A 57,671-nucleotide genomic window follows, 5' to 3' on the forward strand; every position below is an offset into this window, starting at 1 on the left:
AGAAGGGCGTCCAGGTTTGTCTTCACACACCGACCAACGGGCGCCCTTCGCCATGGTCGCGGCCAGCACAAACATCGGACTCATTCATCTAGGCGGTCAGGGCCGCTGCCAGGGCCTTCGGGTCCCGGGTGGACACGTACACGTACGGCGTGGGGTCCTCGGGGTCCGTGACCTCGATCCGCACCGCGGTGGGCACGTACGAGCGCAGCAGCATGAAGGCCCGGGGATCGGCCTTGTACGAACGCCAGGCGCGCGCCTCCTCCGCCTCCAGCACCTCGGGCTCCCCCAGGGCCGTCAGCGGAATGCGTGCGTCCCCGGCGACCAGGGAGCCCGCCACCACCCGGATCCGGGCGGAGCCGTACGAGCTGATGAGGCCGCCCGCGAGCAGACCCACCGCGACCACGCTGATCAGCATCGGCAGCACCCCGAGCGGGGCGGTGACCAGCCCGCCCGAGAGTCCCAGCAGGGCGGCGATGGCCCACCACAGCGGAGGGGCGGTCAGACGTTCGTCGTAGCGCGGCGCCGGGGCCGGTGCGGAGGGCTGCATGCGGACAAGCTTGGCACGCTGCCCCACCGGGGTATCGGGGCGGGTGGCCCGCCCGTACGCACCTCGATGGGCAGCGCGGGCAGGCGCGCACGGGGTCGTGCGCGCGCTGGCGTACGCACATGCGTGCGAGCACCTCCACTCGCGTACGGGCGCGCAAGCGCGCGCGGGCGCACGCCTGCGCCTCGCGTGAGCCGGCTGGTGAACCGCGGGTAAGGTCTGCGCCTGTGAGCACTGCGAATCCACCGGGGTCGACCCCCGAGACCCCGGACCGTACCGCTGCCCGGCCGCCCGCGCTGACGCCGCCGGCCGACGCCGTCCCCCCGGTCCGGCACCCCGAGGCCCCCGCCCCCGGTGAGCTGCTCGGCACGCACTACGAGAACTGCTTCGGCTGCGGCGCGGCGCAGCCCCACGGGCTGCACCTGGCAGCCCGCGCCGGCGAGGGCGTGAGCATCACCGCGGAGTTCACCGTGCGCCCCGCCCACCAGGGCGCCCCCGGCCTCGCCCACGGCGGCGTGCTGGCGACCGCCCTCGACGAGGCCCTGGGCTCGCTGACCTGGCTGCTACGGACGATCGCCGTCACGGGCCGGCTGGAGACGGACTTCGTCCGTCCCGTGCCCGTGGACACCGTGCTGTTCCTCCAGGCCGTGGTGACCGCGGTCGCGGGCCGGAAGATATACGCGCGGGCGGAGGGCCGGATCGGCGGCCCCGACGGCCCGCTGGCCGTGCGCGCCAACGCGCTCTTCATCGAAGTCAAGGTCGACCACTTCATCGACAACGGCCGCGCCGAGGAGATCCAGGCAGCCATGGCCGACCCCGACCAGATCCGCCGTGCCCGCGCTTTCGAGGTGAACCCCTGATGTCCACGACGCCCAGCCCCTTCGACCCGCTCGACGTGCTGATCCGTCGGGTCGACCCCGAGGTGCCGCTGCCCTCGTACGCACACCCGGGGGACGCCGGCGCCGACCTCGTGACCTGCGAGCCCGCCGAGCTGGCGCCCGGGGAGCGCGCCGTCCTGCCCACCGGCGTCTCGATCGCCCTCCCGGACGGCTACGCCGCCTTCGTGCATCCGCGCTCCGGCCTCGCGGCCCGCTGCGGAGTAGCCTTCGTGAATGCCCCGGGGACGATTGATGCCGGGTACCGTGGGGAAATCAAGGTGATCGTGGTCAATCTCGACCCGCGCGAGAGCGTGCGGTTCGAGCGCTTCGACCGCATTGCCCAGCTCATCGTCCAGAAGGTCGAGAAGGTGCGCTTCCACGAGGTGGCGGAGCTTCCCGGCTCGGCACGGGCCGAGGGGGGCTTCGGGTCCACCGGCGGTCATGCGGCGGTGGACGGCTCAACGGACGTTTCAACGGGTGGGAATCGATACGCTTCCGTCGTATCCGACCGGGAAGGACAGTGACGTGTTCGGACGTCGCAAGAAGAGTGGTTCCGCGAAGGACGCGGACGCAGCGCGCGGGACCGAGCAGGTCGTCGACGTACCCGACGAGGCCGAGTCCGAGTCTGAGTCCGGCGCCGTCGAGGAGGGCACCGGCGGGCGGGTGAACCTTCCTCCGGCACCCCGGCCCGACGGCCCCTGGGACCTCTCCGAGGTCTCCAAGCCCTCCGAGGGCCGGGTGGACCTCGGTGGACTCTTCGTGCCCGGTGTCGAGGGCATGGAGCTGCGGGTCGAGGTCGCCGGTGACGCGATCGTCGCCGCGACCGTGGTCGTGCGGGACAGCGCCGTGCAGCTCCAGGCGTTCGCAGCGCCCAAGAAGGAGGGCATCTGGGGCGAGGTCCGCGAGGAGATCGCCTCCGGCATCACCCAGCAGGGCGGCGTGATCGACGAGGTCGAGGGCCCGCTGGGCTGGGAGCTGCGGGCGCAGGTGCCCGTGCAGCTGCCGGACGGCACGGGCGGCGTGCAGCTGGTGCGGTTCATCGGCGTCGACGGGCCCCGCTGGTTCCTGCGCGGCGTGATCTCCGGGCAGGGCGCGGTGCAGCCCGAGGCCGCGGGCCTGCTGGAGCAGATCTTCCGCGACACGGTCGTGGTCCGCGGCGACGGTCCGATGGCGCCCCGCGACCCGATCGTGCTGAAGCTGCCCGAGGACGCGCAGATGGTGCCCGAGGGCGTCCAGCAGGAGGAGCAGGGCTCCCGCTTCTCCGGCGACATGGGGCGGCTCGCGCGCGGCCCCGAGATCACCGAGGTGCGCTGACCGCACGGCCTTCCGGGGCCGCCGTGGACGTTCCGTGGGCCGTACTGCTCCGTCGAGGGGTGGTGCGGCCCACGGCTTTCACCCCGTACTGTGCCCGCACGCACACACGTACGCACGTACGCACGTACGCACGTACGCACGTACGCACGTACGCCTGTGTGAGGACGGCGTACGGGAACGAACGAGGGGGCAGCCATGGGCGGCAGCACGGGAGCAGCGGGCAGCGGCGGCACGGCGGTCGTCGACGACCCGGCGAAGGGGCCGATGGTGCGGGCGGTGGACCTGCACCGGTCGTACGGCTCGGGGACCGGCGCGGTGCACGCCCTGCGCGGCGTCTCCTTCGAGATCCCGCGCGGCCAGCTCGTCGCGCTCAAGGGCCGGTCGGGGTCGGGAAAGACGACCCTGCTGAACCTGGTCGGCGGCCTGGACGCGCCCGACGGGGGCCGGATCGACATCGACGGCACCGAACTCGGCGGGCTCGACGAGGACGGGCTGCTGGAGCTGCGCCGCGACCGCATCGGCTTCATCTTCCAGTCCTTCGGGCTGATCCCCATCCTGACGGCGGCGGAGAACGTGGGCGTCCCGCTGCGGCTGCGCAGGGCCCCGGCCCGGGAGCGCGAGGAGCGGGTGGCGCTGCTGCTGGAGCTTGTGGGCCTCGCCGACCACGCCGCCCAGCGGCCGACCGAGCTCTCCGGCGGCCAGCAGCAGCGGGTCGCCATCGCCCGGGCGCTCGCCAACCGGCCCGCCCTGCTGATCGCCGACGAGCCGACGGGACAGCTCGACGCGGAGACGGGCCTCTCGGTGATGGAGCTGCTGCGGGCGATCGTCCGCGCGGAGGGCGTCACCGCGTTCGTGGCCACCCACGACGCCCAGCTGCTCGATCTCGCCGACCGGGTCCTGGAGCTCAGCGACGGGGAGATCGTCGAGCGCTGACGTGCTCCGCAGAGCACGGCGGTGACCTGTGGGCCTCCGTCCATCAGAATTGTGTCAATACCACCGGTCCCACCCGGCACCCACCCGATTTGTCCGGTTCCCCCGCCGTATCGTCGTCGCATCGTGGGCACGACTTCCTGAATGACAATGGGGCCATGGGACGCGGCAAGCTAAGGATCTACATCGGCGCTGCACCGGGCGTGGGCAAGACCTACGCCATGCTGTCCGAGGCGCACCGACGGGTGGAGCGCGGCACGGACTGCGTCGTGGCCTTCGTGGAGCACCACGACCGCCCCCGCACCGAGGTCATGCTGCACGGCCTGGAGCAGATCCAGCGCAGGGAGCTGGAGTACCGCGGCGGCTCCTTCACCGAGATGGACGTGGACGCCGTCCTGGCCAGGCAGCCGGCGGTGGCCCTGGTGGACGAGCTGGCCCACACCAACGTGCCCGGCTCCCGCAACGCCAAGCGCTGGCAGGACGTCGAGGAGCTGCTGGCCGCCGGCATCGACGTGATATCGACGGTGAACATCCAGCACTTCGAGTCGCTGGGCGACGTCGTGGAGTCGATCACCGGCGTACGGCAGCGGGAGACCGTGCCCGACGAGGTGGTGCGCCGGGCCGAGCAGCTGGAGCTGGTCGACATGGCCCCGCAGGCGCTGCGCCGCCGGATGGCCCACGGCAACATCTACAAGTCCGACAAGGTCGACGCGGCCCTGTCGAACTACTTCCGGCCGGGGAACCTCACCGCGCTGCGGGAGTTGGCGCTGCTGTGGGTGGCCGACCGGGTCGACGAGTACTTGCAGCAGTACCGGGGCGAGCACAACATCCGCTCGACCTGGCAGGCGCGCGAGCGGATCGTCGTCGGACTGACGGGCGGGCCGGAGGGCCGCACCCTGATCCGGCGGGCGGCGCGGATGGCCGCCAAGGGCTCCGGCAGCGAGATCCTCGCCGTCTACATCGCCCGCAGCGACGGGCTGACGTCGGCGTCGCCGAAGGAGCTGGCGGTCCAGCGCACCCTCGTCGAGGACCTCGGCGGGACGTTCCACCACGTGATCGGGGACGACATCCCCTCCTCCCTGCTGGAGTTCGCGCGCGGGGTGAACGCCACCCAGATCGTGCTGGGCTCCAGCCGGCGCAAGACGTGGCAGTACATCTTCGGGCCCGGCGTGGGCGCGACCGTGGCCCGCGAGTCCGGCCCCGACCTCGACGTGCACATCGTCACCCACGACGAGGCGGGCAAGGGCCGGGGACTGCCGGTGGCCCGCGGCGCGCGCCTGGGCCGTTCGCGGATCATCGCCGGCTGGCTGGTCGGCGTGGCCGCGCCCATCTTGCTGTCGCTGCTGCTGAACGCGCTGGACGACTCCCTGGGGCTCGCCAACGACGTGTTGCTCTTCCTCTTCGCCACGGTGATGGCGGCGCTGCTCGGCGGGCTGCTCCCGGCGCTCGCCTCCGCCGCCGTCGGCTCGCTCCTGTTGAACTACTACTTCACCCCGCCGCTGCACACGCTCACGGTGTACGACCCGAAGAACATCGTCGCCATCGTGATCTTCTTCGCGGTGGCGGTGGCGGTGGCGTCCGTGGTGGACCTGGCGGCGCGCCGCACCCACCAGGCCGCCCGGCTGCGGGCCGAGTCGGAGATCCTGTCCTTCCTCGCGGGCAGCGTGCTGCGCGGCGAGACGTCGCTGGACGCCCTGTTGCAGCGGGTGCGGGAGACCTTCGGCATGGAGTCGGTGGCGCTGCTGGAGCGCCAGAGCGACGTCGACCCGTGGACGACGGCGGGCAGCGTGGGGCCGCGGTCGGTGGTGCGGCCGGAGGACGCCGACGTGGACATGCCCGTCGGCGACCACATGGCGCTGGCGCTGTCCGGGCGGGTGCTGCCGGCCGAGGACCGCCGGGTGCTCGCCGCGTTCGCCGCACAGGCCGCCGTGGTCCTGGACCGGCAGCGGCTGGTGGGCGAGGCGGAGGAGGCCCGTCGGCTCGCCGAGGGCAACCGGATCCGCACCGCGCTGCTGGCGGCCGTCAGCCACGACCTGCGGACCCCGCTGGCGGCGATCAAGGCCGCGGTCACCTCGCTGCGCTCGGACGACGTGGCCTGGTCGCCGGAGGACGAGGCGGAGTTGCTGGCCGGCATCGAGGACGGCGCGGACAGGCTTGACCATCTCGTGGGCAACCTCCTCGACATGTCCCGGCTCCAGACGGGTACCGTCACCCCGTTGATGCGGGTGACCGATCTGGACGAGGTGGTGCCGATGGCGCTGGTCTCCGTCCCCGACGACAGCGTCGAGTTGGACATCCCCGAAACGCTCCCGATGGTCAAGGTCGACCGCGGTCTGCTGGAGCGGGCGGTGGCGAACATCGTGGAGAACGCCGTCAAGTACAGTCCCGACGCCACCCCCGTGACGGTGGCCGCGAGCGCGCTGGGCGACCGGGTCGAACTGCGGGTCGCCGACCGCGGTCCCGGGGTCCCGGACGACGAGAAGGAACGCATCTTCGAGCCCTTCCAGCGCTACGGGGACGCACCGCGCGGCGCCGGCGTCGGCCTGGGGCTCGCGGTGGCCCGCGGCTTCGTGGAGGCCATGGGCGGCACGCTGAGCGCCGAGGACACCCCCGGCGGCGGCATGACCATGGTCCTCACCCTCAGGGCGGCGCCGGGCGTCGAGCCGGTCGCCCCCGACCTTCCCGCGCAGGTCACCACGTGACCCGCGGCACGCGAAGACGGAGCGGGGACGGCCACGGGGGCCCGGGGACGACCGAAGTGCTGAGACGACCGAAGTTCAGAAAGGCAGGCCCGGCATGACCAGGGTGCTGGTGGTCGACGACGAGCCGCAGATCGTACGCGCCCTCGTGATCAACCTGAAGGCGCGCAAGTACGAGGTGGACGCGGCTCCCGACGGGGCGACCGCGCTCCAGATGGCCGCCGCCCGCCATCCCGACGTCGTCGTGCTCGACCTCGGTCTGCCGGACATGGACGGGGTGGAGGTGATCAAGGGGCTGCGCGGCTGGACGCGGGTACCGATCCTGGTGCTGTCCGCCCGGCACACCTCCGACGAGAAGGTGGAGGCCCTGGACGCCGGCGCGGACGACTACGTCACCAAGCCGTTCGGCATGGACGAGTTGCTGGCGCGGCTGCGGGCCGCGGTGCGCCGGGCGGAGCCGGTCGGCGGCGGTGACGACGACGTCGTGGTCGTGGAGACGGAGGGCTTCACCGTCGACCTCGCCGCCAAGAAGGTGCACCGGGACGGCCGTGACGTACGCCTGACGCCCACCGAGTGGCACCTGCTGGAGGTACTGGTGCGCAACACCGGCCGGCTGGTGAGCCAGAAGCAGTTGCTCCAGGAGGTGTGGGGGCCGTCGTACGGCACGGAGACGAACTATCTGCGGGTGTACATGGCGCAGCTGCGGCGGAAGCTGGAGGCGGACCCCTCGCACCCCCAGCACTTCGTCACCGAGCCGGGCATGGGCTACCGGTTCGAGCGGTAGTCGACCGGCCACCGACGGTGTCCGCCAGGGGTGGTGCACCGTCGATCCGGTGCAGGTGGCGGGGGTTTCGGGGGGTGCCGGGGCGGCCCGTACCGGCCCCGGTCCGCTGTCGGGGGCGGCCGGTACGCTTGCTGCATGAGTGCACCTCGATCCGGGAGCGGTCCGGAGCCGGCTGACCGCGCGGAGAAGCCCGCCGGCCGGCTCCGTCGCATGTTCGACCGGCTGTCCTCCACCCGGCAGGACCAGGAGTCCGCCGAGTTGCGCGAGGACGCACAGGTGTCCGGGTGCACGCGCATCGCCGACTGCGGCGATCGCCAGATCGTCCGAGTGACTGGTACGTTGCGGACGGTCACCCTGCGCCCGCGGGCCGGGGTGCCCGCGTTGGAGGCGGAGTTGTTCGACGGTACGGAGCCGCTGGACGTCGTCTGGCTCGGCCGACGGTCGATCGCCGGCATCGAGCCCGGCCGCAGGCTCATAGCCTCCGGCCGCATCTCCATGAGTCACGGCCGCCGTGTGCTGTTCAACCCCAAATACGAACTCCGACCGCTCGGACAGGAGTAGCCGGTGACGTCCTTCGACAAGCCGACCACCACCCCACCCACGCCGCAGGACCAGCAGGACGAGAGCCGGGCCGCGGCGGTCGACAGCGCCGACGTCCGGGCGGTGACGGAGGCCGCGCTGTTCGATGCGTTCGGCGGCATCCGCGGCATGGTGGAGACGGTCCTGCCGGGCCTGCTCTTCGTCACGATCTACACGATCAACAAGGACCTGCACGCGTCCGCCATCGCCGCGCTCGTGCTCGCGCTGGTCCTCGTCGCCGCCCGACTGGTGCTCAAGGGCACGGTGAAGCACGCGTTCAGCGGTGTCTTCGGGGTCGCCTTCGGCGTCGTCTTCGCGATGATGACGGGCAATGCCAAGGACTTCTATCTGCCCGGCATGCTCTACACCCTCGGCCTCGCCGTGGCGTACATCGCCACCGCGCTGGCGGGCGTGCCGCTGATCGGACTCATGCTGGGGCCGGTGTTCAAGGAGAACCTGTCCTGGCGCACCCGCAACCCCGGCCGGAAGAAGGCGTACACGAAGGCCAGTTGGGCCTGGGGGCTGATCCTGCTCGCCAAGTGCGCGATCCTCTTCCCGCTGTACTGGTGGGCGGACACCACCGAACTCGGCTGGGTGCTGGTGGCGCTGAAGATCCCACCGTTCCTGCTGGCGGTCTATCTGACCTGGATCTTCCTGGCGAAGGCCCCGCCGCCGATCGACGTGTTCGCGGAGATGGAGGCCGAGGAGCAGGCCGAGAAGGAGCGCAAGGCCAGGGCGGCCGAGAGCCAGTAGCCGCCGAGCCGGTACGGCACCGGCTTCGCCGGTCAGTCCTTCCCGGCCTCGTCCGGCTCTTTCCCCCGGCTCGCATTTCGGTGTCCGTGCACCGGATGTTGATCACGATCTCATCAAGTCCCCCGCTGACCTGTTCTTTCACCCTCGCCCCGTCTGACACCGTTGCCGAAAAGACTTTCGGGGGATGCCCGCAGGGGTGCGAGGGGGAGACCGGTGACGGGCTTTGTGTTCCACCGGGCGCGGGGGCACCGGCTGCTGCTGGCCGCCGCCCTGCTCGCGGTCCTGCTGACCACGACCGTGCTGACCGCGCTGGTCGCCTTCGCGGGGGCCGTGGAGGACGCCGGGCTGCGGCACTCCCTGCGCACCAGGAACGCCACGGACGCCGCGCTGGTCGTCACCGCGGACAACCCCACCGGGGACCGCGCCGCCATGGAGCGGAGCGTACGCAGCGGCGCCGAGCAGGCGTTCGACGGACTGCCGGTCTCGTTGGAGCGGTTCGAGCGCTCGGCGCCGTACGCCCTGCCGCGCGCGTTGCAGCAGCCCGCGGCCCGCTCGGGCGAACCCGACCTCACGATGCTCGCCGCGGTGGAGCGGTCCCGGGTGCGGCTCGTGGCGGGCGGCTGGCCCTCCCCCGGCGGCACGGCGGGCGGCGTGATCGAGGTCGCGCTGCCCGAGACCGCCGCGAAGCGGCTGGCGCTGACGCCGGGCCCGCGGGTGCTCACCCTCGCCAGCCGGCTGAGCGGGCCGCCGCTCCAGGTGCGGATCACCGGGACCTACCGGCCGCTGGACCGCGACGCCCCGTACTGGCGGCTGGACGAACTCGGCGGGCGCGGAGTGCGCACCGAAATGTTCACCACGTACGGCCCGCTGCTCGCCGACCCCGGCGTCCTCGCGTCGGGCCGGGTCGCGCCGGGCCCGCGGTCCTGGTTGGCCACCGCCGACTTCCAGACCCTGCGCACCGACGGGATGGACGCGCTGCGGTCGGCCGCGGAGCAGAGCCAGGAGCGGGTGAGCGCCGAACCGGGGCTGAAGACCGGGGTGGTGGCCCGGACGGCGCTGCCGCAGGCGCTCGGGCAGTTGGAGCGGGCCCTGCTGGTGTCCCGCGCGACCGTGTGGATCGTCTCGCTGCAACTGGTCCTGCTCGCCGGCTATGCGTTGCTGCTGGTGGCGCGGTTGCTGCACACCGACCGGGCGGCGGAGAGCCGGATCCTCGCGGCCCGCGGGGCGTCCCGCGGGAAGCTGGTCCGGCTCTCGGTGGTCGAGGCCCTGGCGCTGGCGCTGCCGGCGGCCGTGTGCGCGCCCCTGCTCGCCGGCCCGCTGACCGCTCTCCTCGCGGACCGGGGCGCCACCGGGCGGATCGGGCTGCGGCTCGACACCGCGCCGACCCTCCTCACGTGGCTGACGGGCCTGGTCGCGGCGCTGGCGTGCGCCGCTGCCGTGGTCGCGCCGGTGGTGGTGGGCGGGGTACGCCGACCGCGCGGGCGGGCCCGGGCGCTGCTGGGTCCGCTGCGGGCCGGCGCCGACCTCGCGTTGCTCGCGGTCGCGGGCGTGGCGTACTGGCAGTTGGAGCGGCGCTCCTCGGGCAGCGGTGCGCTCACCGGTGACCGGGCGGGGCAGTTGGGCGTGGACCCGCTGCTGGTGGTGGCGCCGGCGCTGGCGCTGCTGGCCGGTACGGTCCTCACGCTGCGGCTGCTGCCGCTCGCGGCCCGGCTGGCGGAGCGCCGGGCGGCGCGCGGCCGGGGGCTGACCGCGTCGCTGGTGGGCTGGCAGCTCAGCCGTCGGCCGATGCGCGGCGCGGGGCCGGTGCTGCTGCTGGTGCTCGCGGTGGCGATGGGGGTGTTGGCCATCGGCCAGGGCGCCTCGTGGGACCGCTCGCAGCAGGACCAGGCGGACTTCCAGGCGGGTGCGCCCGTACGGGTCCTGGGCGGTGCGGCCGAGCCGTTCGGGCGCGGCGGGGTGTACGACCGGGTGCCCGGGGTGAGCGCCGCCGTGCCCGCGGCCCGCAAGACCTTCGGCATCACCGGGGGCCGGCAGGCGACGGCGTTGGCGCTCGACACCCGGCTCGCCGCGCCCGGTCTGCTGGTGCGCGACGACCTGGCGGACGGGGATCCGCGCCGGCTGGTGGGCTCGTTGGCGCCGCGCGAGGAGGCGCGGGCCGGGGTGGTGCTGCCCGACGGCACCGAGCGCCTGGTCCTGGACGTCACCCTGAGCGCCGCCGACGACGGCCCCAACGGCACGGCCGGGTTCGCCGCGGCCAACGATGACGACGGCGGCCTGTTCGCGACGGCGACGGTGGAGGACCGCTTCGGGGTCCCGTACCGGATCCCGCTGGGCGACGTGCCCGTGGACGGCAGGCCGCACCCCGTGACCGTGGACTTCGCAAAGGCGGCGGAGGCCCCTGCGGGCAGGCCGGCGGGCCCGTTGGCGCTGACGGCGGTGGAGGTCGACGAGCCCGGGGCGCCGGACCGGGTCGCGCCCAAGCGCTTGACCGTCGGGGCGATGCGGGCCGTGGTGGCGGACGGCGACGCTCGGCCGGTCACCGCCCCCAAGGGGCTGACCTGGCAGGCGCGGGCCGCGCTCAACGCCGGCGCCCCGGCCCCGGGGGAGACCCTGCCGGCCGTCACCTCCGTCGGCTCCTCCCCCGGCCGCCCGATCGACGTGGCGTACCACACCGGAACGGGATCGCAGGAACCCTGGTCCGCCCCGCGCACGGTCACCCTGCGGGTCGTCGCGAAGCGTGCGCCGGCCCCCGTGCCGACCGCGTTGGCGACCCGGAAGTTCCTCGACTCCAGCGGGGCGAAGGTCGGTTCGGTGGTGCAGGTGCCGATGCAGGGCGGTGACATCAAGGTGCGGATCAGCGGCGTGCTGCGGGCGGTGCCCACCACCGCACCGGTGGGCGCGGACGGGGCGAGTGGTGGGGCCGAGGCCCGGCCGTCCCCCGACGGCGGCGCGCTGCTGTTCGATCTGCGGGCGGTCAACCGGGTGCTCGCCGAACGTCCCGGCGCGGCCCTGCCGCCGGCGGAGTGGTGGCTGTACACCAAGCCCGGCGCCACTGCGCAGGTCGCGGCGGCGCTGCGCGACCGCGCGGAGGTCGACCCCTCGCTGGTGCAGACTCGCAAGGAGATCGTCACGGCCCTGGACGACGACCCGGTGGGCGCGGGCCCGCGCTCGGCGCTGCCCGCTGTCGCGGTCGCCGCCGCGCTGCTCGCCGCGGTCGGCTTCGCGGTGGCGACGGCGGGAGCGCTGCGCGAACGCACCGCGGAGTTCGCCGTGCTACGGGGACTCGGTGCGCCGCGCCGCCAGTTGACCCGGCTGCTCGCCGTCGAGCAGTCCGTGCTGATCGCGGTGGGGCTGGCGATCGGGGTGGTGCTCGGGGCAGTGCTCACCCGCGCGGTCGTTCCGTTGATCGTGCTGACCGGGCAGGCCACCCGGCCCGTTCCGGACACCCTGGTGCAGTTGCCGCCGGGACAGGTCGCGCTGGTGGTCGCCGGGGTCGCGGCGGTGCCGTTGGCGATCGTCGCGGCGCTGGCGCTGCGCCGTGACAAGACGACCGGCGAGGCCCTTCGCGGGCGCGGAGGCGACGGGGGTGCCTGAGGTGGGAAGAGAGCCCGGGATCGGGGCGAAGCCGGTGGTGCGGGCGATGGCTCCGTGGGTACGGACGCGGCTGCGGGCCGCCCCCGGGGCGGCGGTGGCGCTGCTGCTGCTCGCCCTGGTCAGCTCGTTCCTCGCGGCGTCGTTCCCGCGCGCCGTCGACGCGTACGAGGGCTCCGGATTGCGCCAGGCGCTCGGGGTCGCACCGGCGGACCAGAACGGGCTCCAGGTCAGCGATGTGCTCACGCAGCCGTTCGACCCCGCGGACCCGGCGGTGCACGCCCGGTTGGGCCCGAAGGAGATGGCCGAGCGGCAGCGGAAGATCCTCGCCGCGCTGCCGCAGCCGTTGCGCGTGGACCTGGGACAGTCCTCGTACGGCGTGTTCACCGGCCGGCCGGTGGAGGGCAGCGCCCCGGGGCTGACCCGACTGGACGGCGGGCTGCCGGTGTTCACGCTCTCGGCCGGCGCGGGGGTGGCCGAGCACTCCACGGTGCGCTCCGGTCGGCTGCCGAAGGCAGCGGTGGCGACGCCGGGCAGCACCGCGGTCGAGGCCGTGGTGACCGCGGCGACGGCGAAGGAGCTGAACATCGCGGTCGGCACGGTCGTCCGGGTGCCCCGCGGCGACCTCGATCCGCTCTCCGTCACGGTCACCGGCGTCGTCGACCCGCGCGGGCCCGAGCAGCCGTACTGGTCCGTGCGGCCCCTGTTGCGCACGCCCACGACCCTGTTCACCGAGGGGCCGCCTCCGGAGCCGTACTGGCACGGCGCCCTGTTGCTCGCGCCCGAGGCCGCACCCGCGCTGCTGTCGGTGAGCCCCGACGTGGAGGCGTACTGGCGCTTCGCGCTCGACCCGAGCGGGCTGCGGGTGACGGAGCTGTCGGCGCTGAAGGCGGCGGTCTCCACGGTCGAGTCCGGGCCGGTGCTCAGCGAGTTGCGGGAGGCGATCTCGCCGGAGGTGGAGGCCGACACCGAGGTGGACGCGCTGCTCGCGCGGTACGAGGAGCTGCGGTCCGCCGTGGCCCCGGTGGTCGCGGTCGCCGCGTTCGGGGTCGGCGGGGTGGTCGGGGTCGTCCTGCTGATGGCCGGTGGGCTGGCCGCGGCCCGGCGGCACGCCGAGTTGGCGCTGGTGCGCTCGCGCGGCGGGTCGGTGCCTGCGATGGCCGGGCGGCTGCTGGCGGAGGTGGCCGTGCCGGTGGTGCCGGCCGCGGTCGCGGGGTGCGCACTCGCGGTGCTCCTGGTGCCCGAGGGGCGGCTGGTGCCAGCCGTGGTCGGGGCGGCCGTCGTCACCCTGGTCGCCTGTGCGGCGCTGCCGTTGCGGGCCGCCCTCGTGCACCGCAAGCCCGGGTCGCACGGCGGCCGGGACGATCTCGTGGGCGCCCGGCCCTCCCGTCGTCGCACCGTGGCGGAGCTGACCCTGCTGGCGCTGACCGTGGCCGCCGTCGTGGCACTGCGCCGGCGGGGCACCGACGACGGCGCGGCGCAGGGCGTGGACCACCTGGTCAGTGCGGCGCCCCTGCTGCTCGGCACGGTCGCCGCGCTGGTGCTCGTACGGCTGCAACCGCTGCCGCTGCGGATCGCGGCACGGCCGCTGGCCCGACGGCGGGGCGCGGTCGGCTTCCTCGCGCTGGCCCGGGCGGGGCGGGCGCCGGCGACTTCCGCACTGCCGCTGGTGGCGCTGTTGTTGGCACTGACGACGACGGCCTTCGGCGGTTCGGTGCTCGCCGGTGTGGACGGCGCCCGGGAGCGGGCGGCGGTGCGGTCGGTGGGCGCGGACGCCCGGGTCGAGGCCGCCACGGAACTGCCGGCGGGGCTCGCGGAGTCGGTGCGGAAGGTCCCGGGGGTGCGCGGCGTGGTGGCCGTGTACCGGGAGCTGGACCTCGATCTGCGGTACGCGAAGGGCAGTTCCGAGGCCGGTGCCGCGGGCGGGGTGACGCTGCTCGCCGTGGACCCCGACGCGTACGCCCGACTCGCCCGGTCCACCGGGGTCGGTGCCTTCGACGCCGATGCGCTGCGGGCGAAGGGCGGCAAGGACGCGCAGGACACGGCGGACGCCGCACCGCTGCCCGCGATCGTGTCGCCGGGCGTCGCGGAGCGGTTGGGCGAGGACCCGGTCGTCGTGGGACAGCCCAGCGCCCCGCTCCAGATCGTGGTGGCGTCGGTGCGCGCGGAGACACCCGCACTGCCCGTCGGCGACTTCGTCGTGGTCGACGCGGCCGGAGTTCCGGCGGCTAAGCAGCCCACGACGCTGCTGGTCACGGGTGGTTCGGTAGAGGGTGACGCGCTGCGGGCCACGGTCCGCGCCGCCGGCACCGACGCCCGGGTGGCGCTGCGTTCCGAGGAGTACGCGGCCTTCGCCGACTCCCCGCTCCAGACCGGTGCGGAACGGGTCTACGCGGTGGCGGCGGTGGCTGCCGCGGGGTACGCCGTACTGGCCCTGCTGCTGTCGCTGCTGCGGGCCGCTCCGGAGCGCACGGCGCTGCTGGCCCGGCTGCGGACCATGGGGTTGACCAGACGTCAGAGCCGACGGCTGCTGGTGCTGGAGAGCCTGCCGGGGACCCTGCTCGCCGGGGTGGGCGGGGTGCTGGTGGGCTGGGCGGTGGTCCTGGTCCTCTCCCCCGGCATTGACCTGACCAGGCTGGCGCACGCCTCGGGCGACGTGCTCAGCTCGGGCGTACGGGTGGAACTCGCCGCGGACCCGGCCAGCCTGCTGCTGCCGGGGCTGGGGGTGGTCCTGGTGGCCGCGGGCGTCGCGGCGGCGCAGGCGTGGGCGGTCACCCGACGGACGACGACGACCGAACTCAGAGTGGGAGACACACGATGACACGGCCCGCGACGGGTACGGCGGCGACGGACCCGGCAACGCTGGAATCGGCGGCGTCGGCGGCGTCGGCATCGGCGACGCTGGAGGAGTTGGAGGAGCGGGCTGCGGCCCGTCGGGACCGTCCGCGGTTCGGCCATGACGCGCTGATCACCTGTGACCGACTGGTGCGCATCTTCTCCACGGACGGTGTGGAGGTGCAGGCCCTCCAAGGGCTCGACCTGCTCGTCCGCGAGGGCGAGTTGATGGCGCTGGTCGGCGCGTCCGGCAGCGGCAAGTCGACCCTGATGAACATCCTCGCCGGGTTGGACGAGCCCACGGCCGGCGCGGCGAGCGTGGCCGGGCGCGACCTGCTCGCGATGGGCGCGCGGGAGCGGCTGCGGTACCGGCGCGAGGTGGTCGGCTTCGTGTGGCAGCAGACGGCGCGCAATCTGTTGCCGTATCTGACGGCGGCGCAGAACGTGGCGCTGCCGATGCAGCTGCGGGGCCGGGGCGAAGGCCGCGGCGGACGGTTCTCGCGGGCCACGAGGGCGGCGAAGGGCCAGCGCATCGAGACGCTCCTCGCACTGCTGGAGGTCGCGGACTGCCGCGACCGGCGGCCCCACCAGATGTCGGGTGGTCAGCAGCAGCGGGTCGCCATCGCGGTGGCCCTCGCGAACGAGCCGTCGGTGCTGCTCGCCGACGAGCCGACGGGCGAGTTGGACTCCCACACGGCCGAGCAGGTCTTCGCGGCGCTACGCCGGGCGAACGAGGAGCTGGGCACCACGGTCGTGATCGTCACGCACGACCAGGCGGTCGCCTCCGAGGTGCGGCGCACCGTCGCGATCCGGGACGGCCGCACGTCCACGGAGATCCTGCGCCGCACCGAGGTGGACAGCGCGACGGGTCAGGAGTCGGTGGTGGCGCGGGAGTACGCGATGCTCGACCGCGCCGGACGCCTGCAACTCCCCAAGGAGTACACGCAGGCGCTGGGCATGCAGGACCGGGTGATGCTGGAGCTGGAGTCCGACCACATCGGCATCTGGCCGGACGACGACGGGCAGCGCACCGCTGGCGGCTGACGAGTGACACACGTACGGGCGGGGCCTCTGCCAAGAGGGGCCCCGCCCGTACGTCAGCGGCTTCAGGCTCAGTTGCGTACGGAGAGCAGGTCCTCCAGCTGCTCCTCGCGCTCCTGCGCCGCGACGAACAGCAGCTCGTCGCCGGCCTCCAGGGTCTCCTCCTGGCTCGGGGTCAGCACCCGCGAGCCGCGGATGATCGTGACCAGCGAGGTGTCCTGCGGCCAGGCCACGTCCCCGACCTGGGTGCCCGCGAGGGCCGACTCCGGGGGCAGGGTGAGCTCGACCAGGTTGGCGTCGCCGTGGCTGAACCGCAGCAGCCGCACCAGGTCGCCGACGCTCACCGCCTCCTCCACCAGCGCCGACATCAGCCGCGGGGTGGAGACGGCGACGTCCACGCCCCACGACTCGTTGAACAGCCACTCGTTCTTGGGGTTGTTCACCCGGGCGACGACGCGCGGCACGCCGTACTCCGTCTTCGCCAGCAGCGAGACGACGAGGTTGACCTTGTCGTCGCCGGTGGCCGCGATGACGACGTTGCAGCGCTGGAGCGCGGCCTCGTCGAGCGAGGTGATCTCGCAGGCGTCCGCCAGCAGCCACTCCGCCTGCGGCACCCGCTCCACCGAGATCGCGGTGGGCGCCTTGTCCACGAGGAGGACCTCGTGCCCGTTCTCCAACAGCTCACCGGCGATGGAACGGCCCACCGCGCCGGCGCCCGCGATAGCGACGCGCATCAGTGACCGCCCTCCTCGGGGCCTTCCGCGAAGGCCGCCTCGACCTTCTCGATCTCGTCCGTGCGCATCATCACGTGCACCAGGTCGCCCTCCTGGAGCACGGTCTGCGAACTCGGCAGCACGGCCTCTCCCAGCCGGGTCAGGAAGGCCACCCGCACGCCCGTCTCGTCCTGGAGCCTGCTGATCTTGTGCCCGATCCACGCCGGCGAGGTGTGCACCTCCGCGAGCTGCACGCCGCCGCTGGGGTCGCGCCACAGCGGCTCGGCGCCGGAGGGCAGCAGTCGCCGCAGCATCTGGTCGGCCGTCCAACGGACGGTCGCCACGGTCGGGATGCCCAGGCGCTGGTACACCTCGGCCCGCCGGGGGTCGTAGATGCGGGCCGCGACGTTCTCGATGGCGAACATCTCGCGCGCGACCCGGGCCGCGATGATGTTGGAGTTGTCGCCGCTGCTGACCGCGGCGAACGCTCCCGCCTCCTCGATCCCCGCTTCACGCAGGGTGTCCTGGTCGAACCCGACGCCGGTGACCCGGCGTCCGCCGAAACCGGAGCCCAGGCGGCGGAAGGCCGTGGGGTCGCGGTCGATGACCGCGACCGTGTGTCCCTGCTGCTCCAGGGTCTGCGCGAGAGCGGCTCCCACTCGCCCGCAACCCATGATGACGATGTGCACGACCGTCCTTCCGGCTGTCCATATTCTTTACTCGTTTTTTGGACTTTATGTGCTTTGCGGCACAATCCCCCGGAGTGCCCTCCGAGTTTTTACCGAGACTTAAAGGTCTCGGGGATTAAAGGGTCTCAGACCGCGGCCAAAGCTACACATGCACGGTCGTCGCCGGGACGCCGGGACCCGATGCGGCCGCCGGAGTTGGAGATTCCGCCACCGGCCCGGGCGGCGGGTGGGCCGGGGTCATATCGAACGCTTACGATCCTCTGCGTGTCCAAACTGACCGACCTGCCCAAACGCATCCTGATCGGCAGGGCCCTGCGCAGCGACCGACTCGGGGAAACCCTCCTCCCCAAGCGGATCGCGCTGCCCGTCTTCGCCTCCGACCCGCTGTCCTCGGTCGCGTACGCGCCCGGCGAGGTCCTGCTGGTGCTCTCGGTGGCGGGGGTCTCGGCCTACGCCTTCAGCCCGTGGATCGCGCTCGCGGTCGTGGTGCTGATGTTCACGGTGGTCGCCTCGTACCGACAGAACGTGCACGCGTACCCGAGCGGCGGCGGGGACTACGAGGTCGCCAACACCAACCTGGGCCCCAAGGCAGGTCTGACGGTCGCCAGCGCCCTGCTGGTGGACTACGTCCTCACCGTCGCGGTCTCCATCTCCTCCGGGGTCGAGAACCTCGGCTCGGCGATCCCCTTCGTCGTGGAGAACAAGGTCCTGTGCGCGATCGCGATCATCGTGCTGTTGACGCTGATGAATCTGCGCGGAGTACGGGAATCGGGCAAGCTCTTCGCGATCCCGACGTACGTCTTCGTCGCCGGCGTGTTCCTCATGATCGCCTGGGGCGCGTACCGCGGCGTCGTCCTCGACGACACCTTGAAGGCGCCCACCGCCGATCTGGAGATCAAGGCGGAGGAAGCGGGTCTCGCGGGATTCGCCCTAGTCTTTCTGCTGCTCCGGGCCTTCTCCTCCGGCTGTGCCGCACTGACCGGGGTGGAGGCCATCAGCAATGGCGTTCCCGCATTCCGCAAGCCGAAGTCGAAGAACGCCGCGACCACCCTGGCGCTGATGGGCGTGCTGGCCGTGACGATGTTCTGCGGAATCATCGGCCTGGCCATGGCGTCCGACGTGCGGATGTCCGAGAACCCGGCGCACGACCTGCTCAAGAACGGCGTCCCGGTCGGCGACGACTACGTCCAGAACCCGGTGATCTCCCAGGTCGCCGCCGCGGTCTTCGGCGACGGCACGTTCTTCTTCGTGCTGCTCGCCGCGGCGACCGCACTGGTGCTTTTCCTGGCCGCGAACACCGCGTACAACGGGTTCCCGCTGCTGGGCTCGATACTGGCCCAGGACCGCTATCTGCCGCGCCAGCTCCACACCCGCGGCGACCGACTGGCCTTCTCCAACGGCATCGTGCTGCTCGCCGGCGCCGCCGCACTGCTGGTGTGGGTGTACGGGGCGGACTCGACCAAGCTGATCCAGCTCTACATCGTCGGCGTCTTCGTCTCCTTCACGCTCAGCCAGACCGGCATGGTCCGCCACTGGAACCGCCATCTGCGCACCGAGCGGAACCCGGCCAAGCGCCGCCACATGATCCGCTCCCGGGCGATCAACGCGTTCGGTGCCTTCTTCACCGGTCTGGTGCTGGTGGTGGTCCTGGCGACCAAGTTCACCCACGGGGCGTGGGTGGCGCTGCTGGGCATGGTGTTCTTCTACGCCCTGATGAGTGCGATCCGCCGCCACTACGACCGGGTCTCGCGGGAGCTGGCCGCGGCCGACGAGCCGAGCGACGACAGCGTGCGGCCGTCCCGGGTGCACGCGATCGTGCTGGTCTCCAAGGTCCACCGCCCCACGCTGCGCGCCCTCGCGTACGCCAAGCTGATGCGGGTCGACAAGCTGGAGGCGGTCAGCATCAGCGTGGATGCGACGGAGACGGCGCTGCTGCGCAAGGAGTGGGAGCGCCGCGGCATCAACATCCCGTTGAAGATCCTCGACTCGCCGTACCGCGAGATCACCCGCCCGGTGGTCGAGTACGTGAAGGGGCTGCGCCGGGAGAGCCCGCGGGACGTGGTGAGCGTGGTGATCCCCGAGTACGTGGTGGGCCACTGGTACGAGCACCTGCTGCACAACCAGAGCGCGCTGCGGCTCAAGGGGCGGCTGCTGTTCACCCCCGGGGTGATGGTGACCTCGGTCCCGTACCAGCTGGAGTCCTCCGAGGTGGCGCGGGAGCGCGCCCGCAGGCGACAGAACTGGAGCGCGCCGGGCGCGGTGCGACGGGGCCCGGTGGACGAGCGGTCCCAGGAGCCGAGCGGCCGGGAGTGAGCGGCCCGCGGCCGGCGTAGACTGGTGGGCTGCGTCTCTTCCCCCTCTCGTCATTCTGGAGCCACTGGTCATGCCGCACGCGTCCGACGCCTCTCCCGTCTCGCTGATCGGCGAGGAGTACGAGGTCGAGGTGGGACCCGTCGCCCACGGCGGCCACTGCATCGCCCGCACCGACGAGGGCCGGGTCCTCTTCGTCCGGCACACCCTCCCCGGCGAGAAGGTGATCGCCAAGGTCACCGAGGGTGACGAGGACTCCCGCTATCTGCGGGCGGACGCCGTACGCATCGTCGAGGCGGCCAAGGACCGGATCGAGGCGCCCTGTCCCCTCTCCGGCCCCGGCAAGTGCGGCGGCTGCGACTGGCAGCACGTCAAGCCCGGCGCCCAGCGCCGCCTCAAGGGCGAGGTGATCGCGGAGCAGCTGCACCGGCTCGCGGGGCTGAGCCCCGAGGAGGCGGGCTGGGACGGCACCGTCGTACCGGCGCCCGGCGACAAGCTGCCGGCGGGCGAGGTGCCCGCGTGGCGCACCCGCGTGCAGTACGCCGTCGACGCCGACGGCCACGCGGGCCTGCGCCGGCACCGCTCCCACGACGTGGAGCGGGTGGACCACTGCATGATCGCCGCGCCGGGCGTCAGCGAACTCGGCGTCGAGAAGCGCGAGTGGCCGCAACTGGCGACGGTCGAGGCGATCGCGGCGACCGGCTCCCACGACCGCCAGGTGGTCCTCACCCCGCGCCCCGGCGGCCGACTCCCCCTCGTGGAGCTGGACAAGCCGGTCTCGGTCCTGCGCGTGGACGAGCGCGACGGCTCGGTCCACCGCGTCCACGGCCGCGCCTTCGTCCGCGAACGCGCGGACGGCCGCACCTACCGCGTCGGAGGCGGCGGCTTCTGGCAGGTCCACCCGCAGGCCGCGGACACCCTGGTGAAGGCCGTGATGCAGGGCCTGATGCCGCGCAAGGGCGAGACGGCGCTCGACCTGTACTGCGGCGTCGGCCTCTTCGCCGGCGCGATCGCCGAACGCGTGGGCGAGCAGGGCGCGGTGCTCGGCATCGAGTCCTCCAAGCGCGCGGCCGAAGACGCCCGCCACAACCTCCAGGACCTGCCGCGCGTCCGCGTCGAACACGGCAAGGTCGACCAGGTCCTGACCCGCACCCGCATCACCGAGACGGACCTGATCGTCCTCGACCCCCCGCGCGCCGGCGCTGGCAAGCAGACGGTCCGCCACCTCGCGTCCCTCTCCGCCCGCCGCATCGCCTACGTGGCCTGCGACCCGGCGGCCCTGGCGCGCGACCTCAAGTACTTCCAGGAGTCGGGCTACCGCACGCGTACGCTGCGGGCGTTCGACCTGTTTCCGATGACGCACCACGTGGAGTGCGTGGCGATCCTGGAACCGGCGGAAAAGCGCTCCTGACCTGCAGTTTTACCAATGTGCGTTGTGGGCGTTACAGGCGATATCTTGACGCTGATTTGACGCTCGTTGATCGCGGTCTGCCGCCGTGCTGACCGGCGGATATCCGTTACTGAGCGTTGCTTTTGACGCTCAGGGCCGCTTCTCCGGGTGGCGGCCCGCGTCGAGGCGGAGCATGGCCGCGGCGCCCGCGACGACGCCGCCCGATCAGCCCGTCCAGGGGACCGGCCTCTTCATCGGCCCCGCTCGGCCGCGAGGATCTCGGCTGCCCGCTCGCCGACCACGATGGAAGGGGCCATGGTGTTGGCGACCGTCACATGGGGCAGCACCGAGGCGTCGGCGACGCGGAGGCCCTCGATGCCGTACACCTTGAGCCTCTCGTCCACGACGGCTCCCTCGTCCCGTCCCATCCGGGACGTACCGCACTGGTGCCAGAAGGTCTCCACTGCGTTTCGCACGAACTCCTCCACCGTGTCCGTCACCGACGACGCCGGGGACACCTCCCGCTCGACGAACGGGCGCAGCGCCGCGGAGTTGCCGATCTCCCGGGCCATGGCGACGGCGGACAGGGCCGAGCGCACGTCGTCGGGGTCGGCGAGGAAGTTCGTCTCGATACGCGGTCCGGCCATCGGGTCCGTGCTCGCCAGGCGGACCCGGCCTCGGCTGCCGTCGCGCGGGCGCATGGCAGGCATCAGGGTGAAGCAGCGCTCCGGCGGCGGGTACTGCGCCGCGCTCTCAAGGGAGACGGACGGCGCCGGCGAAACATACATGACGAACTCCGGTGCGTTCGGCCGTGTTTCGTCTTCCCAGAAGCAGACGGCCTGGCTGCGTGTGGGCACCGGCAGCGGTACGTCCGTCGCTTCCCACATGCAGGGCAGGCGTATGTGGTCGTCGAGGTTGCGGCCGACGCCGGGCAGGTGCTGGACCACCGGGATGCCCAGGTCCCGCAGTTCGCGTTCGTCCCCGATCCCGGACCGCATCAGCACGGCCGGGGTGCTCAGCGCGCCCAGCGACAGCACCACCTCCTGCACCGCGTTGACGTGCAGCGGCCTGCCGTCGCGCACGATCTCGACGCCGCGGGCCCGGCCTGCGGCGACCAGGACGCGGGAGACCGTCGTGTGCGGCAGTACCGTCAGGTTCGGCTGCCCCACACGGTCGGCGACGTAGCGGCGGAAGGGGGTCTGCCGCACGCCGTCGTGGATGTTCTCGTCCCGCACGGCACAACCGGAGTTCGCCTCCATAAGAACGCCGTTGGCGCTGTCGAATCGGGGGATGCCGGTGGCCTCGGCGCCGTCGAGGAAGGCGGTGAAGAGCGGATGCACGTCCTGCGACGGCCGTATCCGCATCGGCCCGCCGGTGCCCCGGCGCTCGGGGTCGGGCGTGCCCTGCCAGTCCTCGATACCGCGGTAGTGCTCCAGCACGCGCACGTAGCCCCACGTGGGATCGCCCGTGGCCTCGGCGTAGGAGTCCCAGTCGGTGCGGTGGCCTCGGGCCCACACACCCGCGTTGACGGCACCTCCCCCGCCCAGCCCACGGCCGGTGGCGTAGGCGAGTCGGCGCCCGTTCAGATGGTGGTTCGGCTCCGTGACGTGGTCCCAGGTCCGCTCGCTGCCGAGGTTGGCCGGCCACAGGTCGGGATCGCGGACACGCTCGTCGTCGTCACTGCCGCCGCTCTCGACGAGCAGTACCGTGACGTCCGGATCGGCCGCGAGCCTGCCCGCGAGAACGGAACCTGACGAACCGGCGCCGCACACGATGTAGTCGAACGTGGCACCGTCGTCCAGGTGGTCGGCGAGGGCGAGCCGATGCGCGGTCACGGTCGGGGTCGCGGCGGCATCGGCCTGTTCAGGGTGGCTGCTCATGTTCAGCGTCTCCTTGGAGTACTCAGCCGCGGTCGGTGTCCCGGGCCTGTTCATAACCGAGTTCGAGCAGGGCGGCACGCAGTTTCACCGCGGCGTCGTCCAGTGCGGACTGGTCCTCCTCCGGCTTGGCCTTGCTGAAATCGAAGTCGGACATGTCCCAGACGGGGGCGACATGGATGTGCAGGTGCGGCACCTCGAAGCCCGCGACGACGAGGCCGGCCCGCGGTGCGTCCCAGGCCCGCTGCACCCCTTGCCCAACGGCCTGGGCTACCTCCATGCACCGCGCCAGAAGCGCGCCGTCGGCATCGGTCCACCGGTCGATCTCGCGACGGGGGACGACGAGGGTGTGGCCGGGCCGCAAGGGGGCGACGGTGAGGAACGCGGTGACCTCGGGATCCTGCCAGACAAAGCGTCCGGGCAGCTCCCCGGCGATGATGCGAGAGAAGACAGTAGGCACGTTGAAGTTCCTTTCACATACGGCGGACGGCTCCTCCGCAGAGGGTGCGGGCCGGTCCTACTGCCGCCCCGGGTCCCGGATGAAGTCCGAGGGACGGAAGGGAAGTTCCTCACGCGGCCACCTGGCGTCCCGTTGGAAGGCCTCGTCGTCGAAGTCCGCGGGGGTGTCGCGGAGTTGGCAGAGGCTACCTTGCTCAACGTACAGGGCTCGCAAGGTGTACTGCGACACGGCCATGGTGCGCCTTCGGTCCTCGTGCGGGATCAGCCCCATCTCCGCGGCGCGGCGGTGCCCACCTCCTGGACGCGGCCCGTTACGCGACCCGGGCCTGGCCCGCGTAACACCCCTCCCCTACTTGCCGGAGCCGCACCTGCACGACAAGGGGCGCCGGGGCAGAGGGGGTTGCGAGCCGAGTAGACCGGTCGTATAGTTCTGGATGCCGGAACGCGACAGGCACCGGATTCCCGGAAGGGGAAGGCATCATGGGACGCATCAAGGTCGGCACGGAGAACAGCACCGACATCGAACTGCACTACGAGGACAAGGGGACCGGGCAGCCGGTCGTCCTCATCCACGGCTACCCGCTGGACGGCAACTCCTGGGAGGGCCAGGTCCCGGCCCTGCTGGCGGCCGGCCACCGGGTCGTCACCTACGACCGGCGCGGCTTCGGCAAGTCCAGCCAGCCCTCCACCGGTTACGACTACGACACGTTCGCCGCCGACCTGAACACCGTCATGGAGACCCTTGACCTGCGCGACGCGGTCCTGGTCGGCTTCTCGATGGGCACCGGCGAGGTCGCCCGCTATCTGTCCGTCCACGGCTCCGACCGGGTCGCCAAGGCCGTGTTCCTCGCGTCACTGGAGCCGTACCTGGCGATCACCGACGACAATCCCGACGGCGCCGCCCCGCCCTCCTTCTTCGAGGGCGTCTCCGAGGCGGTACAGAAGGACCGCTACGCCTTCTTCACCGGCTTCTACGCCGACTTCTACAACCTCGACGAGAACCTGGGCACCCGGGTGAGCGAGGAGGCCGTGCGCAACTCCTGGAACGTGGCGGCCGGCGCGGGCCCGATCGCCTCCGCCGCCGCACCGCTGACCTGGCCCACCGACTTCCGCGCCGACATCCCCAAGATCGACGTCCCCGCCCTGATCGTGCACGGCACCGGCGACCGCACCCTGCCCGTCGACGCCACCGGACGCCGCTTCGCCAAGGCCCTGCCCACCGCCGAGTACGTCGAGATCGACGGCGCGCCGCACGGACTGCTCACCACCCACACCGCCGAGGTCAACGAGATCCTCCTCGACTTCCTCGGCCGGTGACGCCCGGGACGGTGCGGTGGCCGCACGACCCCTCAGAGACGACTGGTCTAATGGGCGGTAGAGTAGCGCACATGGGAGCCATTCAGGGCGACACTCGCCGCAGCATTCTCGACACCGCCCAGCGGATCATGGCCCGCAAGGGGTTCTCCGCGGTGGGTATCAACGAAGTCCTCACCGCGGCCGGGGTTCCGAAGGGGTCGTTCTACCACTTCTTCGGCTCCAAGGACGCCTTCGGCGAGGCGATGATACGAGCCTACTTCGCCGACTACCTGGCCGACATGGACCGCATCCTCGCCCAGCCGGGCCTGACCTCGGCGGAACGGCTGATGAACTACTGGCAGAACTGGCACGAGACACAGAGCCTCGACGAATGCCAGGGCAAGTGCCTGGCCGTCAAGCTCGGCGCAGAGGTCGCCGACCTCTCGGAGGCGATGCGGATCGCCCTGAAGGAAGGCACCACCGCCGTCACCGACCGCCTGGAACGGACGATCTCCGCCGGCCTGAAGGACGGATCGCTCACGACCGACACCTCCGCCCGTGACACCGCACAGGCCCTCTACGACATGTGGCTCGGAGCGAGCATCATGGTCAAGATCCACCGCGACATCGGCCCACTGGACACTGCGACGGTCGTCACCCGTCAGCTGCTGCACCTGTAGAACACAGAACTCAGAACCCGGTCACGCCTCGACCCCGAAGATCCGCCCGGACACCGGTCGTTTCTCCCATCCCGCCCGAGTCGACCGGTCTACTCAGGGGAAGTGCACACCATGAAGGTCCTCATCGTTCTCACCTCGCACGACGAACTCGGCACCACCGGCCGCAAGACCGGCTTCTGGCTGGAGGAACTCGCCGCCCCCTACTACCGCTTCAAGGACGCCGGCGCCGAAGTCGTCCTCGCCTCCCCCAAGGGCGGCCGACCGCCCCTGGACCCCAAGAGCAACGAACCCACCTTCCAGACCGACGAGACCCGCCGCTTCGAGGCCGACCCCGACGCCATGGCCGACCTCGCCCACACCGTCCGACTCGACTCCGTCTCCGCCGACGACTTCGACACCGTCTTCTACCCCGGCGGCCACGGCCCCCTGTGGGACCTGGCCGAAGACCCCACCTCCACCCGCCTCATCGAGACCGTCCTGCGCGCGGGCAAGCCCCTCGCCCTGGTCTGCCACGCCCCCGGCACTCTGCGCCACGCCACCAACCCCGACGGCACCCCCCTCGTCCGCGGCCGGAAGGTCACCGGCTTCACCAACGGCGAGGAAGCCGCCGTCGGCCTCACCGACATCGTCCCCTTCCTCGTCGAGGACGAACTCAAGAAGCTCGGCGCCGACTACGCCAAGACCGACAACTGGCAGCCCTACGTCGTCATCGACGGCCTCCTCATCACCGGCCAGAGCCCCGCCTCCTCCGGCCCCGCCGCCGACGCCCTCCTCACCCTCCTCACCCTCGTCAACCAGGTCGACGACGCCCGCGCATGACCCACCCACAAGCCACCTGCCCCGCGGACCCACCGGCACCAGCCCAACGGCCCGCGGGGCACACCCGCACAAGCACCGTCATCCCACCAGAGACGAAGAAGCCCACCCCCTACAAGGCCAGCCCGGCCGGCACCCGATCAAGGAGAGTGACACCAATGAAGGTCTTCATCGTGGGCATCGCCGGCGGGGTCGGGAGCCGTCTGGCCCGTCTGCTGACCGCCGCCGGTGACCAGGTCGACGGGCTCTACCGCCGCCCGGAACAGGGCGAACGCCTCGCCGCCGAGGGCATCCACGCCACCCACGGCGACCTGTCCCGCCTCGACGCAACCGCCCTCGCCGACCTCCTCCACGGCACCGACGTCCTGGTCTTCGCCGCAGGAGCCGGCGGCGAAGGCGGCACCGCAGGCACCACCGCCATCGACGGCACCGGCCTGACCACCACCATCGAGGCAGCCCGCCGCGCCGGCATCCACCGCCTGCTGCTCGTCTCCGTCTTCCCCGAAGCCTGGCGCGGCCGCGACGTGTCCGACACCTTCGAGCACTACATCGACGTCAAGAAGAAGGCAGACGCCGAACTGGCCGCCACCGACCTCGGCTGGACCATCCTGCGCCCCGCCGCACTCACCGACGAACCGGGCACCGGCCGGATCAGCCTCTCCCCCGCCCTGATCCACACCGACATCACCCGCGACGACGTAGCAGCCACCCTCGCCGAACTCGTCCACACCCCACAGATCCGCCGACAGATCCTCGAACTCGTCCAAGGCGCCGAGCCCATCGCCGACGCCGTCCGCCGACAGATCCGCACCTGACCGGTCGAACCTCTCGAATCAGGAGTTCTGCCGGGTGTACTCGGCCAGAAGCCGTATCTCAACCGATCATGGAACGTGTGGGTCGAACAGGCCTCTCAGCAGGGTGATCTTCCCGTTGTACGCGCATGAAGACAGGGCCTCTCGGTAGCTCGGGGATGCGCATCTGACCAAGCAACGGACCTACGACGGCTCCCTCCTGACATCCGCCGGCTCCGTCACCGTCGTCCACGACGCCGCGGGCCGGGTCGTGGAGCGCCGCAAGAAGCGGCTGTCGCGCAAGCCCGACGTCTGGCGGTACGCCTGGGACGCCGAGGCCGGCTCGTCGCCTGCACCACGCCGGACGGCGTCCGGTGGAGCTACCGATACGAACCGCTGGGCCGGCGGGTTGCCAAGCAGCGCCACGACGGGGCCGGCACGGTCGTGGAGGAGATCCGATTCGCCTGGGACGGCACCCGGCTGGCCGAACGGACGGACCTCGCCGCCTCTCTGGAGACGCCGATCGGACAGCCGGTGACGTCACCGGTGGTAGCGCCGTCGGATCCGATGAAGTCGTCCAACTCGGCGAGGGCGCGCCGACGGTTCACAAACCCGCGCGGCGGTCCCGACACCTGGTCGGGGCGGCGACCGGGGGACGCCTCCGGCGCCGGTTCCGCTGGTCGGCGTGGTTCGCCTGGTGGTGGCTGAAGGTGATCCCGCGGTGAACGACGCCCGCTTGGACCCGTTGCCCTTCGGCCTGGCCAGGGAGGCTGTTCAAGATCCCCGCCGACCATGGTCACCGTGCTGGGCACCGGGCGCGGAGGATCGCATTCCGTCGCCACTACGATCAGGCGCATGCCGCACCGGAACCGTGACCGCAATTCCGAATCACCCGCAACACGCGAAATATCCCCTTCGAGTACACTGGACGATTTCACGGGCAGCGGGCAGCGGGCAGCGGGCAGCGGGCAGCGGGCAGCGGGCAGCGGGCAGCGGGTCGTGCTCGTTGCCGTGCGTTCCGCAGGGGCTCTGCACCGGCTCCTCGACGTGCTGCCAGCCTTCGACGGGGACAGTCGCGTCGTCACCCGGTTCACGCTGGTACCAGGCTCGCGCTTCGATGTCGACGCGCTGGCCGCCCTGGAACGGTCGGGTGCCCGGACCCTGCCCTGGGAAGAGGCCCTCCGAGGTGAGCACGACCTGCTCCTGGCGGCGAGCCCGAAGGGAGAACTCTGGCAGTTGTCAGGCCCTCGGGCGCTGCTGCCGCACGGCGCCGGCTTCAACAAGACGATCGCTGACGACGGGTCAGCCGGCGTCCCCTCGGGCCTCGACACCCACTACCTCCTCAGCGACGGCAAACCCTGGGCCGCACTACACGCCTTGGCACACGAGGAGCAGGTGTCCCGCCTCGCGTGCGGGAGCGCCGACGCCGCGCAGCGTGCCGCGGTGGTCGGTGACCCCACGCTGGACCGACTGCTGGTGTCGGTTTCGCGTCGCGATGACTTCCGCGATGCGTTGGCGACCGGGCCCCGCAGGCTCGTCGTCGTGACGTCCACCTGGGGGCCCGAGTCGCTGTTCGCCCGGCGTCCCGAACTGCCCGCAGAACTCTGCGAGTCGCTGCCGTACGACTCGTTCCAGTGTGCCCTCGTCCTGCACCCCAACGGTCACAGCGAGACGGGACGCTTCGACCTCTCCCGGCAACTCGCCCCGGCGCTGGCGGCGGGCCTCGTCCTCGCCCACCCGTACGAGGAGTGGGCCGCGCTCTTGGTCGCGGCCGATGCCGTGGTCACGGATCACGGCTCCACGGCCCTGTACGCCGCGGCCCTCGGTCGCCCGGTCGTCGCCGCGTACGACGGCGGCAACGAGTTGATACCCGACAGCCCGATGGCACGGCTGTTGGCCGCCTCGCCCCGACTGTCGACGCCCTCCGAACTCCCCGGCGTCCTTTCGGCCGCCCGGGCGGTGGACACCCGTGAGCCCGTCGCCCTCGCGTTCGCCCACCGAGGGCAGGCACTCGCACGACTGCGGCACCACCTCTACCGCCTCATCGGGCTCGCCCCGCCGACCGGGCCGGTCAGGGCCCAACCGCTGCCCCGCCCCACGACCGTGCCACGCCGGCCGTCGGCCTTCGCGGTGCGGGCGGAGGTGTCGGGCGGGCGGATCGTCGTCGAGCGCTTCCCGGTGCACACGCGTGAGCACGTCCACCACGTGGCGGCCGAGCATTCCGTCGCCGAGCAGCGCGAGGTGCAGAGCGCGGCCGTGCTGTGGCGTCGTGCCGCCGACGCAGCCGTCCGCCCGCGGTCGAGCACGTGGACGGCGGACGGCTGGACCGCGCACGCGCTGGCGGAAGCACCGCTGTGCCGGACCGCGGTCGCGGTCCTCACCACCCGGCGTTGCCTGCTGCGGCACCGGACGGCCGGGCTGCTCAGCCTGCGACTGGAGCCCCACCGCGCCGGGGGCCGCGTCTCCTACGCGGACCCGGTCGCCGTGGCGTCGGCCGTGCACGCGTGGCTGGGCCGGGGCCCGGCTCCTACGTTGCCCGCGTCGCTGCTGTGCGACACGGGGCCGGTCACCGTACGCGTGCACCTGACACCGGTGGACACGGACGACCTCAACTACGAGCTCTGATCGCCCGAACCGGCCCCGTACCGGCTCGCGATGCGGTCCGCAGCCGTACGGAACTCCTGGCCGTCGGAGGCGTCGCCGCGGTCTTCCGCGAGACCCGCCAACTCCTTCAGGACCCGGACCTCGTCGGTGCGCGAGCCCCGGGCCCGGGCGGCGTCGAGCGCCGCGCTGACCAAGGGGTGGGCCTCGTCAGGTCGTCCCGCCAGCCGCAGTGCACGGCCCAGTTCGAAGCCCGACCGTGCCGTGATGCGCTCCCGCTGCTGGTCCTCCGCCATCCGGTGCGCTTCGTCGAGGAGGGCAACGGCCTCCTGGTGCCGACCGCTCCGTAGGGCGGTCTTCCCCAGCAGATAGGTCTGGAGCAGCACTCCGTACGCGTTGCCGATGTCCGTGTGGATCGCCTTCGACGCTTCGAAGTCGGCCCCGGCCCCGGCCCAGTCGCCGGTCTCAGCCTTGAGCAGGCCCCGGAATTCAACCGTCGAAGCGGCCAGTTTGCGCTCCGCGGTCGACCGCCCGAGGGCCGCGGCGGCACTGAGGGCGTGGCGAAGCTGCTCGGCGGCCTCCTCGTAGCGGCCCTGCTCCCACAGCGGACGGGCCAGTTGGCACCGCATGCGCACCATCGCCGGCAGATGCTCCGCACGGTCGGCTGCTGCCACCGCCGTCCGGAAGGCGTCCGTGATGTCGGCGTAGTGCTGGTGGTCCAGGAAGTGCGTCCACAGCGGTTCGCACAGCGCCCACGCGTCCTCGTACAGCCCGTCGTCGAAGGACAGTCGGACGTATCCGCACAGGGCCAGCCGGTGGGTTTCCAGCCATCCAAGGGCTTCCGGCTTTCCGGCGAACTCCACGTCGGGCACCAGGGCGTTCACCCGCTCCGGGATCTGCGCGAAGGTCATCCGCGAGCCGGCCGCCAGCAGGTCCGCGCGGGCGGCCTGGCGCCGGTACCACGCGATCGACGCACGGCGTGCCCGCGCCCGTTCCGACCCGTCCGGGTCCTCCTGTCGCCCACGGCGTTCGGCGTGCCCCCGCAGGAGGCCGTGCATGCGCCAGCCGTCGGCCAGGGGCTCCAGCAATCCCGCGGACTCCAGCTCTTCGAGGGCGTCGCCCGCCGTGACGGGCTCGCATCCGAGCAGCACCGCGGCGGTCAGCTCCCGGACCCGTGGGTCGGGTAGCTGTGGCAGCAGGCGGTACAGTCGCGCCGCCTCCGGGGCCAGGGCCTCGTACGCCGCGTCCCAGACCGCTTCGACCATGGGAATCCCCTTCCCGTGCAGCTCCGCGACGAGTTCCGCGACGAGCCGGGACAGACTGCGCCTGCGGTACTTGCGCACCCATTGCCCGGCGACTTGGAGTGCGGCCGGCAGTCCGCCGCAGCCCCGTGCCAGGTCGACCACCGCGTCGGGCTCCTGGGTCAGCCGCGGATCGGTCACCAGGTGCCCGAGCAGTCGTACGGCGTCGTCCACGGCCAGGGGGCCCACCGGCACCTCGACCGCGGCGGTGCCGGCGAGGTCGTACAGGACGCCCTGGCTGGTGACGATCACGAGGGCGTGGTCGGAGGCCGGGAGCAGCGGGATGACCTCGGTGCCGTAGCGGGCGTTGTCGACGACCACGACGATCCGTTTGCCCTGGGTCAGCCGCCAGAGCTGCTTCGTACGACCGCCGAGGGACCTCTCCCGCCATTCCGACGGCACGTCCAAGGCGCCCAGCAGTTCGCCGACCGCGTCGGCGACGTCGACGACGCCGCCCCGGCGCGCCTCGTCCAAATCGACGTAGAGCGCCCCATCGGGATACCGGTCCAGCAGGCTGCGTGCCACGTGGAAGCCCAACGCCGACTTGCCGATCCCGCCGATCCCGGTCAGCGCAACCACCAGCGGCCCCCGCTGAGCGCGGTGTTCTTCGACCGCTCGGGCGATGCGCACCTGCTCGTCCTGCCGGTTCTCGAACCATCCTGGCGCGGGCGGCAGTTCGCAGGGCACAGGCCGGGGAGGCACTTCCGCCCCGTAGAGATGCTGGTGCAACTCCCCGATGCGTCCTGCTTGGACGACCGTCTCCGCGCGACCGTCCAAACTGTTCCGCGTCTCGTCAACCATGCGCCAACAGTAGGCGCTTCCCCCACCCCACGACGGCACCAGCACATCGGCCGGAACCGCCACGATCGACGCGCAGTGCGACGAAGCCCTTGAACCACTGCATCACTCCGCGCAGCCGACCTAAGGTGGAACAACCGATGTCGACCGAGGGAGACCGAGTATGGACCCCATCACCGCAGCGACCCTCGCCGCACTGGCCGGTGGACTCGGAGGCGAGGCCGGGCGTCAGACGTGGCAGGGCCTTGCCGCGCTGGTCCGACGCCCGTTCCAGCGAGGATCGGATGAGGGGACGGTCGACGACGGCACTCCGCAGATCAGCTCCGGCGAACGGGAAGTCGCCGCGTTGGAGGACAACCCCGCCGACCCGCTGCGCGCCCAGGCGCTAGCCACCGCCATCGGGGTACGGGCGGCGCTGGACTCCGAATTCCGCACGCTGCTCGAAGAATGGCAGCAGCAACAGGCGAAGCCCGCGTCAGTCAGCACCATCCACAACAGCGTCAGCGGCCACGTTCCCAACGGCCAGGTCGTCCAAGGCCAGAACTTCTCCAGCCTCACCTTCAACCTGACACGCAACCCAGCCGCTCCGCGCTCGGAATAGACGGGCCAGAAGCACCACATCCGCAACAGCGGGCCGGCATGCGAACGATGCGCACTGCCCGCCTTGAGGACGACGCGGATGGCCGCGCTGACGCCCGCCACACCGTGGCCTCTCTACCTTTGGGCGGCCGAATCTGCTGGCGCGGTGGAACGGGCAGCAACGACCGCCCTTGACCTGGAGCATGGCCTGGGCTTCTTGGCCGTAGAGCTCGGCGTAGTGGCCGAACGCTTCCCACTCGGCGTCGTTTGCGGCGGCGGAGGACGCTTGCGCCCACGCGTACGACGCTTCGGCCATGCGCGCGGAGGTCGGGGGGAATCGGACAGACCCTCCTCCCGCGTCAGATGGGGTCACCTCTTCCGAACCAGGCAACATAAGGGTAGGCTCACCTAAGTTGATCATTGTGTGCGGTGGAGGAGATCGTGATCGAAGCGCGCTCCGCGCTCCGAGCCCCCCTGGAGGTTCGACCGGCGCGGCAGCGGCTGACAGGAGCCGGCGGCAAACGCCGCTGGGCCGGACTTCTGGTGCTGCTGGGAGTGGTGGCGCTGGCCGTGCTGCTCTCCATCGCCCTGGGGTCCAAGCCGCTCACCCCAGGCCAGGTCTGGCACGGACTGTGGAGTCCGCAGGGCCTGGAGGCGGACATCATCGTCCGGGATCTGCGCCTGCCGCGCACCTGGCTCGGGCTCGTGGCCGGCGCCGCGTTGGGGGTGGCCGGCGCGCTGATGCAGGGGCACACCCGCAACCCCATCGCCGATCCGGTGGTTCTGGGCATCAGTGCGGGAGCCGGGATGTGCGTGGTCGCCGCCGTCTTCCTGCTGGGCATCTCCGGCCTCCACGGCTACGTGTGGTTCGGATTCCTCGGTGCCGCCGTGGCCAGCCTGCTGGTCCACGCGGTGGGGCGGCTCGCTCGGGGCGGCGCCACCCCTGTCACCCTGGCGCTGGCGGGCGCCGCCGCGCACGCCCTCTTCACGGCACTCACCGCGGGCATCGTGCTGATCGACCGGCAGGCCCTGGAGGTCTACCGGTTCTGGACGGTGGGCACCCTCTCCGGCCGCCCGGTGGAACTCGTCGTGCAGATGCTCCCCTTCGTCCTGGTGGGGCTGGTGCTGGCCGCCGCCAACGCCGGCGGGCTGAACGCCCTGTCACTGGGGGAGGACGTGGCCCGGTCGCTGGGCCTGCGGGTGGGGCTCACCCGGGCGGTCGGCATGGCGGCCATCACCGTGCTGACCGGCACCGCGGTCGCCGTCTGCGGGCCGATCGGCTTCGCCGGGCTGGTCTCCACGCACATCGCGCGGTACTTCACCGGGCCCGACTACCGTTGGATCCTCGTCTACTCAGGTCTCATCGGTGCCTCCCTGGTGGTTCTCGCCGACACCCTCGGCCGTCTGGTCGCCCGCCCCGGGGAGCTCCAGGTCGGCATCATGCTCGCGTTGATCGGCGCGCCTGTCTTCATCTACCTGGTGAGCCGCCGAAAGCCGGTGGGGCCGTGACCCTCCCCATGGCGCCCGGACCGCGTTCCTCGGCGCCCGCGGAAACCGTCGTCGGTGCCGAGCAGAACGGCCCCCGGTCCGGTCGTCGGCCGACCGTTCTCGGCCGCCGACCGCTGCGCGTCGGTCCGCTCTCCTTCGGTTGGCGCCCCCGGCAGGTCCTGGTGCCGCTACTGATCGCCGCAGTCCTCTGCGCGGCCGTCGTCGTGAGCACCGCCCGGGGCAGCAGTTCCCTCTCCGCCTGGGAGGTGGCCCTGCGGCTGCTGGGCGGCGGAACCCCGGACCACGACTTCGTCATCTTCGAACTGCGCCTGCCGCGTGCTCTGATCGGCGTCCTGGTGGGCGGCGCGCTCGGACTGGCAGGAGCGATCATCCAAGGCATCGCGCGCAACCCACTGGCCAGCCCCGACATCCTCGGGATCACCAGCGGGGCCGGGGTAGGCGCCGTCACCGTGATCGTCCTGGGCGGTTCCTACGGCAGTGTCAGCGGCCCGCTGGCCGACATCGGCGTTCCCACCGCTGCCGTGGGCGGCGCTCTGGCCGCCGCCCTGGTCGTCTACCTGCTCGCGGTGCGGCGGGGAATCTCCGGCTACCGGGTGCTGCTGGTCGGCGTCGGCGTGAACGCGGTCCTCGGCAGCGTGCTTTCCTGGCTGCTGGTGAAGGCCGACATCGTGGACGTCGGCCGGGCGCTGGTCTGGCTCAACGGCAGCCTCGACCAGGCCACCAGTTGGTCCGTCGTGCGAACCACCTCCTTGGTACTGGCCGCGCTGGTGCCCGTCGCTCTGCTGCTCTCCTTCACCTTCGGGGCCCTCGTCTACGACGAGGACACCGCGCGGGGCCTCGGGGTGCGCATGACCGGAGCCCGGGTGGCCCTGCTGCTCATCGCCGTACTCCTCACCGCCACCGCGACCGCGGCGGCCGGGCCGGTCGCCTTCGTCGCGCTGGCCGCACCACAGCTGGCCCTGCGGTTGGCCCGCACCGGTACGCCGCCGCTGCTCGCCTCCGGCCTGTTGGGGGCGGCCGTGACGGTGTGGGCCGATGTGCTGGGCCGTACCGCCTTCGGCGATCTACAGCTGCCGGTCGGTGTCGTGACGGCCGCGCTCGGCGCGCCCTACCTGCTCTACCTGCTCGTCCGAAGCGGAAAGGCACGTACCTCATGACCGGGACCATCAAACTGGGCAAGGCGGCGGAGGTGTCCGCGTCGCGGGGGCGGAAAGCGGCCGGAGCGGATCTTGCTCCGGTGCGGCTGCGTGCACGGGGTCTCACCTTGGGCTATGCGCAGCGCCCGGTGATCGAGGGGCTCGACCTGGAGATCCCGGACGGCTCGTTCACCGCGGTCATCGGCCCCAACGGCTGCGGCAAGTCCACTCTGCTCCGGGCCTTCGGGCGGCTGATGAAGCCACGCGCCGGCGAGGTGCTGCTGGACGGCACCCCGATTCACCGGATGCCGACCCGTCAGGTCGCGCACTTGGTCGGCCTGTTGCCGCAGTCCCCCGTGGCGCCCGAAGGAATCAGCGTCGCCGACCTGGTCGCCAGGGGTCGCCATCCTCACCAGAGCTGGTACCGGCGCTGGACCAGCGAGGACGAGGCGGTCGTGGTCCGGGCGATGCGGGCCACCGGCATCTACGAGCTGGCGGAGCGGGACCTCGACGAACTCTCGGGCGGGCAGCGGCAACGGGCCTGGATCACCATGGCGCTCGCCCAGGACACCGAACTGCTGCTGCTGGACGAACCCACCAACCACCTGGATCTGGCGCACCAGGTGGAGGTTTTGGACCTGGTGCGGACGCTGCACCGGGACATCGGGCGCACCGTGGTGCTGGTGCTGCACGATCTGACGCTGGCGGCCCGCTACGCGGATCGCCTGGTGGCGATGAAAGACGGGCGCATCGTCGCGCAGGGGGCACCACGGGACGTGCTCACCGAGGAGATGCTGGCGGAGGTCTTCGGGCTGCACGCCCGGGTCCGGCACGACGAGGAGACCGGTTGCCCTCTGGTGATCCCGCTCAGCCGCCGTGCGGAACAGGACGGCTGACGGAGCGCCCGGCCCCTGCCGCCGGCGGCGCCCCGCCGGTACGGGTCTGGGGCACGGGCGAGAACGCTTCCGTACGGTCGCGAGTTCGGGAGACATGCCGATCCCGCACGAGGCCCACCCCCGCCGGTGGGACGAGGTGGGCCGCGTGCGAACTCCTCGGTGCGGCGCGCCGTTTCAGCCGGCGGCGGTGTCGGCCGACGCCGCCCAGACGGGCCGTCCGATCCGGGGCAGCGGTCGCCCGTCGCGGACCCGTGCGTACAGCGCGATGTGACGGTGGCGCACCTGCACCTCGCCCAGCAGCGAGGCGCCGTTGTTCTCGATCATCTTGCGGGAGGCGGAGTTGGCCGCGTCGGGTTCGAACACCACGGCGTCACAGGCACGGTCCCGGTCCAGGAACTCCTCGGTGATCTCACCGATGATCCGGGACCCCAGGCCCCGGCCGGTGTCGGCCGGGTCGGCGATGGCCAGGTGGACGCTGAGGTCGTGCGGTCGAGCCTGGTAGTGGTGGCCGACGATGTCCTGGGCCATCCGGTAGAACTCCATGTAGGCGATGGGGCGCCCGTGCTGTTCGACGACGATGGGCCGTGAGTAGCCGGTGCGCAACTGGGCCTTGATGTGGGCGTCCCAGCGCTCCAGCGGCCAGTCGTACTCCCAGCCCTTGGCGGTGTGCGGCCGGTTCATCCACTCGCAGATCATCTCGATGTCGCCGTTGTCCGTGCGGGCGTCACGGAAGTGCAGTTCGCCGCGGTGGAAGCCGGTGGGCGGCGGTGGGACGGCGAGCCAGGAGGCGGGCAGCCCGTCGGTGGCGTAGCGGGGCAGCACGGGGGCGGTGGCATTCACAGGAGTGGCTCCAAGGGGGGCGGGTGTCCGAGGTGCGGGGCTCCTGCGCGGGACGTCTGCGGCTGCCGGTCCGCCGGCTGCGTTCTGTCCGCCCTGCGGTACGCGTGGCGCGAGCGGAGCTCGGGACCACGTGAACAGGCCGCTCAGGACGGGGCCGGACGTCGTGAGGCGGCTGCCGGGGATTTTGCAGTACGGGAAGAGGCGGAGGCAAGTGTGCCCCCGTGAGGCGAAGATCACGTACGGCCGCTCCCAGGGGTGTCGATGTCCTCGGCGAGGGCGGACGAGTGGCGCTACGCCCCCTTGTTTCTGAGGTTGTGCCAGTGGTGGGACGTTCACCCAGAGAATGATCAACTTAGGTAAGGCTTGCCAAAGTATCGACCGGTCGTTTAGCGTCCTGCTCAGTCAACTCAACGTCTCAAAATGATGAGTTGGCCGGGGGAAAACACGTGCTCCTGCGCCACGTCTCCCCCCGGCACGGCCCCTACGGGTGCCCGTGCCGTTCTGCACGGAGGGTCGGCCGGACCCCAGTCCGTGATGTCAGGCGCCGCCATCCGAACGCGCGACCACAGCGCTGACCGAGGGCAGACGGTCCCCGTCCGCCCCGCGCGGCCACCAACCCGTGCCAGAAAGGGTGTTCTCCACGTGCGATCGCACATCCTCGGACAGATAGAACTCGACGACCGCCGGCTCGCCCCGGACCTCGCCTACCTCGCCTCCGTGCCTCGTGGGGAGGAGGGCTACGACGAGTTCAGCAACGGGTACTGGAAGAACATCCCGCTGTGGAACGCCAGTGGTGACTCCGGGGACGACCTGTACCGGGACATCTCCTCGCCCGCCCAACTCACCGAGCACGGCAAGCAGGCCGGCTACCTGCGGGAACTGGTGGAGAACGTCTTCGACACCGACCGGATCACCATGGTCCGCACCCGCAACCTGGTGGACGCGGTGGTGATCCCCCACCGGGACTTCGTGGAGCTGGAGCGGGACGCCGAGCAGTACTTCCGGGTGCTGATGTTCCTGGAGCCCAACTCCGCCGCACTGCACTCCGAGGACGACACCGTGCTCAACATGCGCCCCGGAGAGATCTGGTTCCTGGACGCCGGGGCGGTGCACGCCGCCGCCAACTTCTCGGCGGACAGCAGACAGATGCTCTGCGTCGACTTCGCCTTCGACGGTCCGTACGAGGAGGCGGACGTCTTCCGCGACAAGTCCTACCACCGGCCCGGTGCCGAACCCCGGATCATCGAGCGTCCCCAACTCCCCGCCGAGCGGCGGGAGGCGATCCTGAAGCTCGGCGAGGTGGTGGACCGCTCCAACTTCAAGGAATTCCTCTTCCTCCTCTCCAAGGTGCACTTCCGCTACGACGTACCCGCCGAGGAGACCTACGGCTGGCTCCGCTCGATCGCCGAGTCCTCCGGGGACGACCTGCTGGTGCGCAACGCCAGGGAACTGCGTGACTACGCCATCGGCGCCCGCACGCTGAGCGAACGCTTCTCGTTGAACTCCTGGTCCTAGGGGACACGGGCGTCATGGGGCGCGAACCGGCGCCCCATGACGGACCGCCGGGCGGCGGGACCGCACACGGGCGGTGACGGGACGGATGCCCCACTGCTGGGGGAAAGAGCGATGAGGAGAGGCACGATGGGCGCGACGGACACCGCTGCGGCGGAGCGCGACCGCAGACGCAGACTCGCGGCGCTGCGCAAGCGCATGGCCGAGAGCGGCGGCGCGACAGGAGGAGGCACGGAACCCGAACCCGTCGCCTTCGCACCCGGGGCCGAGACTCCGGCGAGCCCCGCGCAGCAACGGCTGTGGCTCCAGCACGCTGCCGACGCCACCGGTGCTGCACTCAACGTGGGCACCGCCCTCACCCTGCGCGGGCCCGTCGACGTCCCCGCCCTGACCGCCGCCGCCCGCACGGTCGCCGACCACCACGAGATCCTGCGGACCCGCTACACCCTGACCGGCACGGGCGAACTGCTGGCCGTCCCCGACCTGACGGCCGACACGTTGCCGGTGACCGTCACCGACACCCGGGGCAGCGACCTGGACGCGCTGATCGCCGCCGAACTGCGCACCCCCTTCGACCTGGAGGCCGCGCACCCGGTACGTCTGACCCTCTACGCCGAGGGCCCCGAACACCACACCCTGTTGCTGGTCGCCCACCACATCGCCTGGGACGACGCCTGCTGGGCGATCTTCTTCAACGACCTGGCCGCCGCCTACCAGGGACACGCCCTCGCCCCGACGGTCCGCTACGCGCAGGCCGCCCACGCCATGGAGCTGGAGCGCTCGGCGGCGCTGCCCGCCCTGCGCCGGCACTGGGCGGCGGCCCTGGCGGGTGCGGACCCGGCCACCGGGCTCGGCAGCGCCGTGACCCAGGACCACACCGGCGTCTGCCGCTCCCACGAAGTAGCCCTGGAGGCGTCCCTGTCCGGGGCGGTCGAGGAACTTGCCCGACAGTGCTCCACCACCCCCTTCGCGGTGCTGCTCAGCGCCTTCGCCGCGGGGCTGCGCCGTCACACGGGCAACGAGCGGGCCGTGATCGCGACCCCCGTGACGCAGCGGGACAGCGAGCTGTGCGCCCGCTCCCTCGGCTACTTCGGCAACGTCGTGCTGCTGCCCCTCGACGTCCCCGCCGGCCACGGCCTGGGCGGGCTCGCGGAGCGCACCGGACACACCGTCGCCGACGCCCTCCAGCACCAGGACCTGCCCTACAGCGAGGCGGTACGGCTGCTGGGCGCCGCCGGACGGCCCCGGCCGATCGACGTCAGCTTCGGCATCGAGGACGCCGGAGTCCACCTGGCACTGCCCGGCGTGGCGGTCGAGGCCCGTGCGGCGCGCGGCGGAATCGGACAGGTCCCCCTGTCCGTGATGGCCCGCCGCGCCCCGGACGGCCGCTGGGTGCTGCGCTTCGAGCACCTCGAAGACGCCTTCCCCGACGGCCGGATCGACTCCCTCGCACAGACCTCCCTCCGGGTACTGCGAGCAGCCCTGCGCGCCCCCGGAACCTCCTTCACCGAACTCCCCCTGGTCACCGAGAAGGAACGCGAACTGCTTCTGGGCCGGGGAACCTCCCCGGCGTTCATCGGGCCCTGGCGCTCCGCGGTGGACCGGATCGAAGCGCAGGCCGCAGCCCAGCCGACCGCGGTCGCGCTGCGCACGGCCGGGTCCACGCTGACCTACCGCGAGCTGAACGACCGCGCGGCCGCCGTCGGCCGCTGGATCGCCGCCCGGGGCATCGGCCCCGAGGACCTGGTCGCCTGCGCACTGGGACGCACCGCGGACAGCGCCGTGGTCGCCCTCGGGGTCCTGAAGTCCGGTGCGGCGCTGCTGCCCCTCGACGTGGCACACCCCCCCGACCGTCTGGCGCGCCTGCTGGCGGAGGCGGCCCCCCGCCACCTGTTCACCAGCGCCGCCACCGACGACCGGGTACCCGGCGACACGGTCCCGCGGACCGTCGTCGACTCGCCCTCCTGGCACGCGGAGCTGGAACCGCTCTCGGGTCTGGGCGAGCTGACCGATCGCGACCGGGTGCGCCGGCTGCGTCCGCAGAACCTGGCGTACGTCATCTACACCTCGGGTTCGACCGGAGCGCCCAAGGGAGTGGGCGTCTCCCACGCCGCCCTCGGCGACCACCTGGAGTGGTTGACCGGCCACTTCCGGGACACCCACGACGAAGGCGAGAGGGTCCGCTGGCTCCAGCTGGCCTCGCCCGCCTTCGACGTCTCCCTCGGTGAGCTGCTGGGCCCGCTGTGCGTCGGCGGCGAAGTACTGGTGCCCCGGGCGGGCGCCGAGGCCGACCTCGACCTGCTCTTCGACGAGGTGACCGCGCTGCGGGCCACCGTCGTCCACGCCGTGCCGTCCTTCTTGAACTACCTGGCGGCGGCGCCGAAGCGGCCGCTGGCCTCGCTGCGCTGGCTGCCGGTCGGCGGCGAGGCGCTGCCCGGCGAGCTGGCCGACCGGGTGCGCGCCCGGTTCGGCAACGGCGGCAGGCTCACCCTCGGCAACTACTACGGCCCCACGGAGACCACTCAGTCCGTCACCGGCTACCGCGTCGAGGGCCCGCAGGGGCATCGCACGGTCCCCATCGGGCGGCCCAAGTGGGGAAACACCGCACTGCTCCTGGACTCCGCACTCGGCCTCACCCCGCCGGGCGAGACGGGAGAGCTCTACATCGAGGGCAGTTCGCTGGCCCGCGGCTACCTGGGCCGCCCGGCGCTCACCGCCGAGCGCTTCGTGCCCAGCCCGCTCACCCCCGGCCGTCGGCTCTACCGCACCGGGGACTTGGCGCGCTTCGGCGCGGACGGTGAACTGGAGTTCGCCGGCCGGGCGGACGACCAGGTCAAGATCCGCGGCTTCCGAGTGGAACCGGGCGAGATCGAGGTGGCACTGCGCGCCCAGGACGGCGTGGAGCAGGCCGTCGTCGTCGCCCGCGAACAGGCGGAGACCGGAACCGGGCTGGTGGCCTACCTCACCCCGGCGGGAGACCAGGACATCGACCTGCCGGCACTGCGCGCCCGCCTGACCGCCGCCCTCCCCGCCCACATGGTGCCCGGATCCTTCGTCGTTCTGGAGAAGCTGCCGCTGACCCCGGCCGGCAAGACCGACCGCCGCGCACTGCCGGAGGCTCCGCCCGAGGAGACCGCCGCCTTCCGCCCCCTCGACGACGTCCTGGAGCGCGAGATCGCCGCGCTCTTCGCCGAGCTCCTCGCACCGGCCGGCGAACCGGCCGGCCAACCGACGGGCGACGGCGCGCCCACGGTCGGCGGACGCCGGGTCGGTGCCGACACCTCCTTCTTCGAACTGGGCGGCCACTCGCTGCTGCTCACCCGTCTGCTGTCGCGGATCCGCCGCGGGTACGGCACCGTCGTCTCCGTACGCGACGCCTTCACCCGCTCCACCCCCGCGGGGCTCGCCCGACTGGTCCGCGACGGCGCCGCGGACGATCGGGGCTACGACTCCGCCCTGCCGCTGACCGCCCGGAACCGCCCGGCGAGCGTCCCCCTGTCCTTCGCCCAGCAGCGCATCTGGTTCGTGGACCGGGTCGAGACGGACAGCACCACCTACAACGTGCCCATCGCCCTGGACCTCGTCGGCCCTCTCGACACCGAAGCGCTGCGCGGCGCTCTCGGCGATCTGCTGCTCCGGCACGAGAGCCTGCGCACCGTCTTCCCCGACCACGAAGGCGTCGGCCGCCAGGAGGTTCTGAACGACCACCGCGTCGAACTGCCGGTGACCGGGACGGGGCCCGAGGACCTGGAGTCCGCCCTCGCCGGGGCCGCCGCGCACCCCTTCGACCTCGCCCGCGAACGGCCGCTGCGCGCAGCACTGTTCCGCGTGTCCGAGCAACACCACGTGCTCTCCCTGCTGCTCCACCACATCGTGTGCGACGAGGTGTCGGCACGCCTGCTCGTCGACGACCTCACCCGCGCGTACGCGGCCCGGCTGGGCGGCGGCGGCCGGGACGGCTCCCCGGTGCTGCCCCCGCTGCCCGTCCAGTACGCCGACTACGCCCTGTGGCAGCGGGAGCGGCTGGACGCCGCGGACGGCACGGCCGACCGTCTGGCGGAGTTCTGGCGCGGCTACCTGGCCGATCTGCCGCAGGACACCGCCGCAACTCCGGACCGTCCCCGCCCGGCCCGGCCCGACCCGGCCGGCGGCGTCGTCACCTTCTCCTTCGACGCCGACGTCCGCCAGGGCGTCGAACGGCTCGCCGAGGCAACGGGCGCGACGCCGTTCATCGTGCTCCAGGCGGCCGTCGCCACCTTGCTGTGCAAGCTCGGCGTCGGCGACGACGTGCCGCTCGGCACCCCCGTCGCCAACCGGCCCGACGAGGCGGTGACGGAGGCCGTCGGACTCTTCGTCAACCTGCTGGTGGTACGCAACGACCTCACCGGGGACCCGACCCTGGAGGAGATCGTGCGCCGCGCCAGGGCACGCGCCGTGGACGCCTACCACCACTCCGAGCTGCCCTTCGAGCGGATGGTCGAAGCCGCCGGGGCCGAGCGTTCGCTGAGCGTCAACCCGCTCTTCCAGGTACTGGTCCAGCTACGGGACGAGGAGGACCTCACCCGGGCGGCCGGCGGGCTGCGCTGGCGCTCCCTGCCGCAGCACACCGCCACCGCCAAGTACGACCTCTCCGTCAACTTCGAGCCCAGCGGGCAGTCCGGCGGCTGGACCGGAGAGCTGATCTACCGACGCGACCTCTACGACGAGGTCACCGTGCGGCAGATGGTCGACCGGCTCGGCCTGGTGCTGCGCACCATGGGCAGGGAGCCCGGACGTCGGCTGCACACCCTGGAACTGGTCACCGAAGCAGAGCGGCGGTTGATCCTGGGTGAGTGGAGTCGCGGGCCCGAGGCAGCCCCCGAGCTGGCCGAGACCCTGCCCGAGCTCATCGAGCGGTCCAGGGCCGCACTCGACCTGCCCGGCGCCGCCGAGCGGACCGCCGTGGAGTGCGCGGGCCGCACCATCGGCTACGCCGAACTCCACCGGCGCAGCGACCGGCTCGCCCGGCTGCTGCTGGCGCGCGGCGCGGGACCGGACCGCTTCGTCGCCATCGCCGTACCCCGCTCCGTCGACATGGTGGTCGCGCTGCTCGCGGTCGTGAAGACCGGAGCCGCGTATCTGCCGCTGGACCTGCGGCTGCCGGCCGAACGACTGGAGTACATGATCGGCGACGCCGCCCCCGTCGTCGTGCTCACGCGCTCCGACGCCGTGGCCGGCCTGCCCGACACCTGTGCGGCGCCGCTGTTTGCGCTGGACGGCGCAGAGGCGACGGCCGAACTCGCCGCGCAGTCCGACGAACGGCTGCCCGAGGAGGTGTCCCACCGTGCCCGGGGCGAGAACATCTCCTATTTCCTCTACACCTCCGGGTCCACCGGCGTACCGAAGGGCGTGATCGGCACCCAGCGGGCCTACGCCGCCCGGCTGACCTGGCAGCCCGTGCACTACCCCGCGGCAGAGCCCGACGTCCGGCTCTGCCAGGGCTGGCTGAGCTTCCACGACGGCGGCTGCGAGATCCTCGCCGGCCTGATCGCCGGGGCCCGTCTGATCGTCGCCGACGAGGCCGAGGCCCGCGACGTGGGCAGTCTGACCGGCCTGATCGAGAACAACCCGATCGGGCAGGTCACCGCGGTGCCCACCGCCATCAACGCGCTGCTCGGCGTCTCCCCGGAGGCGGTCCGCTCGGTGCCCCGCTGGATCAGCAGCGGCGAGCCCATGACGGCGACGCTGCTGCGACGGCTGCGAGCAGTCGCACCGGACGCGGAGATCGTCAACAACTACGGGGCCACCGAGCTGAGCGGCGGCGTCGTCCGGGGGCCGATGCACCGTCACGGGCTGCACCTGGGCACCCCCGTGGCCGGCGCCCGGGTACTGGTCCTGGACCGCCACCTCAACCTCTGCCCGCCCGGGGTGCCCGGCGAGGTGTACGCCGCGGGCCACCAACTGGCCCGCGGCTACTGGAAGCGTCCCGGCCTGTCCGCGGCCCGCTTCCTGCCCGACCCCCACGGCGACGTCCCCGGTACCCTGCTGTACCGCACCGGGGACCGGGCCCGCTGGAGCCGGGACGGCCGACTGCTCTTCGACGGCCGCACCGACCACCAGGTGAAGCTGCGCGGCATCCGGCTGGAACTCGGTGAGATCGAAGCCGTTCTGCGCCTGGCGCCCGAGGTGGCGCTGGCCGCCGCCCGCACCCACCGGGAGAACGACTCCACCCTGCTGGCCGGGTACGTCACCCTGGCCGACGGGAGCGTCGACCGGGACGCGGCGCTCGCCTCCGTCCGGGAACACCTGGCCCGGGAACTGCCCGTCTACCTGCACCCGTCGGTGCTCACCGTGCTGGACGCCATGCCGCTGACCGGTTCCGGCAAGCTGAACCGACCCGCCCTGCCGCTGCCGGACCTGCGTACCTCCGGCACCCGGCAGCCCCCACGCGGCGCCACCGAGGAAGCCGTTGCCGCGCTCTTCGCGGATGTACTCGGCGCGGCGGACATCGGGCGCGAGGACGGCTTCTTCGCCCTCGGCGGAGACAGCATCATCTCCGTCCAACTCGCCAGCCGGGCCCGTGCCAAGGGACTGCGGGTCACCGCGCAGATGGTTTTCGAGAACCCCACCGTCGCCGAACTGGCCGAGGCGTGCGAGCGCGCCGAGGCCGACGACACCCGCAGCCGTGAAGCCGCTCCGGACGTGCCGGCTCCGGACACCGAGGTCTCCGGCCTCGACAAGGACACCCTCCAGTCGCTGCTCGGCAACTGGAAGCGAGCCTGACATGTCCGCCGCGACACCCCCCAACACCCACGCCACCCCGCCCCCGGCGGGACCGTACGGAAGCTGGAGCACTGAGCCGATGGAGTCGCTGTCCCTTCAGGACGCCCAACGGCGCTTCGGCGCCGGGAGACCCGAGACGCGGGGGCTGATCTGCGTCGTCGGCGCGGGCCCCAAGGCGCTGGCCACCGCGGCCAAGAGCCAGGTGCTCAGAGAACTGGGCGTGGACGCGTCTCGCGTGCTGGTCGTCGAACCCTACGACGTCGGGGCCAACTGGACAGCCGTCGGCGGCCGTACCAACGGCCGCCCCCGGCTGTCCACCAGCCCGGAGAAGGACCTCGGATTCCCCTACGCCTCCCGGGGGCACGGCACCGAGATCGACGTCGCGGTCAACACGCGGATGCAGGAGTTCTCCTGGACGGCGTTCCTGGTGTCCGCCGGCCGCTACGCGGCCTGGGTCGACGCGGGACGCCCCAGCCCACGCCACGCGGACTGGGCCGCCTATCTGCGGTGGGCCGCCGAGAACATCGACTTCCCCCTGGTCAGCGGCTGGGTGCGGGGACTGGAGACCTCCGGCGGCCAGTGGGAGGTCACGGTCGAAGGCAGCACCGGAGGCTCCGCCGTCCTCTGGGCCGACCACGTCATGATCAGCGGCCCGGGCCCGCACGACGGCCGGCTGGCGAGCGACGCGGTCTGCAGCATCGAGGAGTTCTGGCGGCTCGGCCTGGACACCACGCTGCTCGACCCCAGCGTCGCCGTGGTCGGCGGAGGAGAGACCGCCGCCGCCGTCGTCGAGGACCTGATCCGCCAGCACTCCGGGCGGACCACCGTGATCAGCCCGTACCCCGTGGTCTACAGCCGTGGCGAGGGCTTCTTCGAGAACGCCCTCTATTCCAGCCCCGAACGCTGGCGCGAACTGCCGGAGCGGGACCGGCGCGAGGTCATCGCCCGTACCGACCGGGGGGTGTACTCGCCCCGCGCCATCGAAGCCATCGCGACGGAGGCGGCGGTGCTGCACCAGCAGGGCACCGTCACCGCCGTGCGCCGTGCGGGCACCCAGGTGGAACTGACGCTGCACAACCCGGGCCGTGCCGAGCACACCTGCCGTTTCGACGTGGTCATCGACGCCACCGGAGCTCGCCCCGACTGGTTCCTGGACCTGCTGGGGAAGGGGGCCCGCGCCGCCGTCGCAGCGATCGTCGGCGACGCCCCGGAGACCGCGGAAGCCCTGGAGCGGCACATCCGCGCGGACCTCTCCCTCGACGGCCTGCTGCCCAAGCTGCTGCTGCCCACCCTCGCCGCCTACGCGCAGGGCCCCGGGTTCGCCAACCTGAGCTCCCTGGGGCTGCTGTCGGATCGCGTCCTGGCGGAGAACCGGAACGCCCCCGCGCCCGCCACACGGCCGCGGGTCTCGCTGCCGGAGGGCGGCAAGCCGGCATGACGCACCCCGAGCAGGGTGCCCCGCCGCGGGGCACCCGGGAAGAAGACGCCCCGCGGCGGGCCCGCCAGGACATCGCCGTCGTCGGCCTCGCCTGCCGGGTGCCCGGCGCCGAAAGCCCCGACGAGCTGTGGCACCTGCTGGCCGAGGGCCGCCGCCCCGACGGCCGAGCGCCCGAAGGCCGCTTCGCGACCGCAGAAGTACCGGCTGATGTGCGCACGCGGGTCGGACAGGGCTCCTACCATCCGGACGCCGGGCGCTTCGACGCCCGTCTCTTCCGCATGTCCGACCGGGAAGCCGCCGCCATCGACCCCCACCAGCGGTGGACGCTGGAGCTGGCCTGGACCGCCCTGGAGGACGCCGGCCAGGATCCCTCGGCACCGCGCGAGCGTGGCCTCGGCGTCTTCGTCGGATCCATGGGCGCCGACTGGGCGATGGAACACGCCGCCCGCCGTCGCGGCGCCATCGGACCGGGAACCCTGGCCGCCACCGCGCCCTCGATGATCGCCGCCCGGGTCTCCCACGCCTTCGGGCTGCACGGCCCCAGCCTCGTCGTCGACACCGGGCAGTCCTCCGCGCTGGTCGCCGTCCACCACGCCGCGCAGGCCATCCGGGCGGGCGACTGCGCCGGAGCGCTGGTGACCGCCGTCAACCTCAACCTCTCCACCGAGAACGCCACCGCCACCGCCTCGTTCGGGGGCCAGTCGCCCTCCGGCCGCGCCACGCTCTTCGAAGACGACGCCGACGGTTACGTACGCGGCGAGGGCGGCGCGGCCGTCCTGCTGCGCCCCCTCGCCGACGCGCTGCGCGACGGGGACCGCGTCCACGCCGTGCTCCGGGGCAGCGCCGTCACCCACGACGGCTCCGGCACCCTGCTGGTGCCGGCCCCCGAGGCGCACGCCCGGACCATCCGGCGGGCCTGCGCCGCCGCGGGGGTCGACCCCGCGGCCGTCGGCTTCGTCGAACTCCACGGCACCGGCACCCCGGTCGGCGACCGCGCCGAGGCCGACGCCCTCAGCCAGGTCTTCGCCCGCTCCGGTGACACCGGACCCGCTGTCGGCTCGATCAAGACCACCGTGGGCCACCTGGAAGGCGCGGCCGGACTCCTCGGCCTGGTCAAGGCGGTGCTGGTGGTCGCCCGGGGGACGGTGCCGGGCACGGCCGGGCACCGGGGTGGCGCGCTGGCCCGCCACCTCGCCGACGACGGCATCACCGTGCCCGCGTCTCCCGTGCCGTTGCCGCCGGGAGCCCTCGCCGGCGTCAGCTCCCTGGGCATGGGCGGCACCAACTGCCACGTGGTGCTCGCTCCGCCGCCGGCGCCTGCGGAACCCTCTTCCGGGCACCCGGGGGGCGAAGCGCAGACACCCGCCCCCGAGGCCGTCCCCGTGACGCTGTCCGCGGCCTCCCCCGAGTCGCTGCACGCCACCGCCGCCGCGTTGCGCGACTGGGCCGAGGCACAGGGCGAGTTGCTGGCCCGGCCCGGAGCCCTGGCCTCGGTGGCCCGCACCCTCACCACTCGGCGCGCCCGGCTGTCCCAGCGCGCCTCCTTCACCGCCCGCTCGGCTGCCGAACTCACCGGCCGCCTGGACCGGATCGCGCAAGGCATCCCGGGGCGCGCCGTGCACTCGGGCGCCGGTCCGCGTACCCGTACCGCCTTCCTCTTTCCCGGGCAGGGCGCCCAGCGGCCCGGCATGGGCAGCGGACTCCTCGAACTGCCCGGCTACTCCGCGCGGTTCGATGCCGTGGCGGCGCACGCCGACCCGCTCCTCGACATTCCGCTGCGCGAGCTGACCCGTGTCCGCGACGGAGCGGCGGAAGACCATCCGCTGCACGACACCCGCTACACCCAGATCGCCCTGTTCGCCCACGGGGTGGCGCTCAGCGGCTGTGCCGAGGACCTCGGCGTCCGCGCCGATGTCCTGGGCGGCCACTCCGTCGGAGAGCTCACCGCCGCCCACGTCGCGGGCGTCCTCGACCTGGCCGACGCCGTACGGCTGGTGGTCGCGCGCGGTGCCGCCATGGCCGAGGCCGAGCCCGTCGGCGCGATGGTCTCGGTACGGGCCGAGGAGAGCCGGGTGCGCGAGACCCTCGCCGCCCTCCGCTGCGAGGTGGAGATCGCCGCGCTCAACGGCCCCTCCTCCACCGTCATCTCCGGAGACCGCGCCACCGTGCTCGCCTGCGCGGAGGCTCTTCGCGCCCGTGGATACCGCACCCGGCGTCTTCCGGTCCGCCACGCCTTCCACTCCCGGCACATGGATCCGGTGCTGGCAAAGTTCCGCGCCACCGCCGCCGCGATCACGTACCGCAGACCGGCGCGACCGGTGCTGTCCAACCTGAGCGGCCGGTTCGCCGAGGGCGCGGACCTGATCACCGCCGACTACTGGGTACGGCACATTCGCCACACCGTCCGCTTCGGCGACGGCCTCGCCACGCTGCGGGCCGACGGCGTCCGGCTCTGCCTGGAGCTCGGTCCCACCCGCACGCTCACCCCCTTGGTGAGGGCCGCCGAGGAAGACGGCCCCGAGATGACCGCCGCCTCCTTCGGGCACGAGGAGGACTCCGAGTACGTCGCCTTCCTGGACGCGCTGACGCGCGCCCGGTCCCACGGCCACGCGGTGCGGTGGCACGCGCTGCCAGGTCTGGACGCCGCCGGCTGGACCCCGCTGCCCACCTACCGCTTCACCGGACGCGACCACGGGTCCGGCGAGCAGGCCGCAGCCGCCTCCCGCCCGTCCGACCCAGCGGCCGAAGCCCCCGGCCCGGCGGCACAGGCGCTGCGAGACCCGCTGGCCCTGGTGCGTGCGGCGATCGCCGAGGTACTGGACGTCGCCGACATCCACACCCGGTCGGCCGACACTCCTCTCGCCGACCTGGGAGCGACCTCGGTCGACGGCTTGGAGCTGCGCGCCGAACTGGCCTCACGCACCGGCCTGAACCTCGCCGCGTCGCTCGTCTACGACCACCCCACCCCCCGGGCGCTGGCCGAGCACATCGCCGCCCGCCTCGGGCAGCGCCCCGGCGGACCGCCGCGCACCCCGGCTCCCGCGCGACCGGTGCGGCGCTCCCCCGACTCCGAGCCGGAGCCCGATCCCGTGGTCATCGCGGCGGCGGCCTGCCGCTATCCCGGCGCGGTGTCGTCCCCCGAGGAACTGTGGCGGCTGGCGTCCTTCGGGCCGTACGCCGTCGGGGGCTTCCCCGACGACCGGGGTCAGCACTGGTCCGACGAGCGGATACGGGTTCGATCCGGCGGATTCCTGGCCGACGTGGCGGGCTTCGACGCCCCCTTCTTCGGCGTCTCACCGCGCGAGGCCCGCGCCATGGACCCGCAGCAGCGCATCATGCTCGAACTGTGCTGGGAGTCGCTGGAGCGTGCCGGGATCGACCCCCGCTCCTTGCACGGCACCGAGACAGCGGTGTTCCTCGGCGCGATGGCGGGCGACTACGCGCAGGCCGCCCACGAGGCCGGCGACGAGCTCGGCGGACACGAACTGACCGGCACCTCCAACGCCGTCCTCTCCGGGCGCATCGCCTACCATCTGGGCCTGACCGGACCGGCGCTGACCGTCGACACCGCCTGCTCCTCCTCCCTGGTCGCCCTGCACCTCGCGGTTCGCTCGCTGCTCCAGGGTGAGTGCGACATCGCCCTGGCCGGCGGGATCACGGTGATGTCCACCCCCAGGATGTACCGGGACTTCCAGCGGCTCGGCGGACTGTCCGCGGACGGCCGTTGCCGCCCCTTCTCCACCGACGCCGACGGCACCGTGTGGAGCGAGGGAGCCGGCGTGGTGGTGGTGACCCGACGCTCCGAGGCGCGTCGCCGGGGCCTGCCGGTGCTGGCCGTCGTCGCGGGCAGCGCCGTCAACCAGGACGGGGCCAGCAACGGCCTGACGGCACCGAGCGGCACCGCGCAGCGGCGGGTCATCGAGCGGGCACTGGCCGACGCCGGCCTGCGCCCCTCGGACATCGACGCCGTGGAGGCGCACGGAACGGGAACCGTGCTGGGCGACGCCGTCGAGGCGCAGGCACTGATCGACAGCTACTGCACCTCCCGGGCAGGCACGGAAGGCGACCCGGCGGCCGGCCCGGGCCCCCTCCACATCGGCTCCCTGAAGGCGCTGACCGGGCACACCCAGGCCGCCGCGGGAATCGGCGGGGTCATCGCGGTCGTCGAGGCACTGCGCCACGCCGAACTGCCGCCGACCCTGCGCGGCATCGAGCCGACGCCCAAGGTGGACTGGCCGTCCGACGCCGTGCGGGTGCTCACCGAGCCGGTCCCGTGGCCGCGCGGGGGCCGCACCCGCCGGGCCGCCGTCTCCTCCTTCGGCATGAGCGGCACCAACGCCCACCTCATCCTCGAAGACCCGAACCCGGGCGCGAGCCAGAGCCCGGATCCGGCTCGGAGTCCGCAACTCCCGCCGGGAACCCGCTCGCCCCGGACCTCGTTGCCGTTCGTCGTCTCCGCCGCCTGCCCGGAGGCGCTCGAAACCCAGTTGGGCCGACTGAGCGGGGCATTGGCCGAGCCCGGCCCGGGGCTGCCGGCGGCTGCCCGCACCCTTGCCACCCGCCGGGCCGCGCTCCCGCACCGGGCGGCCGTCGTCGCGCACGACCGCGCCGGGCTGCTCGCCGGCCTGGAGGCGGCACGGACCGGGGCGCCGCTGGAGGGCGTGGCGCGCGGCACCGCGCACGGCGAGTACGCCGTGGCCTTCGTCTACCCCGGCCAGGGCTCCCAATGGCCCGGGATGGGCCGGCGGTTGCTGCGGGAGGCCCCGGCCTTCGCCCGCGAAGTGGATCGCTGCGCGGACGCCTTCGCTCCCCATGTGGACTTCTCCGTCACGCGTCTGATCGCCGGGGAGGAGCCGGCCGGTGTCGCGGACTCCCTGGAGGGCGTCCAGGTGGCGCTGTTCACGATGATGGCCGGGCTCACCGCCCTGTGGCGGAGCAGCGGAGTGGCGCCGGACCTGGTGCTCGGCCACTCCCAGGGGGAGGTGGCGGCGGCCTACGCGGCCGGGGCCCTGACCCTTCAGGACGCGGCCGCCGTGGTCGCCACCCGGGCGCGGCTGCTCTCCTCCCTGGCGGGTACCGGCGCCATGACCGTGCTCGGCCTGGACGAGGACGAGACCAGGCGGCTGCTGGCCGGGCGCCGTGACGCTTCCGTGGAGGTCGCCGTCTGCAACGGGCCGGGCAGCACCGTGGTCTCCGGGCCGCCGGAGGCCGTCGAAGAGCTGGCCGACCACTGCCGGCGCGCCGGGATCCGCACCGTCGCGGTCGCCGTCGACTACGCCTCGCACTCCGCGATGGTGGAGCCGGTGGCCCGCGCGCTGACCGACCGGCTCGCCGGGATCGTGCCGCGTCCGGCCCGCGTCCCGTTCTTCTCCACCACCCGGGCCGACTGGCTCACCGGTGCCGAAGTGGACGCGGGGTACTGGTACGAGAACCTGCGTGGCACGGTCCGCTTCGCGGACGCGGTGGCCGCCATCAGTGACACCCGCCCCGCCGCGTTCGTCGAGGTCAGCCCGCACGAGGTGCTCACCGCGCCGATCACCGCGGTGCTGGACGGTCTGCGGGAGCGGCCCGCGCCCGTCGTCGGCAGCCTCCGCCGCGACCAGGGCGGCTACCGCGACTTCCTCGCCCGGCTCAGCTACGCCTGGACCCAGGGCGTCCCGGTTCGCTGGGACGACGCGTTGCCCGGGGGCCCGGGACCACGTCCCCGGGACGCCACGGGGGACGAGGAGGTCGCCGCCCTGCCGCCCACCCCCTTCCGGCACCGGCGGTTCTGGATCCGGACGGACGCCCCGGCTCCCGCCCGGCCGGTCCTGCCGGCCCCGCCGCCGCCCACCACGGGGGCCGCCCCCGGCACGGCGTCGGCCCCGGCGGACGCCGAGGCGGCCGTGCTGGCCCGGGTCACCGAGGTGCTCCAGCTCCCGGGCGGCCGGGCGGCCGAGGAGGGCGACCGGTCCTTCCGGGAACTGGGGCTGGACTCGCTGACCACGATCGATCTGCGTCGCCGTATCCGGGAGTCGCTCGGTGTGCCGGTGCCGATCGACGTCTTCCAGACCCATGACACCCCGCGGCGGCTCGCCCGCTGGGTGCGGGACCACCTGACCACCACCGAGGAGGAGCGGCGCGATGCCTGAGACAGCACCACGATGGACCGAACTGACCGCGGCCGACGCCGCGTTCGCCGAGGAGCGGCTGCCCGGCCTGCTCGACCGGCTGGCCGAGTACCCGTTGGCCGAGCTGGAATCGTCCGCCAGCCCGGTACTGCGACTGTTCCGTGAAGCGGGCGGCCCCGGGCTGCTGATCCCCACCCGCCACGGCGGCTCGGGACTGGACTGCGGTCAGGCACTGCGGGTGCAGTCCGCGCTCGCGACCCGCTCCCCCTCGCTCGGTGTGGGCACGATGATGCACCACCTGGCGGTGGTTTCCTTCGTGGAGTACCTGCGCGTCCACGTGGGTGATGACGCGCCGCAGTGGTCGCTGCTGGCCGCCGTCGCCCGCGACCGCCGTCTGCTCGCCTCGGCTTCGTCCGAGGCCCGCCGCGGTGACGACGCCCTCGTGCCGCGGACCACCGCCACCGCCGTCGCGGGAGGGGAGGAGTTCGTGCTGAGCGGCGCCAAGAAGCCCTGCAGCCTGGCCCGTTCCATGGACATCCTCACCACCAGTGTCCGCGTGTGTTCCGACGACGAGCGGGACGGCACGGTCGCACTGGCGGTCATCCCCGCCGGCCTGGACGGAATCCAGGTGCGGCCGTTCTGGAACAGTCCGGTGCTGGCCGCGGCCGAGAGCGAGGAGATCGTCCTCGACGAGGTGCGGGTGCCCGCCGTGATGCTGCTGCCCGGAGGACGCCCCGAGCGCGGCATGGACGAGCTCCAGACCCGGGCCTGGATCTGGTTCGAGATCCTCGCCTGTGGCACGTACCTGGGCACCGCCCAGGCGCTGTTCGACCGGGCCGCACACGCCCCGCGCACCGATCGCCGGGCTCTGGGGGAAGCGGCCGCCGATCTGTACGCCTGTCGGGCCGCCTGCGCAGCGGCAGCCGAAACCTTCGACGCGGGTGCCTCCGCCGAGAAGGCGATGGGCGCCGCGCTGCTGGCCCGGCTGCACGTGGAGGAGCGCCTGCCCGAGCTGTGCTCCCGGCTCGCCCGGCTGCTCGGCGGACTCGCCTTCGTCACCGGCCCGGACCCCGCCTATCTGCTGTCCGCCGCCCGGGCCCTGGCCTTCCACCCGCCCGGTCGGGCGCCCGCCGCCGACTCCGTCGGCAGGCACCTGGCCGGCGAGCCACTCGACCTTTCCATCTTCTGAGGAGCACGACTGTGTCACGTCATCGTTCGGAGGCGGAGTGAGCATGGGGATGCCGATAGCCCACCTGGTGCTGCGGATCCGGGGCGAGCTGCCCGCCGGGCGCTGGGCGACCGCCTCTGACGGGGACGGCCGCCCCGCCGCGCACACCGCCACCGCCGACCTCTCCGGGAAGGAGCCCGCAGCCGCCCTGTCCGCCTTCCGGGAGTTGCAGCGGGAGCAGTGGCACGACGCCCTGTCCCGCCCGGACGGCGACTGGACGCTGCGCGTCGCACGGATGCCCGCCGACCCCGCGGAGCTCCGGGAGACGCACCTGGTCTCGTTGGCCGCACCCCGGTCGGCGGTCACCGCCCACCTGCCGTACACAGCCGCCGCCGCCCTGTGTGCCGGACTTCGGGACGGCTCGCCCGCCCCGACGCCGCACGCGGCCCAGGGTGCTCGTACCGGCTCCGACGCCGGTTCCACGCCGCGCCCGAGGTTCGCTGCGCGGCGCCGCGTCCACGCCCCCGTACCCGACCGGATCCCGGAGGAGCGCTTGCGCTCCTGGCTCTCCGCTCTGCTGCCGGCGGCGTCGCCGGGAAGCGTCCGCGACGCCTCTGAGGGTCCCGCCGACGCACCCTGGCGCACGGCGCACGCACCCGACCCCGAGGGCGGGTCCCTGCTGTTGGTCGACCGGGGCTGGGTACTGGACCTGCCTGAGGACGCCGCAGGTCCGGGCCGTACCGTCACCATCGAGGAGCACAGCGAGGACCCCCGGCACGCCTACCCGCTGGCCGTCGAGGTGCGCATCGGGGACGACGGCGGCCGTATCGCCGTCGTCGACCACGACGTCACCGCCGTTCCCCGGGTCGACGCCGACCGGCTGGTCGCACGGATCATCCGGGGCGAGTCCCTGCCCGCGCCGGACGCCACCGCGCTGCCCGTCCGGATCGCCCGCCGCATCACCGGGACGCCCGACGCCCCTGCCGTCATCCGGGGCGAGAGCCGCCTCGACTTCCGGACGCTTGGGGAGCGCTCCGCCGCGCTGGCCGGGCTGCTGCGACAGCACGGCCACGGGCGCGGCAGCGTCATCGGAGTCGCGCTGCCCCGCTCGGCCGACGCCGTCGTCGCGATCGTCGCGATCCTCCGCATCGGCGCCGCCTACCTGCCGCTGGACCCCGCCTACCCGCGCCGCCGCCTCGACTACATGGCCCAGGACTCCGGAGTGCGGACGGTGCTCGGCGACCGCTCCACCCTCGCCGCCTACCCGGAGCTCACCACCATCGCGGTGGACGCACCGGACTCCGCCCCGGGCGAGAGCACGGCCGGAGCCGACGGGCACTGGGCGCAGACCGGCCCCGACGACGCCCTCTACGTGCTCTACACCTCCGGATCGACCGGCACCCCCAAGGCCGTGGTGCACACCGTCGGCGCCATCGGCAACCTCGTGGACTGGCACGGCCGCACCGCCACCGCCGAGGCGGACGGCCGGGTCCTGCAGTTCGCCAGCCTCAACTTCGACGTCGCCAGCCAGGAGATACTCACCGCCCTGGCCGCCGGAAAGTGCCTGGTGCTGCCGGAGGACGAGGAGCGCACCGACCCCGAGGCGCTGGTGCGGCTGCTGGCCCGACAGCGCGTCACCGAGTACTTCTGCCCCCAGGTGATGCTCCAGGAGGTGTGCCGCGCCGCGTGGGAGACCGCCACCACGCTGCCCGACCTGCGGCACGTCTACCAGTCCGGTGAGCCGCTGGTGATGAACGACTGGATAGCCCGCTTCCTGGACGCCAACCCCCGGGTCACCCTGCACAACCACTACGGCCCCACCGAGACCCACGTCATCACCGGCTTCCCGCTGTCCCGGGGCGGGCGCGGCCATGCGCGCGGCCCGGTACGCCTCGGCCCGCTGCTCGACACCTGTACCGCCCATGTGCTCGACGAGGAGCTGCGGCCGGTGGCGGCGGGTGCGGTCGGCGAACTCTACGCCTCCGCCCGGCAGCTCTCCCGCGGCTACCTGGGCCGCGCGGCGATGACCGCCGAACGCTTCGTCGCCGACCCGTTCGGGCCTCCCGGTTCCCGCATGTACCGCACCGGGGACCTGGTGCGGCTGCTACCGGACGGGCAGCTCTCCTACGTCGCGCGGGCCGACTTCCAGACCAAGATCCGCGGCCACCGGGTGGAGCCGGACGAGGTGACCGCCCGTTTGCTGGACGCACCGGAGGTGGCCAACGCCGCCACCGCGGCCCGCACCACCGCCGGCGGCGCCAAGGTGCTGGTGTCCTACGTGGTTCCGGCCGCCGGCTCCGCCCCGGACCTGGCCGAGCGGCTGCGCGACCGGCTGGCCGCCGCACTCCCGCACTACCTGGTGCCGTCCGCAGTGGTGCTGCTGGCCGCCTTGCCGCTGACACCCAGCGGCAAGGTGGACAAGGCGGCGCTGCCCGAACCCGAGACCGTCGACCGGCCGCCGGCCCTCGCCGACGCGGGCGGGACCGTCGGCGAGGTCGCCCGCATCTGGGCCGAGGCCATCGGGACCGGTGACCCCGGCCCGGACGACGACTTCTTCCAGGCGGGCGGCAATTCGCTGGCCGCCATCGCGGTCGTCGCCGCCGTGCGTGGACGCTTCGGGGTCCGCATCGGCGTCCGGGACATCACGGCCCACCCGCGGCTGCGGAACTTCGCCGCGCTGGTGGAGAGCCGCGCCCGGGGAGTCCGGGAGGACGACGGCGAACTCTCCCTCGTCGCACGTCCCGACCTGCGCTTCGAACCCTTCGACCTGCTCGACCAGCAGCAGGCGTACCTCATCGGCCGGGGCAGCGACATCGAGGGCGGCGGCGTCGCCTGCCACCTCTACCTGGAGTACGAGGGACGCGAGGCGACCGGCCCGGGCGACCCCGACGGCCTGGACATCCAGGACGCGGAGCGGGCCCTGCGCCAGGTCATCGAGGCCCACGACATGCTGCGTACCGTCTTCGACGAGAACACCATGACCCAGCGGGTGCTCCCCACCGCCGACGTGCCGCCCTACCGCTGCGAGACGGTGGACGCAGTCGCCGACCCCGCGGCAGCCGCTCACGTGCGCCACCGGCTCTCCCACGAGATCCGTCCGCCCGGCGTCTTCCCGCTGTTCAGCGTGGTCTTCGTGCAGCTGCCGGGTGGCCGGCTGCGGATGTGCGTGAGCATCGACGCGCTGCTGGCCGACGCGCGGGGGGTCCAAGTGCTCTTCGACTCCTGGGCCGCCGCGCTGCGCGGTGAGGCCGCCGCCCGCCCCGGGACGCCCTCCTTCCGTGACTACGTCGCCGCCGTCGCCCGCATCCGCGAGACCCCCGAGTACCGGCGGGCCGCGGCCTACTGGACCGAACGGCTCGACTCCCTCCCCGAGGGCCCCCGGCTGCCGCGCCGAAGCGGCCCGGACGCGTCCGCCGACGCCCCCGTCTTCGTCAACCGCCGCCACGTCGTCGACGCGGAGCGGTGGTCCCAGGTGTCCCGGGCCGCCTCCGAACGCGGGCTCACCCCCACCGCGGTGGTACTGGCCGCCTACGCCTGGGCACTGGCGCAGTGGGCCGACGAGCCGCGCTTCGTCCTCAACGTGCCGCAGATGAGCAGGCACCCCGTCCACCCCCGGATGGACGACGTCCTGGGCGAGTTCGCCTCCTTCACCCTGCTGGAGGTCGACACCGCGGGTGTCTCCTCCTTCGAGGAACTCGCCGCCCGGATCCGCGACCGGCTGGTGAGCGACCTGGACCACCGCCATTTCAGCGGCATGGACGTCACCCGCGAGCTGATCCGCCGCCGGGGCGGTGTCACCGGCGCGCTCGCCCCCGTCGTGATGACCAGCGAACTCGGCGTCGGCGACGGCGTGGACCGGATCCTCGACGGCCGGCTCCACGAGACCTTCGCGCTCAGCCAGACCCCGCAGGTCTGGATGGACCTGCTGCTGCGGGAGCGCGAGGGGGCCCTGGTGCTCAACTGGGACGTGGTCGAGGAGCTGTTCCCGGTGCCCGTGGTGGACGGTGTCTTCCGGTTGCTCACCGGGCAGTTGGAAGCACTGGCCCGCGACG

Annotated in this window: 35 protein-coding genes and 1 pseudogene (1 of these 36 running past the window's edge); 29 read left to right on the plus strand and 7 right to left on the minus strand. The window is 72.8% G+C overall.

From position 1 onward, the window contains the following. Positions 1-88 precede the first annotated feature (88 nt). Entirely contained in the window at positions 89-547 is a 459-nt protein-coding gene (locus AB0E05_RS27900; protein WP_361968352.1) for a DUF3093 domain-containing protein, read from the minus strand. 293 nt (positions 548-840) lie between these two features. Here AB0E05_RS27900 and AB0E05_RS27905 point away from each other — a divergent pair, with 293 nt between their 5' ends. The 11 genes from AB0E05_RS27905 to AB0E05_RS27955 all read left to right on the plus strand — a co-directional run bounded on the left by AB0E05_RS27905 (position 841) and on the right by AB0E05_RS27955 (position 15,951). After that, positions 841-1,404, plus strand: coding sequence for a PaaI family thioesterase (locus AB0E05_RS27905; protein ID WP_361968491.1), 564 nt, complete (start codon positions 841-843; stop codon positions 1,402-1,404). After that, positions 1,404-1,946, plus strand: a complete 543-nt coding sequence (gene dut, locus AB0E05_RS27910) for a dUTP diphosphatase (RefSeq protein ID WP_361968354.1) — start codon at positions 1,404-1,406, stop codon at positions 1,944-1,946. Before AB0E05_RS27905 ends, dut begins: the two co-directional genes overlap by 1 nt. Before the next feature lies 1 nt (position 1,947). Next, positions 1,948-2,736 (plus strand): DUF3710 domain-containing protein, encoded by a 789-nt coding sequence (locus tag AB0E05_RS27915; RefSeq protein WP_361968356.1) that lies wholly within the window; start codon positions 1,948-1,950, stop codon positions 2,734-2,736. 195 nt (positions 2,737-2,931) lie between these two features. Continuing rightward, the gene (locus AB0E05_RS27920; RefSeq protein ID WP_361968358.1) at positions 2,932-3,669 is read left to right on the plus strand and encodes an ABC transporter ATP-binding protein; all 738 of its coding nucleotides are present in this window, start codon (positions 2,932-2,934) and stop codon (positions 3,667-3,669) included. Between the two features lie 155 nt (positions 3,670-3,824). Beyond that, positions 3,825-6,368, plus strand: coding sequence for a sensor histidine kinase KdpD (locus AB0E05_RS27925; RefSeq protein WP_361968360.1), 2,544 nt, complete (start codon positions 3,825-3,827; stop codon positions 6,366-6,368). A gap of 94 nt (positions 6,369-6,462) precedes the next feature. Beyond that, positions 6,463-7,149: a response regulator gene (locus AB0E05_RS27930; RefSeq protein WP_361968362.1), complete on the plus strand. Its 687-nt coding sequence runs from the start codon at positions 6,463-6,465 to the stop codon at positions 7,147-7,149. Positions 7,150-7,284: 135 nt separating this feature from the next. After that, positions 7,285-7,710 (plus strand): OB-fold nucleic acid binding domain-containing protein, encoded by a 426-nt coding sequence (locus AB0E05_RS27935; RefSeq protein WP_361968364.1) that lies wholly within the window; start codon positions 7,285-7,287, stop codon positions 7,708-7,710. 3 nt (positions 7,711-7,713) lie between these two features. Beyond that, positions 7,714-8,481 (plus strand): DUF3159 domain-containing protein, encoded by a 768-nt coding sequence (locus tag AB0E05_RS27940; RefSeq protein WP_361968366.1) that lies wholly within the window; start codon positions 7,714-7,716, stop codon positions 8,479-8,481. Positions 8,482-8,694: 213 nt separating this feature from the next. Continuing rightward, a complete protein-coding gene (locus tag AB0E05_RS27945; RefSeq protein WP_361968368.1) occupies positions 8,695-12,075 on the plus strand; it encodes an ABC transporter permease in 3,381 nt (1,126 codons plus the stop codon). A gap of 1 nt (position 12,076) precedes the next feature. Beyond that, on the plus strand, positions 12,077-14,893 hold the full coding sequence (locus AB0E05_RS27950) for an FtsX-like permease family protein (protein WP_361968370.1): 2,817 nt from the start codon (positions 12,077-12,079) through the stop codon (positions 14,891-14,893). Beyond that, positions 14,890-15,951, plus strand: coding sequence for an ABC transporter ATP-binding protein (locus AB0E05_RS27955; RefSeq protein WP_361968372.1), 1,062 nt, complete (start codon positions 14,890-14,892; stop codon positions 15,949-15,951). The genes AB0E05_RS27950 and AB0E05_RS27955 overlap by 4 nt, the downstream gene beginning before the upstream one ends. A 68-nt stretch (positions 15,952-16,019) precedes the next feature. On the opposite strand, the gene AB0E05_RS27960 is transcribed toward AB0E05_RS27955, so the two are convergent. Beyond that, the gene (locus AB0E05_RS27960; protein ID WP_361968374.1) at positions 16,020-16,682 is read right to left on the minus strand and encodes a TrkA family potassium uptake protein; all 663 of its coding nucleotides are present in this window, start codon (positions 16,680-16,682) and stop codon (positions 16,020-16,022) included. After that, positions 16,682-17,350 (minus strand): TrkA family potassium uptake protein, encoded by a 669-nt coding sequence (locus tag AB0E05_RS27965; protein ID WP_361968376.1) that lies wholly within the window; start codon positions 17,348-17,350, stop codon positions 16,682-16,684. Before AB0E05_RS27965 ends, AB0E05_RS27960 begins: the two co-directional genes overlap by 1 nt. A 264-nt stretch (positions 17,351-17,614) precedes the next feature. Between AB0E05_RS27965 and AB0E05_RS27970 the strand changes: the two genes are divergently transcribed. Both AB0E05_RS27970 and AB0E05_RS27975 read left to right on the plus strand, forming a co-directional pair. Next, a complete protein-coding gene (locus AB0E05_RS27970; protein WP_361968378.1) occupies positions 17,615-19,663 on the plus strand; it encodes an APC family permease in 2,049 nt (682 codons plus the stop codon). Positions 19,664-19,733: 70 nt separating this feature from the next. Next, on the plus strand, positions 19,734-21,071 hold the full coding sequence (locus AB0E05_RS27975; RefSeq protein ID WP_361968380.1) for a TRAM domain-containing protein: 1,338 nt from the start codon (positions 19,734-19,736) through the stop codon (positions 21,069-21,071). A gap of 230 nt (positions 21,072-21,301) precedes the next feature. On the opposite strand, the gene AB0E05_RS27980 is transcribed toward AB0E05_RS27975, so the two are convergent. Both AB0E05_RS27980 and AB0E05_RS27985 read right to left on the minus strand, forming a co-directional pair. Next, positions 21,302-22,930, minus strand: a complete 1,629-nt coding sequence (locus tag AB0E05_RS27980) for a GMC family oxidoreductase N-terminal domain-containing protein (protein WP_361968382.1) — start codon at positions 22,928-22,930, stop codon at positions 21,302-21,304. A gap of 22 nt (positions 22,931-22,952) precedes the next feature. Next, positions 22,953-23,387, minus strand: coding sequence for an HIT family protein (locus AB0E05_RS27985; protein ID WP_361968384.1), 435 nt, complete (start codon positions 23,385-23,387; stop codon positions 22,953-22,955). A gap of 479 nt (positions 23,388-23,866) precedes the next feature. On the opposite strand from AB0E05_RS27985, the gene AB0E05_RS27990 reads away from it, so the two are divergent. The 6 genes and pseudogenes from AB0E05_RS27990 to AB0E05_RS28015 all read left to right on the plus strand — a co-directional run bounded on the left by AB0E05_RS27990 (position 23,867) and on the right by AB0E05_RS28015 (position 29,594). Next, positions 23,867-24,703 (plus strand): alpha/beta hydrolase, encoded by an 837-nt coding sequence (locus AB0E05_RS27990; protein WP_361968386.1) that lies wholly within the window; start codon positions 23,867-23,869, stop codon positions 24,701-24,703. Between the two features lie 71 nt (positions 24,704-24,774). Then, positions 24,775-25,362, plus strand: a complete 588-nt coding sequence (locus AB0E05_RS27995) for a TetR/AcrR family transcriptional regulator (protein ID WP_361968388.1) — start codon at positions 24,775-24,777, stop codon at positions 25,360-25,362. A gap of 111 nt (positions 25,363-25,473) precedes the next feature. Further along, a complete protein-coding gene (locus tag AB0E05_RS28000; RefSeq protein ID WP_361968493.1) occupies positions 25,474-26,181 on the plus strand; it encodes a type 1 glutamine amidotransferase domain-containing protein in 708 nt (235 codons plus the stop codon). A gap of 155 nt (positions 26,182-26,336) precedes the next feature. Continuing rightward, positions 26,337-26,993, plus strand: a complete 657-nt coding sequence (locus AB0E05_RS28005) for an NAD(P)-binding oxidoreductase (RefSeq protein ID WP_361968390.1) — start codon at positions 26,337-26,339, stop codon at positions 26,991-26,993. A gap of 172 nt (positions 26,994-27,165) precedes the next feature. After that, positions 27,166-27,464: pseudogene (locus AB0E05_RS28010) on the plus strand (RHS repeat domain-containing protein); the annotation flags it as partial. A 516-nt stretch (positions 27,465-27,980) separates the two neighbouring features. Then, complete coding sequence (locus tag AB0E05_RS28015) at positions 27,981-29,594, plus strand: translation initiation factor 2 (RefSeq protein WP_361968392.1); 1,614 nt, start codon at positions 27,981-27,983, stop codon at positions 29,592-29,594. Here the strand turns inward: AB0E05_RS28015 and AB0E05_RS28020 are convergent. After that, entirely contained in the window at positions 29,582-31,672 is a 2,091-nt protein-coding gene (locus tag AB0E05_RS28020; RefSeq protein ID WP_361968394.1) for an NB-ARC domain-containing protein, read from the minus strand. The two genes, AB0E05_RS28015 and AB0E05_RS28020, sit on opposite strands and share 13 nt — an antisense overlap. A 160-nt stretch (positions 31,673-31,832) precedes the next feature. On the opposite strand from AB0E05_RS28020, the gene AB0E05_RS28025 reads away from it, so the two are divergent. The 4 genes from AB0E05_RS28025 (at position 31,833) to AB0E05_RS28040 (ending at position 35,789) form a co-directional block, all read left to right on the plus strand. Next, a complete protein-coding gene (locus AB0E05_RS28025; protein WP_361968396.1) occupies positions 31,833-32,270 on the plus strand; it encodes a hypothetical protein in 438 nt (145 codons plus the stop codon). Between the two features lie 407 nt (positions 32,271-32,677). Beyond that, a complete protein-coding gene (locus tag AB0E05_RS28030; protein WP_361968398.1) occupies positions 32,678-33,757 on the plus strand; it encodes an iron ABC transporter permease in 1,080 nt (359 codons plus the stop codon). Next, positions 33,754-34,914 carry an iron chelate uptake ABC transporter family permease subunit gene (locus AB0E05_RS28035; protein WP_361968400.1) on the plus strand — a complete coding sequence of 387 codons (1,161 nt, stop codon included), beginning with the start codon at positions 33,754-33,756 and terminating at the stop codon, positions 34,912-34,914. The genes AB0E05_RS28030 and AB0E05_RS28035 overlap by 4 nt, the downstream gene beginning before the upstream one ends. Continuing rightward, a complete protein-coding gene (locus tag AB0E05_RS28040; RefSeq protein ID WP_361968402.1) occupies positions 34,911-35,789 on the plus strand; it encodes an ABC transporter ATP-binding protein in 879 nt (292 codons plus the stop codon). The genes AB0E05_RS28035 and AB0E05_RS28040 overlap by 4 nt, the downstream gene beginning before the upstream one ends. 174 nt (positions 35,790-35,963) lie before the next feature. Here AB0E05_RS28040 and AB0E05_RS28045 read toward each other — a convergent pair whose 3' ends face one another. Continuing rightward, positions 35,964-36,629, minus strand: a complete 666-nt coding sequence (locus tag AB0E05_RS28045; RefSeq protein WP_361968404.1) for a GNAT family N-acetyltransferase — start codon at positions 36,627-36,629, stop codon at positions 35,964-35,966. A gap of 642 nt (positions 36,630-37,271) precedes the next feature. Between AB0E05_RS28045 and AB0E05_RS28050 the strand changes: the two genes are divergently transcribed. The 6 genes from AB0E05_RS28050 to AB0E05_RS28075 all read left to right on the plus strand — a co-directional run. Continuing rightward, positions 37,272-38,144 (plus strand): aspartyl/asparaginyl beta-hydroxylase domain-containing protein, encoded by an 873-nt coding sequence (locus tag AB0E05_RS28050; protein WP_361968406.1) that lies wholly within the window; start codon positions 37,272-37,274, stop codon positions 38,142-38,144. Positions 38,145-38,270: 126 nt separating this feature from the next. Beyond that, positions 38,271-44,903, plus strand: a complete 6,633-nt coding sequence (locus AB0E05_RS28055; RefSeq protein WP_361968408.1) for an amino acid adenylation domain-containing protein — start codon at positions 38,271-38,273, stop codon at positions 44,901-44,903. A gap of 79 nt (positions 44,904-44,982) precedes the next feature. After that, entirely contained in the window at positions 44,983-46,341 is a 1,359-nt protein-coding gene (locus AB0E05_RS28060) for a SidA/IucD/PvdA family monooxygenase (RefSeq protein WP_361968410.1), read from the plus strand. Next, entirely contained in the window at positions 46,338-52,472 is a 6,135-nt protein-coding gene (locus AB0E05_RS28065; RefSeq protein WP_361968412.1) for a beta-ketoacyl synthase N-terminal-like domain-containing protein, read from the plus strand. Before AB0E05_RS28060 ends, AB0E05_RS28065 begins: the two co-directional genes overlap by 4 nt. Further along, positions 52,465-53,640: an acyl-CoA dehydrogenase family protein gene (locus AB0E05_RS28070; RefSeq protein WP_361968414.1), complete on the plus strand. Its 1,176-nt coding sequence runs from the start codon at positions 52,465-52,467 to the stop codon at positions 53,638-53,640. Before AB0E05_RS28065 ends, AB0E05_RS28070 begins: the two co-directional genes overlap by 8 nt. 43 nt (positions 53,641-53,683) lie before the next feature. Then, positions 53,684-57,671 carry the 5' portion of an amino acid adenylation domain-containing protein gene (locus AB0E05_RS28075; RefSeq protein ID WP_361968416.1) on the plus strand. Its footprint extends 2,018 nt past the window's final position, so only the first 3,988 of its 6,006 coding nucleotides appear in the window; it begins with the start codon at positions 53,684-53,686; its stop codon lies off the right edge, out of view.

This window comes from Streptomyces sp. NPDC048057, from assembly GCF_040653095.1.
GTDB lineage: Bacteria > Actinomycetota > Actinomycetes > Streptomycetales > Streptomycetaceae > Streptomyces.

Excerpts from the sequence above, each read along its gene's own strand:
- AB0E05_RS27980 (WP_361968382.1), bottom strand. The coding sequence starts at position 22,930 with ATGAGCAGCCACCCTGAACAGGCCGATGCCGCCGCGACCCCGACCGTG.
- AB0E05_RS28055 (WP_361968408.1), top strand. The coding sequence starts at position 38,271 with ATGGGCGCGACGGACACCGCTGCGGCGGAGCGCGACCGCAGACGCAGA.
- AB0E05_RS27995 (WP_361968388.1), top strand. The coding sequence starts at position 24,775 with ATGGGAGCCATTCAGGGCGACACTCGCCGCAGCATTCTCGACACCGCC.
- AB0E05_RS28020 (WP_361968394.1), bottom strand. The coding sequence starts at position 31,672 with ATGGTTGACGAGACGCGGAACAGTTTGGACGGTCGCGCGGAGACGGTC.
- AB0E05_RS27955 (WP_361968372.1), top strand. The coding sequence starts at position 14,890 with ATGACACGGCCCGCGACGGGTACGGCGGCGACGGACCCGGCAACGCTG.
- AB0E05_RS27990 (WP_361968386.1), top strand. The coding sequence starts at position 23,867 with ATGGGACGCATCAAGGTCGGCACGGAGAACAGCACCGACATCGAACTG.
- AB0E05_RS27925 (WP_361968360.1), top strand. The coding sequence starts at position 3,825 with ATGGGACGCGGCAAGCTAAGGATCTACATCGGCGCTGCACCGGGCGTG.
- AB0E05_RS28040 (WP_361968402.1), top strand. The coding sequence starts at position 34,911 with ATGACCGGGACCATCAAACTGGGCAAGGCGGCGGAGGTGTCCGCGTCG.
- AB0E05_RS27960 (WP_361968374.1), bottom strand. The coding sequence starts at position 16,682 with ATGCGCGTCGCTATCGCGGGCGCCGGCGCGGTGGGCCGTTCCATCGCC.
- AB0E05_RS27935 (WP_361968364.1), top strand. The coding sequence starts at position 7,285 with ATGAGTGCACCTCGATCCGGGAGCGGTCCGGAGCCGGCTGACCGCGCG.
- AB0E05_RS27920 (WP_361968358.1), top strand. The coding sequence starts at position 2,932 with ATGGGCGGCAGCACGGGAGCAGCGGGCAGCGGCGGCACGGCGGTCGTC.
- AB0E05_RS28005 (WP_361968390.1), top strand. The coding sequence starts at position 26,337 with ATGAAGGTCTTCATCGTGGGCATCGCCGGCGGGGTCGGGAGCCGTCTG.
- AB0E05_RS28070 (WP_361968414.1), top strand. The coding sequence starts at position 52,465 with ATGCCTGAGACAGCACCACGATGGACCGAACTGACCGCGGCCGACGCC.
- dut (WP_361968354.1), top strand. The coding sequence starts at position 1,404 with ATGTCCACGACGCCCAGCCCCTTCGACCCGCTCGACGTGCTGATCCGT.
- AB0E05_RS27900 (WP_361968352.1), bottom strand. The coding sequence starts at position 547 with ATGCAGCCCTCCGCACCGGCCCCGGCGCCGCGCTACGACGAACGTCTG.
- AB0E05_RS28065 (WP_361968412.1), top strand. The coding sequence starts at position 46,338 with ATGACGCACCCCGAGCAGGGTGCCCCGCCGCGGGGCACCCGGGAAGAA.
- AB0E05_RS27930 (WP_361968362.1), top strand. The coding sequence starts at position 6,463 with ATGACCAGGGTGCTGGTGGTCGACGACGAGCCGCAGATCGTACGCGCC.
- AB0E05_RS27975 (WP_361968380.1), top strand. The coding sequence starts at position 19,734 with ATGCCGCACGCGTCCGACGCCTCTCCCGTCTCGCTGATCGGCGAGGAG.
- AB0E05_RS28000 (WP_361968493.1), top strand. The coding sequence starts at position 25,474 with ATGAAGGTCCTCATCGTTCTCACCTCGCACGACGAACTCGGCACCACC.
- AB0E05_RS28060 (WP_361968410.1), top strand. The coding sequence starts at position 44,983 with ATGGAGTCGCTGTCCCTTCAGGACGCCCAACGGCGCTTCGGCGCCGGG.
- AB0E05_RS28025 (WP_361968396.1), top strand. The coding sequence starts at position 31,833 with ATGGACCCCATCACCGCAGCGACCCTCGCCGCACTGGCCGGTGGACTC.